The organism is Deinococcus soli (ex Cha et al. 2016) (assembly GCF_001007995.1).
In the GTDB taxonomy this organism is placed as follows: Bacteria; Deinococcota; Deinococci; order Deinococcales; family Deinococcaceae; genus Deinococcus; species Deinococcus soli.
Genome location: NZ_CP011389.1, coordinates 1,340,377 through 1,395,309 on the forward strand (window position 1 = coordinate 1,340,377; position 54,933 = coordinate 1,395,309).

At 70.6% G+C, this 54,933-nt stretch carries 56 protein-coding genes, 2 tRNA genes and 1 riboswitch (2 of these 59 cut by a window edge); of the genes, 36 read left to right on the top strand and 22 right to left on the bottom strand.

The window, feature by feature from the left end; translation table 11 throughout:
- The 3 genes from SY84_RS06635 to SY84_RS06645 all read right to left on the bottom strand — a co-directional run.
- Nucleotides 1-690: the 5' portion of a TerC family protein gene (locus SY84_RS06635; protein ID WP_157882916.1), read on the bottom strand. It extends 309 nt beyond the left edge of the window; 690 of the gene's 999 nt are visible here — the first part of the coding sequence; the start codon lies at nucleotides 688-690; its stop codon lies beyond the left edge, outside the window.
- A gap of 355 nt (nucleotides 691-1,045) precedes the next feature.
- Nucleotides 1,046-1,714, bottom strand: a complete 669-nt coding sequence (locus SY84_RS06640; RefSeq protein WP_046843357.1) for a response regulator transcription factor — start codon at nucleotides 1,712-1,714, stop codon at nucleotides 1,046-1,048.
- A gap of 168 nt (nucleotides 1,715-1,882) precedes the next feature.
- Complete coding sequence (locus tag SY84_RS06645; RefSeq protein ID WP_046843358.1) at nucleotides 1,883-2,185, bottom strand: hypothetical protein; 303 nt, start codon at nucleotides 2,183-2,185, stop codon at nucleotides 1,883-1,885.
- 87 nt (nucleotides 2,186-2,272) lie between these two features.
- Between SY84_RS06645 and SY84_RS06650 the strand changes: the two genes are divergently transcribed.
- The 4 genes from SY84_RS06650 to SY84_RS06665 all read left to right on the top strand — a co-directional run bounded on the left by SY84_RS06650 (nucleotide 2,273) and on the right by SY84_RS06665 (nucleotide 5,493).
- Entirely contained in the window at nucleotides 2,273-3,214 is a 942-nt protein-coding gene (locus SY84_RS06650) for an alpha/beta fold hydrolase (protein ID WP_046843359.1), read from the top strand.
- Between the two features lie 130 nt (nucleotides 3,215-3,344).
- Entirely contained in the window at nucleotides 3,345-4,382 is a 1,038-nt protein-coding gene (locus SY84_RS06655; RefSeq protein ID WP_046843360.1) for a sugar phosphate nucleotidyltransferase, read from the top strand.
- Nucleotides 4,383-4,486: 104 nt separating this feature from the next.
- Nucleotides 4,487-4,672 carry a hypothetical protein gene (locus tag SY84_RS06660; RefSeq protein WP_046843361.1) on the top strand — a complete coding sequence of 62 codons (186 nt, stop codon included), beginning with the start codon at nucleotides 4,487-4,489 and terminating at the stop codon, nucleotides 4,670-4,672.
- A 92-nt stretch (nucleotides 4,673-4,764) separates the two neighbouring features.
- Nucleotides 4,765-5,493: a YebC/PmpR family DNA-binding transcriptional regulator gene (locus SY84_RS06665; RefSeq protein ID WP_046845005.1), complete on the top strand. Its 729-nt coding sequence runs from the start codon at nucleotides 4,765-4,767 to the stop codon at nucleotides 5,491-5,493.
- A 67-nt stretch (nucleotides 5,494-5,560) separates the two neighbouring features.
- Here the strand turns inward: SY84_RS06665 and SY84_RS06670 are convergent, their stop codons facing one another.
- Complete coding sequence (locus tag SY84_RS06670) at nucleotides 5,561-7,069, bottom strand: amidohydrolase (RefSeq protein WP_046843362.1); 1,509 nt, start codon at nucleotides 7,067-7,069, stop codon at nucleotides 5,561-5,563.
- Nucleotides 7,070-7,157: 88 nt separating this feature from the next.
- On the opposite strand from SY84_RS06670, the gene SY84_RS06675 reads away from it, so the two are divergent.
- A complete protein-coding gene (locus SY84_RS06675; RefSeq protein ID WP_046843363.1) occupies nucleotides 7,158-8,192 on the top strand; it encodes a response regulator in 1,035 nt (344 codons plus the stop codon).
- A 321-nt stretch (nucleotides 8,193-8,513) separates the two neighbouring features.
- On the opposite strand, the gene SY84_RS16780 is transcribed toward SY84_RS06675, so the two are convergent.
- A protein-coding gene (locus SY84_RS16780) for an IS630 family transposase (protein ID WP_211117122.1) occupies nucleotides 8,514-9,522 on the bottom strand; the annotation gives its coding sequence in 2 pieces (ribosomal slippage) (nucleotides 8,514-9,053 and nucleotides 9,055-9,522; 1,008 coding nt in all).
- On the opposite strand from SY84_RS16780, the gene SY84_RS16465 reads away from it, so the two are divergent.
- The 3 genes from SY84_RS16465 (at nucleotide 9,500) to alaS (ending at nucleotide 13,895) form a co-directional block, all read left to right on the top strand.
- Nucleotides 9,500-10,531 carry a CHAP domain-containing protein gene (locus SY84_RS16465; RefSeq protein WP_157882917.1) on the top strand — a complete coding sequence of 344 codons (1,032 nt, stop codon included), beginning with the start codon at nucleotides 9,500-9,502 and terminating at the stop codon, nucleotides 10,529-10,531. The genes SY84_RS16780 and SY84_RS16465 overlap by 23 nt on opposite strands.
- Before the next feature lie 272 nt (nucleotides 10,532-10,803).
- Nucleotides 10,804-11,046 (top strand): hypothetical protein, encoded by a 243-nt coding sequence (locus SY84_RS16470; protein ID WP_157882918.1) that lies wholly within the window; start codon nucleotides 10,804-10,806, stop codon nucleotides 11,044-11,046.
- A gap of 173 nt (nucleotides 11,047-11,219) precedes the next feature.
- Nucleotides 11,220-13,895, top strand: coding sequence for an alanine--tRNA ligase (gene alaS / locus SY84_RS06685; protein WP_081424529.1), 2,676 nt, complete (start codon nucleotides 11,220-11,222; stop codon nucleotides 13,893-13,895).
- 196 nt (nucleotides 13,896-14,091) lie between these two features.
- On the opposite strand, the gene SY84_RS15845 is transcribed toward alaS, so the two are convergent.
- From SY84_RS15845 to SY84_RS06710, 5 genes are all read right to left on the bottom strand, one after another.
- The gene (locus tag SY84_RS15845) at nucleotides 14,092-19,041 is read right to left on the bottom strand and encodes a DUF5724 domain-containing protein (protein ID WP_052751069.1); all 4,950 of its coding nucleotides are present in this window, start codon (nucleotides 19,039-19,041) and stop codon (nucleotides 14,092-14,094) included.
- A 2-nt stretch (nucleotides 19,042-19,043) separates the two neighbouring features.
- Nucleotides 19,044-19,448 carry a hypothetical protein gene (locus SY84_RS06695; protein WP_245621422.1) on the bottom strand — a complete coding sequence of 135 codons (405 nt, stop codon included), beginning with the start codon at nucleotides 19,446-19,448 and terminating at the stop codon, nucleotides 19,044-19,046.
- 224 nt (nucleotides 19,449-19,672) lie between these two features.
- Nucleotides 19,673-20,188, bottom strand: a complete 516-nt coding sequence (locus SY84_RS06700) for a hypothetical protein (protein ID WP_046843364.1) — start codon at nucleotides 20,186-20,188, stop codon at nucleotides 19,673-19,675.
- 71 nt (nucleotides 20,189-20,259) lie between these two features.
- Complete coding sequence (locus SY84_RS06705) at nucleotides 20,260-20,628, bottom strand: MmcQ/YjbR family DNA-binding protein (RefSeq protein ID WP_046843365.1); 369 nt, start codon at nucleotides 20,626-20,628, stop codon at nucleotides 20,260-20,262.
- Between the two features lie 141 nt (nucleotides 20,629-20,769).
- A complete protein-coding gene (locus SY84_RS06710) occupies nucleotides 20,770-21,024 on the bottom strand; it encodes a hypothetical protein (protein ID WP_046843366.1) in 255 nt (84 codons plus the stop codon).
- A gap of 71 nt (nucleotides 21,025-21,095) precedes the next feature.
- On the opposite strand from SY84_RS06710, the gene SY84_RS06715 reads away from it, so the two are divergent.
- Entirely contained in the window at nucleotides 21,096-22,049 is a 954-nt protein-coding gene (locus tag SY84_RS06715) for a metallophosphoesterase family protein (RefSeq protein ID WP_046843367.1), read from the top strand.
- Nucleotides 22,050-22,100: 51 nt separating this feature from the next.
- On the opposite strand, the gene SY84_RS06720 is transcribed toward SY84_RS06715, so the two are convergent.
- A complete protein-coding gene (locus SY84_RS06720) occupies nucleotides 22,101-22,670 on the bottom strand; it encodes a DinB family protein (protein ID WP_046843368.1) in 570 nt (189 codons plus the stop codon).
- Nucleotides 22,667-23,671 (bottom strand): tRNA dihydrouridine synthase, encoded by a 1,005-nt coding sequence (locus tag SY84_RS06725; protein ID WP_046843369.1) that lies wholly within the window; start codon nucleotides 23,669-23,671, stop codon nucleotides 22,667-22,669. The genes SY84_RS06720 and SY84_RS06725 overlap by 4 nt, the downstream gene beginning before the upstream one ends.
- Nucleotides 23,672-23,841: 170 nt before the next feature.
- Between SY84_RS06725 and SY84_RS06730 the strand changes: the two genes are divergently transcribed.
- The 8 genes from SY84_RS06730 to sugE all read left to right on the top strand — a co-directional run bounded on the left by SY84_RS06730 (nucleotide 23,842) and on the right by sugE (nucleotide 29,978).
- Complete coding sequence (locus SY84_RS06730; RefSeq protein ID WP_046843370.1) at nucleotides 23,842-24,345, top strand: GNAT family N-acetyltransferase; 504 nt, start codon at nucleotides 23,842-23,844, stop codon at nucleotides 24,343-24,345.
- A 99-nt stretch (nucleotides 24,346-24,444) separates the two neighbouring features.
- Nucleotides 24,445-24,519, top strand: a tRNA-Asn gene (locus tag SY84_RS06735).
- Between the two features lie 400 nt (nucleotides 24,520-24,919).
- Nucleotides 24,920-26,056, top strand: coding sequence for an ABC transporter substrate-binding protein (locus tag SY84_RS06740; protein WP_046843371.1), 1,137 nt, complete (start codon nucleotides 24,920-24,922; stop codon nucleotides 26,054-26,056).
- A 96-nt stretch (nucleotides 26,057-26,152) separates the two neighbouring features.
- The gene (locus SY84_RS06745; protein WP_046843372.1) at nucleotides 26,153-27,019 is read left to right on the top strand and encodes a branched-chain amino acid ABC transporter permease; all 867 of its coding nucleotides are present in this window, start codon (nucleotides 26,153-26,155) and stop codon (nucleotides 27,017-27,019) included.
- On the top strand, nucleotides 27,016-27,993 hold the full coding sequence (locus SY84_RS06750; RefSeq protein WP_046843373.1) for a branched-chain amino acid ABC transporter permease: 978 nt from the start codon (nucleotides 27,016-27,018) through the stop codon (nucleotides 27,991-27,993). Before SY84_RS06745 ends, SY84_RS06750 begins: the two co-directional genes overlap by 4 nt.
- On the top strand, nucleotides 27,986-28,783 hold the full coding sequence (locus SY84_RS06755) for an ABC transporter ATP-binding protein (protein WP_046843374.1): 798 nt from the start codon (nucleotides 27,986-27,988) through the stop codon (nucleotides 28,781-28,783). The genes SY84_RS06750 and SY84_RS06755 overlap by 8 nt, the downstream gene beginning before the upstream one ends.
- Nucleotides 28,776-29,483, top strand: coding sequence for an ABC transporter ATP-binding protein (locus SY84_RS06760; protein ID WP_046843375.1), 708 nt, complete (start codon nucleotides 28,776-28,778; stop codon nucleotides 29,481-29,483). The genes SY84_RS06755 and SY84_RS06760 overlap by 8 nt, the downstream gene beginning before the upstream one ends.
- An 88-nt stretch (nucleotides 29,484-29,571) precedes the next feature.
- A riboswitch (guanidine-III (ykkC-III) riboswitch) is annotated at nucleotides 29,572-29,640 on the top strand.
- A 17-nt stretch (nucleotides 29,641-29,657) separates the two neighbouring features.
- A complete protein-coding gene (gene sugE, locus SY84_RS06765; protein ID WP_046843376.1) occupies nucleotides 29,658-29,978 on the top strand; it encodes a quaternary ammonium compound efflux SMR transporter SugE in 321 nt (106 codons plus the stop codon).
- A gap of 59 nt (nucleotides 29,979-30,037) precedes the next feature.
- On the opposite strand, the gene SY84_RS06770 is transcribed toward sugE, so the two are convergent.
- Nucleotides 30,038-31,123, bottom strand: coding sequence for a quinone-dependent dihydroorotate dehydrogenase (locus SY84_RS06770; protein ID WP_046843377.1), 1,086 nt, complete (start codon nucleotides 31,121-31,123; stop codon nucleotides 30,038-30,040).
- A 76-nt stretch (nucleotides 31,124-31,199) separates the two neighbouring features.
- Complete coding sequence (locus tag SY84_RS06775; protein WP_046843378.1) at nucleotides 31,200-31,658, bottom strand: RrF2 family transcriptional regulator; 459 nt, start codon at nucleotides 31,656-31,658, stop codon at nucleotides 31,200-31,202.
- A 110-nt stretch (nucleotides 31,659-31,768) separates the two neighbouring features.
- On the opposite strand from SY84_RS06775, the gene SY84_RS06780 reads away from it, so the two are divergent.
- The 3 genes from SY84_RS06780 to SY84_RS06790 are packed head-to-tail and all read left to right on the top strand — an operon-like array spanning nucleotide 31,769 to nucleotide 33,001.
- Nucleotides 31,769-32,248, top strand: coding sequence for a GNAT family N-acetyltransferase (locus SY84_RS06780; RefSeq protein ID WP_046843379.1), 480 nt, complete (start codon nucleotides 31,769-31,771; stop codon nucleotides 32,246-32,248).
- A 49-nt stretch (nucleotides 32,249-32,297) separates the two neighbouring features.
- The gene (locus SY84_RS06785) at nucleotides 32,298-32,597 is read left to right on the top strand and encodes a hypothetical protein (protein WP_046843380.1); all 300 of its coding nucleotides are present in this window, start codon (nucleotides 32,298-32,300) and stop codon (nucleotides 32,595-32,597) included.
- A gap of 23 nt (nucleotides 32,598-32,620) precedes the next feature.
- Entirely contained in the window at nucleotides 32,621-33,001 is a 381-nt protein-coding gene (locus SY84_RS06790) for a hypothetical protein (protein ID WP_046843381.1), read from the top strand.
- A 42-nt stretch (nucleotides 33,002-33,043) separates the two neighbouring features.
- Here the strand turns inward: SY84_RS06790 and SY84_RS06795 are convergent, their stop codons facing one another.
- The gene (locus tag SY84_RS06795) at nucleotides 33,044-33,709 is read right to left on the bottom strand and encodes a nucleotidyltransferase family protein (protein ID WP_052751070.1); all 666 of its coding nucleotides are present in this window, start codon (nucleotides 33,707-33,709) and stop codon (nucleotides 33,044-33,046) included.
- Nucleotides 33,710-33,822: 113 nt separating this feature from the next.
- Between SY84_RS06795 and SY84_RS06800 the strand changes: the two genes are divergently transcribed.
- Nucleotides 33,823-34,287 (top strand): SRPBCC family protein, encoded by a 465-nt coding sequence (locus SY84_RS06800; protein ID WP_046845009.1) that lies wholly within the window; start codon nucleotides 33,823-33,825, stop codon nucleotides 34,285-34,287.
- Nucleotides 34,288-34,349: 62 nt separating this feature from the next.
- On the opposite strand, the gene SY84_RS06805 is transcribed toward SY84_RS06800, so the two are convergent.
- Together SY84_RS06805 and SY84_RS06810 are read right to left on the bottom strand one after the other, a co-directional pair.
- Nucleotides 34,350-34,943 carry a hypothetical protein gene (locus SY84_RS06805; protein WP_046843383.1) on the bottom strand — a complete coding sequence of 198 codons (594 nt, stop codon included), beginning with the start codon at nucleotides 34,941-34,943 and terminating at the stop codon, nucleotides 34,350-34,352.
- A 198-nt stretch (nucleotides 34,944-35,141) separates the two neighbouring features.
- Nucleotides 35,142-35,441 (bottom strand): hypothetical protein, encoded by a 300-nt coding sequence (locus SY84_RS06810; protein ID WP_046843384.1) that lies wholly within the window; start codon nucleotides 35,439-35,441, stop codon nucleotides 35,142-35,144.
- A 150-nt stretch (nucleotides 35,442-35,591) separates the two neighbouring features.
- Between SY84_RS06810 and SY84_RS06815 the strand changes: the two genes are divergently transcribed.
- From SY84_RS06815 to SY84_RS06825, 3 genes are all read left to right on the top strand, one after another.
- A complete protein-coding gene (locus SY84_RS06815) occupies nucleotides 35,592-36,464 on the top strand; it encodes an AAA family ATPase (protein ID WP_046843385.1) in 873 nt (290 codons plus the stop codon).
- A complete protein-coding gene (locus SY84_RS06820; protein ID WP_245621423.1) occupies nucleotides 36,457-37,764 on the top strand; it encodes a vWA domain-containing protein in 1,308 nt (435 codons plus the stop codon). The genes SY84_RS06815 and SY84_RS06820 overlap by 8 nt, the downstream gene beginning before the upstream one ends.
- Nucleotides 37,765-37,912: 148 nt before the next feature.
- Complete coding sequence (locus SY84_RS06825; RefSeq protein WP_046843386.1) at nucleotides 37,913-39,178, top strand: hypothetical protein; 1,266 nt, start codon at nucleotides 37,913-37,915, stop codon at nucleotides 39,176-39,178.
- A gap of 70 nt (nucleotides 39,179-39,248) precedes the next feature.
- On the opposite strand, the gene SY84_RS06830 is transcribed toward SY84_RS06825, so the two are convergent.
- Complete coding sequence (locus SY84_RS06830) at nucleotides 39,249-40,121, bottom strand: ABC transporter permease (RefSeq protein WP_046843387.1); 873 nt, start codon at nucleotides 40,119-40,121, stop codon at nucleotides 39,249-39,251.
- Nucleotides 40,114-41,076, bottom strand: coding sequence for an ABC transporter ATP-binding protein (locus tag SY84_RS06835; RefSeq protein WP_046843388.1), 963 nt, complete (start codon nucleotides 41,074-41,076; stop codon nucleotides 40,114-40,116). Before SY84_RS06835 ends, SY84_RS06830 begins: the two co-directional genes overlap by 8 nt.
- A 135-nt stretch (nucleotides 41,077-41,211) precedes the next feature.
- Between SY84_RS06835 and SY84_RS06840 the strand changes: the two genes are divergently transcribed.
- The 3 genes from SY84_RS06840 (at nucleotide 41,212) to tatA (ending at nucleotide 45,406) form a co-directional block, all read left to right on the top strand.
- A complete protein-coding gene (locus SY84_RS06840) occupies nucleotides 41,212-42,924 on the top strand; it encodes a sensor domain-containing diguanylate cyclase (RefSeq protein WP_046843389.1) in 1,713 nt (570 codons plus the stop codon).
- A 61-nt stretch (nucleotides 42,925-42,985) separates the two neighbouring features.
- Nucleotides 42,986-44,926, top strand: a complete 1,941-nt coding sequence (locus tag SY84_RS06845) for a serine/threonine-protein kinase (RefSeq protein ID WP_046843390.1) — start codon at nucleotides 42,986-42,988, stop codon at nucleotides 44,924-44,926.
- Nucleotides 44,927-45,049: 123 nt separating this feature from the next.
- Nucleotides 45,050-45,406, top strand: coding sequence for a twin-arginine translocase TatA/TatE family subunit (tatA, locus tag SY84_RS17015; RefSeq protein WP_046843391.1), 357 nt, complete (start codon nucleotides 45,050-45,052; stop codon nucleotides 45,404-45,406).
- A gap of 150 nt (nucleotides 45,407-45,556) precedes the next feature.
- Here the strand turns inward: tatA and SY84_RS06855 are convergent, their stop codons facing one another.
- Nucleotides 45,557-45,835 carry a hypothetical protein gene (locus SY84_RS06855; protein WP_046843392.1) on the bottom strand — a complete coding sequence of 93 codons (279 nt, stop codon included), beginning with the start codon at nucleotides 45,833-45,835 and terminating at the stop codon, nucleotides 45,557-45,559.
- 285 nt (nucleotides 45,836-46,120) lie between these two features.
- On the opposite strand from SY84_RS06855, the gene SY84_RS06860 reads away from it, so the two are divergent.
- The 6 genes from SY84_RS06860 (at nucleotide 46,121) to SY84_RS06885 (ending at nucleotide 50,874) form a co-directional block, all read left to right on the top strand.
- A complete protein-coding gene (locus tag SY84_RS06860) occupies nucleotides 46,121-47,629 on the top strand; it encodes a YifB family Mg chelatase-like AAA ATPase (protein WP_046843393.1) in 1,509 nt (502 codons plus the stop codon).
- 8 nt (nucleotides 47,630-47,637) lie between these two features.
- On the top strand, nucleotides 47,638-48,813 hold the full coding sequence (locus SY84_RS06865; protein WP_409013740.1) for a bifunctional folylpolyglutamate synthase/dihydrofolate synthase: 1,176 nt from the start codon (nucleotides 47,638-47,640) through the stop codon (nucleotides 48,811-48,813).
- Between the two features lie 37 nt (nucleotides 48,814-48,850).
- Nucleotides 48,851-48,926, top strand: a tRNA-Lys gene (locus tag SY84_RS06870).
- 77 nt (nucleotides 48,927-49,003) lie between these two features.
- Nucleotides 49,004-49,225, top strand: a complete 222-nt coding sequence (locus tag SY84_RS06875) for a hypothetical protein (protein ID WP_046843395.1) — start codon at nucleotides 49,004-49,006, stop codon at nucleotides 49,223-49,225.
- 30 nt (nucleotides 49,226-49,255) lie between these two features.
- A complete protein-coding gene (gene rlmB, locus SY84_RS06880; RefSeq protein ID WP_046843396.1) occupies nucleotides 49,256-49,966 on the top strand; it encodes a 23S rRNA (guanosine(2251)-2'-O)-methyltransferase RlmB in 711 nt (236 codons plus the stop codon).
- Nucleotides 49,963-50,874, top strand: coding sequence for an aldose 1-epimerase (locus SY84_RS06885; RefSeq protein ID WP_046843397.1), 912 nt, complete (start codon nucleotides 49,963-49,965; stop codon nucleotides 50,872-50,874). Before rlmB ends, SY84_RS06885 begins: the two co-directional genes overlap by 4 nt.
- 9 nt (nucleotides 50,875-50,883) lie before the next feature.
- On the opposite strand, the gene SY84_RS06890 is transcribed toward SY84_RS06885, so the two are convergent.
- Nucleotides 50,884-51,099 carry a hypothetical protein gene (locus SY84_RS06890; RefSeq protein ID WP_046843398.1) on the bottom strand — a complete coding sequence of 72 codons (216 nt, stop codon included), beginning with the start codon at nucleotides 51,097-51,099 and terminating at the stop codon, nucleotides 50,884-50,886.
- 59 nt (nucleotides 51,100-51,158) lie between these two features.
- Nucleotides 51,159-52,241, bottom strand: coding sequence for a S1C family serine protease (locus tag SY84_RS06895; RefSeq protein ID WP_046843399.1), 1,083 nt, complete (start codon nucleotides 52,239-52,241; stop codon nucleotides 51,159-51,161).
- 82 nt (nucleotides 52,242-52,323) lie between these two features.
- Between SY84_RS06895 and SY84_RS06900 the strand changes: the two genes are divergently transcribed.
- The 3 genes from SY84_RS06900 to glyA all read left to right on the top strand — a co-directional run.
- Nucleotides 52,324-52,806, top strand: coding sequence for an EVE domain-containing protein (locus SY84_RS06900; RefSeq protein ID WP_046843400.1), 483 nt, complete (start codon nucleotides 52,324-52,326; stop codon nucleotides 52,804-52,806).
- Nucleotides 52,807-53,250: 444 nt separating this feature from the next.
- On the top strand, nucleotides 53,251-53,871 hold the full coding sequence (locus tag SY84_RS06905; protein ID WP_046843401.1) for a 1-acyl-sn-glycerol-3-phosphate acyltransferase: 621 nt from the start codon (nucleotides 53,251-53,253) through the stop codon (nucleotides 53,869-53,871).
- Nucleotides 53,872-53,961: 90 nt separating this feature from the next.
- Nucleotides 53,962-54,933: the 5' portion of a serine hydroxymethyltransferase gene (gene glyA / locus SY84_RS06910; protein ID WP_046843402.1), read on the top strand. The gene runs 255 nt beyond the window's last position; 972 of the gene's 1,227 nt are visible here — the first part of the coding sequence; the start codon lies at nucleotides 53,962-53,964; its stop codon lies off the right edge, out of view.

Consider the following 54,933-nt stretch of genomic DNA (forward strand, 5'->3'; position numbering starts at 1 on the left):
GAACACCAGGTCCGCGAACTCGACCATCAGCAGGGCCAGCAGCAGCGGCGTGGCGTGCACCCGGACGCGGCCCTGCACGTCGGGCTGGCGGGTCAGGAACTTCTGCCCATCCAGGCGGGGGCTGATCGGCATGACGCGCCGCAGGGCCCGCACGACCGGGTGCCGCTCCAGGTCGGGCGCCTGGTCGTGGCCGCCCTTCGTGAACAGCAGTTTCACGCCGGTCAGGAGCAGGAACGCGCCGAAGATCCACATGATCCAGTCGAACTGCGTGACGAGCGCCGCGCCCAGGCCGATCATGATGCCGCGCAGGACGATGACGCCCAGGATGCCCCAGAACAGCACGCGGTGCTGGAGGTGGCGGGGGATGGCCAGCGCAGCGAAGATGATGCTGATCACGAACACGTTGTCGAGCGCCAGGGCCTTCTCGACGGCGAAGCCGGTCAGGTACGCCATGCCGCTCTCGGCGCCCAGGGTGGACCAGATCCACGCACCGAACATCAGGGCCAGGACGATGTAGAAGGCACTCAGTTTCAGGCTGCTGGCCACGCTGATCGTCTGTTCCTCGCCCTGCGCGGCGGCGCGGCGGGCGCGGCGGCGCGTGAGGACGCCCAGATCGAAGGCCAGCAGCGCGGCCACGACAGTCAGGAAGAGCAGCCACATCCAGGCGGGCGTGCCGAGCCAGGGGGTCATCAGGATCTCCACGGGGAACCTCCGGGGGCCACCCGTGCGGCGCGGCTCCATGCATGAAGACCGGCAGCGCACACGTGGTGGCGACTGCCGGGTCTGGCCTTTTGCTGCTCCTGACCGGGTTCCCTTTGGGTTCCGGACTGACGATCAGGTGCTCCCTGTGCGGGCGGCGTACTCCCCCGGTATGACCGACAGGATGCCGCACCATGCCAGCCCGACGGTGAGGGTCGTGTGAAAACGGATTCATGGGCGGGCCGCCCCCACTGACAGCCCGGAAGCTGCGCCCCCCACGTTGCAGCGTGTCACACAGCAGTTCAGAGCCGCCGTGAACCTCGACGACTCTGACGGTGTGGTGAGGTCAGGGGGTCTTCAGGGCGTACCCGATGCCGCGCACGGTGCGGATGATGCCGTACCCGTCGAGGTCGCGCAGCTTGGCGCGCATGTTCGCCATGTGCACGTCCACGACGTTGCTGTTGCTGGGCAGCTCGCCGTTCCAGACCTCGCGTTCGATCTCCTGGCGGGAGTACACGCGGCCCGGCTGGCGGGCCAGGAAGGTCAGCAGGTCGAATTCCTTCGGGGACAGCCGGACCTCGTGCCCGTTGTAGTGGCACAGGCGCTTCTGCGGGTGGATCTCCAGCGGCCCGATGCTGATGACCTCGCCGTGCTGCTGGTGGCGCAGCTGCACCTTCACGCGCGCCACGAGCTCCTCCGGATGGAAGGGCTTGGTCATGTAGTCATCCGCGCCCGCCTCCAGCAGGTTCACCTTGCGGTCCACGGCGTCCATGGCGGTCAGGATGATGATCGGCACGCTGCTGGTCTTGCGCAGGCGGCGGGCGATCTCCGCGCCGTCGAAGTCCGGCAGGCCCAGGTCCAGGATGACCAGATCCGGGGTGTGCTCGCGGGCGGCGGTCAGGCCGGTCACGCCGTCGGGGGCGGCCAGTACGCGGTACCCGGCCTGTTCCAGTTCGTACTGCACCACGCGGGTGATGTCCGGGTTGTCCTCGATCAGCAGAATGCGTTGCTCCATGTGACTGTCTCGTCTCCTCAGCCCCGGCTGTCGGGGCGCTCGGGGCTCCCGGGGCGGGGGCCTTGCGCGGCGCGGGGGCCAAAGTGCGCCTCTGTACTTGCGGCCCATCGTAGGGTGCGCGGTGTCCAGTTGGGCAAAGGCCGCTGTTTATGGTTCATTAACAGCCCGTCAGCTCCCGGGAATCCGCACGGTGTCCACCTGAACGCCGTACCGCAGAAGCAAGGTCTTCAGGCGCTGCGTGGCCCCGACCGCCAGCTCCCGGTCGGCGGGGTGGAAGACCAGCGTCAGGCGGGCGCTGCGCCCGGGCTGCGGAGGCTGCGCCTGCACCTGCAATGGGCGCGCGAACGCCGGGTCGGTCCGCAGGTCGCGCAGGATCTGCGAGAAGGTGGGGTCGTCCACGCCCTCCAGGGTGAAGGCGATGCCCTGCACGCCGGGATCGCCCGGCGGCGAGGAGGAATCGGGTGGGGTCATGCGCGCAGGGTCGTGCATCCCGCACGTGGCGCGCAACCGTGCCCTGCATCCGCCGCGCTGGCGCGCCCGGCCCCTAGAATGGCGCGCATGACGGGCCTGAACGCAGACGATCACGACTTCACGGACTTCGGGGACGGGGACGTTCACTTCGAGCACCTGAACGGCGCGGACCTGCACTTCGAGGTGCAGGGCGACCCGACCACCGAGCCGCCGGTCGTGTTCCTGCACGGCGGCCCCGGCTACAACAGCTACTCCTTCCAGGCGCTGTTCGGCGAGCGCATCGAGCGCCCAGTCGTGTACCTCGACCAGCGCGGCTCCGGGCGCAGCGGCCCGCTGGAGGACACCGAGCAGGGCGCCGACACCCTGGACCTCGACACCCTGGTGGGCGACGTGGAGGCCCTGCGGGACTTCCTGGGGGCCGAGCAGATCATCCCGCTGGGGCACGGCTTCGGCGCGCTCGTCGCGCTGGAGTACGCCCGCCGCTGGCCGACCCGCACGGCGCGCGTGATCGCCGTGAACCCCTGGGTGCACTTCCCCGACCTGGCCCGCACCCTGCTGGAAGAAGCCAGCGCGCGGCGCGGCGTGCCCTTCACCGACCCCGCCGACGACCTGCGCGCCGCCACGCCCGACGGGGAACACCCGCCCGTGGGCGGCGCGCGCATCGAGGCGGCGTTCGCGCTGCTGAACGCCCGTGACCTGCTGAACGCCCTGCAGTTCCGGGATCAGGCCAGCCGCATGCGCCTGGAATTCGCGGACGCCGAGGGGCAACTGATCGGCGGCGGCGAGGTGCAGGAGGCGCTCGTGAACCAGGGCCTGTGGGAATTCGAGTACCCGCAGTTCCTGACCGAACTGCGCCGCCCGGTGTTCGTGATCACCGGCGCGCACGACCGCACCAGCTACCCCGAACAGGTGCAGTGGGTCGCGGACCTCGCCGACGCGGACGTGACGGTCCTGGACGCCGGGCACTACCCCTGGCTGGACGACGAGGACGCCTTCGCCGAGGCGCTGGACGACGCCCTGACCCGCTGATGCCTGGCGTGCACCGCCCCTCACCGGGGCGCCCCGGCACCTGCGGTCACGCGGCGCCGCCCCGGACCCCTATACTCCCCCCACACCCCATGACCGCCGCCCCCGCCCTGCCCCGACGCCGGAGTCACCTGTGAAAGGGTTGATCCTGGCCGCCGGCCGCGGCAGTCGCCTGCTGCCGATCAGCGCCACGCGCCCCAAACACGCCGTGCCGGTCGCGGGCGTGCCGATCATCGCGCGGGCCGTGCAGGCGCTGCGTGACGCCGGGGTGCAAGACATCGGGATCGTGACCAGCCCGTCCAGCGAGCAGGACCTGCGCGACGCCACGCAGCACAGCGGGCACCTGACGTTCATCCGGCAGTACGACCCGCTCGGGACCGGGCACGCCGTCCTGACCGCCCGGCACTTCCTGGAGGGCAGCCCGACGCTGCTGTACCTGGGGGACAACCTCTTCGAGGACAGCCTGACGCCCATGCTGGGCGCCCTGCGCTACGGTGACGCCGCGATCGGCGTGAAGGAAGTCCCGAACCCGCAGGCGTACGGCGTGGCGGTCGTGAAGACCGGGCGCCTGCTGCGGCTCGTGGAGAAACCCCGCACGCCCGAGAGCAACCTCGCCGCGTGCGGCGTGTTCAGCTTCAAACCTGCCCTGATCGACATCCTGGAGGACCTGCCGCACAGCACCCGCGGCGAGATCGAGTTCCCGCAGGCCCTCACGGCGCTCCTCGCGCGCGGCGGGCAGGTGCGCGCCGTGGAATTCAGGGGCTTCTGGAGCGACGCGGGCGCCCCCGACGACCTGCTGAGCGCCAACACCCACTACCTCGCGCAGCTGCGGCCCCGCGTGGACGGCCGGGTGGAACGCAGCACCGTCAGCGGCCCGGTCGTGATCGAGGCGGGCGCGCTGATCGAGGACAGCGTCATCCAGGGGCCCGTGTGGATCGGCCCGCACGCCGTGGTGCGCGGCGCGACCCTCGGCCCGTTCGTGAGTGTCGGCGCGCACGCCCGCGTGGACAGCGCCCAGGTGACCGGCACGCTGATCGACGAGTTCGCGCGCGTCCTGCACCCCACCCGGCCCATCCACCGCAGCCTGATCGGCCGGCACGCGCTCGTCACGGCGCCCAGCGACACCGGGCTGCAGATGGTGATCGGGGACCGCAGCGTCATGCGCATGTGACCCGGCCGCAGCGTCATGCACACGTGACCCGGCCCCACCGTCCCGGCTGACCCTTGAGCGTCCCCACACCCGCGCCCCTCCGGGACGGGCGTACGCTACGGGGCATGACTCAACCTGACGGGACGGCCCCCACGCCCCCAGCGTCCGCACCGGCGGGCGAGGTGCTGATCAGCGGCCTGGACACCGGCCCGCACGCCGGGGACCGGGAGAACCTCTCCCCCACCGACAGCCACGCCCGGTTCCTGCCCAGAGACCACCCGGCCCAGGAACCCACCGACGAGGACGGCTGAAGGCGGCCCCGCGCACCCCTGCGCTAGAATGCTCCCTGCACGCGCCCCCGACCTACCGAGTGGGCGCAGTTTCACGCAAGGAGACGTTGAACATGGCCGGTCACAGCAAGTGGTCTCAGATCAAGCGCAAGAAGGGTGCCAACGACAGTAAACGCAGCGCGATGTACAGCAAACACATCCGCGCCATTCAGGCCGCCGTCCGTTCCGGCGGCACCGGCGACCCCGCCGGGAACCTCAGCCTGAAAAACGCCATCGCCGCCGCGAAGGCCGCCACCGTGCCCGTCGACAACATCGACAACGCCATCAAACGCGCCGTCGGCGCGGGCGAGGGCGCGGCCGACTACAAGGAACAGACCTACGAAGGCTACGGCCCCGGCGGCACCGCCATCTTCATCGAGACGCTGACCGACAACGTCAACCGCACCGTGGCCGACATCCGCGCCGTGTTCAACAAACGCGGCGGCAGCCTCGGCACCAGCGGCAGCGTGGCGTGGCAGTTCGAGAAGAAAGGCGTCCTGCTGCTGACCGACACCAGCGAGCAGGCGCAGGAAACCGCCATCGAATACGGCGCCGAGGACATCCAGGAATCCGACGAGGGCCTGGAGATCAGCACCGGCCCAGCCGACCTGTACGCCGTGCAGGACGCCCTGACCGCCGCCGGTTTCGCCATCGAGAGCGCCCAGATCACCATGATCCCCAGCAACACCGTCGCCGTGAACAGCGACGACGCGAAGAAACTCATGACCCTGATCGACGCCCTCGAGGACCTCGACGACGTCCAGAACGTCTACAGCAACGCCGACCTCCCCGACGAGGAATAAAGGTCGATCGTTGAAAGTTGATGGTTGATGGAGGACACACCCTCTATCAACCATCAACTTTCGACCATCAACCCTCCAGCACCAGGGCCTGGGCGTTGCCGCCGAGGCGGTCCCAGAGGGTGAAGGCGGCGCGGGCGCCGGGGCGGATGATGCCCTCGTCATCCCAGCCGGCGGCCAGGGCGGGGCCGCGCGTGTGGGCCCACAGGACGTCGTGTTCGGTCAGGGCCTGTTCGGGGGCGAGGCGCGCTCCGCTGTCGTCCACGCGGGTGATCGCCGCGGCGAAGTTCGCGCGGTACTCGGGCGGGGCGACCGGGGCGTCACTGCCGAACGCGAGGATCGCCCCGGCGTCCCGCAGGGACCGGAAGGCGTAACTGAGGCTCTCCAGGTGCGGCATGAGGTCGCGGATCATGGGGCCGTCCGCCTGGAGGTGGATGGGCTGCACGCTGGCGGTCAGGCCCCGGAAGCGCGGGAGGTCCTCGGCGCGCAGGTGCTGGGCGTGCTCGACGCGCAGGCGGATGCCACGCGCCTCGGCGTGGGGGCGCAGTCGGTCGTAGGCGTTCAGGACCTCGGTGTTCGCGCGGTCCCCGATGGCGTGCGTGACCGGTGTCAGGCCCAGCTCGATCGCCTCACGGCCCAGCTCCGCGATGAGTTCAGGCGGGTCCAGCGGCATCCCGGTGCCGGAGCCGTCCGCGAAACCGGGGGCGTGCAGCCACGCGGTGCGGCTGCCGAGCGCGCCGTCCGCGAAGAACTTCACCCCGCCCCACTGGAACAGGCCACCGGGCGCGCGGGCCAGTCCCAGCACGCGGGCGTGCCCCAGCCGGTCGTGCGGCAGGCACGCCCATACCCGCAGCGGCAACTCGCTCTGCTGCGCCAGCGTCTGGAGCGCCCGGGGTGCCTCGGGCGACTCGAAGGCCATGGTGTGCGCACTCACGTACCCGCGCGCCGCCAGATCCGCCGCGCCCGCACGCGCCGCCGCGAGGTACTCCGCGCCGGTCGGTTCCGGAATCACACGCGCCACGAGATCCGACGCGTGCTCCAGCAGGCAGCCCAGGGGCCGCACGATCCGCCCCCCCTCCGGGTCCGGCGTGCCCTCGTGAATCCCGGCCAGTCGCAGAGCGGCGCTGTTCGCCCAGCTCAGGTGCAGGTCCCGCGAGTACAGCAGGACCGGGTGGTGCGGACTCACCTCGTCCAGCAGCGCCGCTGTCGGGTACCCACTCAGGCCCAGTTCTGAGAGCAGGAACCCACCCCCACGAATCCACGTACCACGCGGCGTGTTCATCACCTGCTGCGCCACGCGCGCCTGCACCTCCGCCACACTCCGCGCGCCGTGCAGGCCCACCTGCGACAGCGAGAAGCCGTACGTCACGAGGTGAATGTGCGCCTCCGCCAGCCCCGGCGTGAGCAGCAGATCCCGGTGATCCAGCACCTGCGCGCCCGGCGCCAGTGCCGCCACGTCCTCCCGCGCGCCCACCGCCAGCACGCGCCCGCCCCCCACCAGCACCGCGCCCACCTCGGGCCGCGCGTCATCCAGCGTGAATACGCGCGCCAGCACCACCGTCAGATCCTGAGTTCTCATGCCCGCCCAGCCTACGCCACCCAACCCGGACGGGGGACACGCACCGAAACCACCCCCGGGGCGCGCACGCGCCTGTTAGACTCAGCGCATGCCCCGCATCCTCGTGGTGGATGACGACGCCGCCATCCTCAAGCTTGTCAGCGTGATCCTGTCCCGCGCCGGGCACGAGGTGCGCACCAGCACCCACCCCGTCGAAGCCCTCGACCTCCTGAAAGTCTTCACGCCCGACCTCGTCATCAGCGACGTCGTCATGCCCTACATGACCGGCCTGGAATTCCTGGAGAAGATCCGCGCCAACGAGCAGCTCGCCAGCCTCCCATTCATGCTGCTCTCCAGCCACGCCGAACGCGGCGACGTGCGGCGCGGCATGAACCTCGGCGCGGACGACTACCTGCCCAAACCCTTCACGCCCCAGGACCTCACCGGCGCCATCGACGCCCGCCTGCGCCGCGCCGGCCTGAACCAGCAGAACGAAAACCAGATGCAGGCCAAAGGCCTCGGCACCGCCCAGGTCATCTGGAAAGGCAGCACCGTCACCTGGGTCAGCCGCAAGGCCCTTGAACTGTTCTTCTACCTCCTGGAACACAAGGAAGTCACCAGCTGGGAGGCCGCCGAGGCCCTCTGGCCCGAAAAGGACGAAGCGCGCGCCAGCAGCCTCTTCCACACCACCCTCCACCGCCTGCGCCGATCCTTGAGCAACGAGTCCGTCGTCAGCACCAACCGCCGCTACGCCCTGGCCAGCGACCTGAACCCCGAATACGACGTGCAACGCTTCGAACTGCTCGCCGCGCAGGCCGAACAGGGCAGCCTCGGCCTCGAAGAACTCCGCGAACTCGTCGCGCAGTACGGCAACTACCTCCCCGGCACCGACAGCCCCTGGGCCGACGACGTCCGCGCCCGCCTCGAACAGAAACAACTCACGCTGCTCGGCATCGCCGCCCGCGCCGCCACCGCCGCCGGACGCGACCGCGACGCCGCCCAGTTCCACCAACGCGCCCTGGCCATCGACCCCATGAGCGAACACGACTGGCAGGGCCTCGCCAAAGCCCTCGACACCATCGGCGACCCCCGCGCCCGCCTCGCCGCCCAGCGCGAAGCCTGGTGGGCTGTCGACCTCGACTGACACGCACACACCAGCAGGCCCGGCACACCCGTGACCGGGCCTTCCACATGTGCGGCACCACCCCACCCGACCACCCGGTACGCTAACTGAACCGGAGGTCACATGTTCGACACCAGAGAGCCCCTCACCGGCAAACCACCCCAACCCAGAACCCCCACCCCCGCCACGCCCCGCCCACTCAAAGCAGGCACCCAGACCTGGCAACGCACCTTCCGCGGCGCCGCCAACGGCGTCACCTTCCAACTCCGCATCATCCGAAAACCCAACGGTCACCTCAGCGCCCGCTACCAGGCCACCCCCGGCCAAAGCAGCGGCTGGCACCTATTGATAACGGCATAAGTTTGAGTCCATCAAATGCTGAGGCAGGTCGATGTACCGAACCCGTTGCCAAGCCGTCGTCAGCTTCGCTTTCAGCATGCCCACTGAGCGGGCACAGAAGTTCCCCAGCACATTCCGCTTCACGTACGCCCACACCAGCTCGATCGGATTCAATTCCGGAGCGTACGGCGGCAAAAACACCAGCGACAGGCGTTCGTGGCGCTCCACGAACGCCTGGGTTGCCTTCGCTCGGTGAATGCCCGCGTTGTCCAGCACCACCACGATCTTCCCCTGCACATGGCGCAACAGATGCTGGAAGAACCGGGTGACGTCCCCACTCCGGATCGCCCCAGGCTTCGTGTGCTGGAAGAATCGACCGTCCGAAGTGATCGCCCCGATCGTCGAGAGTTTTTCCCAGTTGGCCGGGAGTATGACCAGGGGCGTCACGCCCCTGGTCGACCACGTTCGTCTTCGCACGCCTTTCAGCGAGAAGCCAACCTCATCCAGGTACACCAGGGTGGCGCCCTGCGCGACCTTTTTTTCCCAACTCCGGAGCCACCTGTTCTTTCCAGGACGCGATCCGGAGTTCATTGCGTTCTGCTGCCCGTCCATCCGGCATCTGGGGCGTAAACCCCAGCTGCCGAAGCATTCTCCGGACGTGATCGGGGTGGTACCACACGTCGAAGTGCCGCCCGATCAGGTCTGCGACTCGTCTGGTGCTCCAGGTCGGGTCAGGGAAGCCATGGTGCAGCGCACCCTCCCGCAGGAGGGTGCGGACCTGTTCAAGCTGGGCGGCGGTGAGTCGCGAGGGGCGTCCTGTCGTCACCGTTGCCTGGAGACTGCCGGTGCGCTTCAGACGTTTCTTCCAGTTACTGACGGTGTGTACGGACACGCCGAAGTGATCGGCAATCGCCTGCTGTGAATGCTGGCCCCCTTGAAGCCAGGGGGTCGCCGCCAGTCGACGTTCCTCCAGCTGCGCCCGGGAGTATTTGGATGGATGCCATTCGGCCACACCTCCAGCATACCAGCTCGTATTTACATCGTTATCAATAGGCGGTAATGCAAACAAAGCCTACAACCCAGTCTGGAAAACCAAGGCAGCTAATCCAAAGGGCTACGAGAACAACGGCGGCCTGGATTCAAACGGCGATTTTGCCATAACTCCCACAGAAGCTGCAGACGCAGTTCGACTTCACTGGAGAGAGGTTTATGGAAACAATATAGATGAACGGAGTAGACATCTTGAACGACAGTGGTACATCGCTCGCAATCCTGACACAAACAGAGATGAAAGAAAATGGAAGTCAGTATACCACTCTGGAATTTTTTCAGATAAGTTGAATAGCACGTTCAACAATCAGCAGACAAGTCAACAGAATCAGACATCAAATACATCCGGAGGTCACCAAAATCAGATTCAAAACTCCCAGCAGTCCGGTACAATTAGCGAGGTGAGCCCCCAAATAAAAAGAACCATGCGCGCCAATAAGGATTGGGGAGCAGAAATTGGCTCTATCGACGGAGTCAAGGCATACCACAATGACGGACTGAAATCACCAGAGGAGAGCGTATCTGGTGACCGGAACTATTCAAGGGATGGCAGTAAGTATGAGTACGGCCTTAAATGGCAATGCGTAGAATTTGTCAGACGCTATTACTACGACAAACTGGGTGTTGAATTTGCTCCAAGATCAGGCAATGCAGAGGATTATTTTGACAAAAACACTCCAGACGGCAACACTAACTCCCGAAGAAAATTAACTCAGTTTAAGATAGGATCTACAGAAAAACCTAAATATCAGGATCTGATTATATTCGGTCCCAACCCATTTTCTTCAGTGGGGCATGTAGCAATTGTATCAAGCTCTTCGGACGACAATTTCACTATAGCTCAACAGAATGTAGGTGTAAAATTTACTGATACGATAGGCTTGGAAAATAAATCAGTAGCTGGCAAGAAAATTTACAAGATATCTCAATCACACAGATCTCTGAACGTCATGGGATGGCTAAGGAAATGAAGCGCATAATTCTGTCAGCTTTTTTTATGATTTCTTGCTCAGGCTCAGGCTCCTCAACAGACAAATCCATAACCACAAGCATATTTTGCGCAAGCTACAAATGTACGGCCACAGGCAATGAGGATGGAATACAAAGGTACAAAATTAACAATCAAAGTATTACGAAAAACACACAGTTGTTCATCAATAATAATAAAAAATATCCCAACAGGTACAGCATCTTTCTGGGCGAAGGGAGTCTGCTGTACGGGCCAAGTCCGAACGATTGCAAAATGATCGACCTGTTCTATAAGTTTTATGGCCTAAAAGATCTTGACATCAAAAATGATCTTTTCGCAGCAAGCGCCCTTGTCGATGATAAAGCAGTAGATTATGCAATAATTAAAGAATTCAAATCCTCCGGAATTCAAATGGTGGCATACATTCGAAGCTCACCAGACCCAAGCATGAAGCCAAAAAAAGGCCGTCTAGAGTTCGGCATTATGCCAAAAACGCAATATCCACCATCAAAATAAATTTTAAGGTCATACTGCCAATCATTCACATACTGAGCGCCTGAAATCCTCTTGCTTGCGCCTGGCCGTCCTGCCTGGGCGCGTTTTGCTGTCTGGGTAGGCTGGTTGGCGTGGGCTGGTGCCGTCTGTGTGGCGGGGTGTGCGGTCTGGGTGGGCGCGCTAGACTTTGCGTTATGACGGTTTCGCTGACGACGGCGCAGATTCGGGAGAAGTACCTGCAGTTCTTCGAGGGGAAGGGGCACCTGCGGTTGCCGAGTTACAGCACGGTCGCGCCGGATCCGACGACGCTGTTCACGGTGGCGGGCATGCAGCCGTTCAAGGATCAGTTCATGGGCGCCCCGGCGGTGTTCGATGGCGTGGCGAACAGGCGCGTGACGACGGCGCAGAAGTGCGTGCGCTTGGGTGACATCGAGAACGTGGGGCGCACGCGGCGGCACCTGTCGCTGTTCGAGATGATGGGCAACTTCAGCTTCGGGGATTACTTCAAGCGGGACGCGATTCACTGGGCGTGGGAGTTCCTGACCGGGGCCGAGTGGATGGGCATGGACGCCAGCAAGATGTACGTGACCATCTACAAGGATGACGAGGAGGCGTTCACGTACTGGACGCAGGAGATCGGCCTGGATGCCAGCCACATCCACCGCTTCGATGCGGATGAGAACTTCTGGCCCGCGAACGCGCCGCTGGAGGGGCCGAACGGGCCGTGCGGGCCGTGCAGCGAGATCTACTACGACCGGGGCCCGAAGTACGGGGAGGACACCTGGGGGGATTACTTCCAGACGCGGGAGAGTGCGCGGTTCCTGGAGGTGTGGAACCTCGTGTTCCCGCAATTCGACCGGCAGGAGCCGCTGGCGGACGGGACGCCGGTGCTGCGGGATCTGCCGTTCAAGAACATCGATACGGGCATGGGCCTGGAGCGCGTGGCGAGCGTGGTGCAGGACGTGCCGGACTTCTACAGCAACGACGTGTTCGCGCCGATCGTGGCGCGGGTCGCCGAGTTGAGCGGGAAGCCCTACGAGGGTGAGGTGAGCGTGTCGCACCGCGTGGTCGCGGAGCACCTGCGGTCGGTGAGCATGATCCTGGCGGACGGCACGCCGTTCAGCAACACGGGGCGTGGGTACACGCTGCGCAAGATCATGCGCCGCGCGATCCGGCACGGATACCTGCTGGGCTTCCGCGAGCCGACGCTGTTCCAGCTCGTGCCGCTGGTGGTCGAGGGGATGAGCAGTGCATACCCCGAGCTGCGCGACAACCAGGCGAAGGTGGAGGCGTCCGTGAAGGCCGAGGAGGAACGCTTCCTGAAGACGCTGGAGGGCGGCATCCAGCGTCTGGGCGGGCTGCTGTCGGGCATGGAGCGCGGCGCGGTGCTGTCCGGGCAGGACGCGTTCGTGCTGTACGACACGTACGGCTTCCCGGTGGACCTGACGCTGGAGATCGCCGAGGAGTACGGCATCACGGTGGACGAGGCCGGGTACGCCGAGAGCCTGGAGAACGCGCAGGAGATCGCGCGGGCCGGGAGTAAGTACGGCAAGAGTGAACTGTTCGGCGGGAACCAGGAGGCGCTGGAGGGCCTCGCCCGCACGGAGTTCGTGGGGTACGACGAGCTGAGCGTGCAGGCGGACGTGGTGGCGCTGATGGGCGCGGGCGAGCGCCTGAGTCACCTGACGGCCGGGTCGGAGGCGACGGTGGTGCTGTCCCGCACGCCGTTCTACGCCGAGGGTGGCGGTGAGGTGGGTGACACGGGCCGCCTGGAGTGGGACGGCGGCGCCGGGATCGTGCGAGATACCCGCAAGACGCCGCAGGGTGTGTTCCTGCATGACGTGCTGGTCGAGGAGGGCGAGCTGCGCGAGGGTGTCAGCGTGCGCGGCGTGGTGTCCGGCGAGCGCCGCGCCACGGAGCGGCACCACACGGCGACGCACCTGCTGCACGCGGCGCTGCGGGCGGTGCTGGGTGAGGGCGTGGCGCAGAAGGGGTCGCTGGTCGCCCCGGATCGCCTGCGGTTCGACTTCTCGCACGGCTCGGCCCTGACGGCGCCGGAGATCGCGGCGGTGGAACTGCTCGTGAGCCGCTGGGTGAGTGCGAACTTCCCCGTGACGTGGCAGGAGATGCCCATCGCGGACGCGAAGGCGGCGGGCGCGACCGCGCTGTTCGGCGAGAAGTACGGCGAGACCGTCCGAGTCGTGCGCGTGGGTGGCAGCGTGGAGTACGCCGGGCAGCCCGTGAGCAGCATGGAACTGTGCGGCGGGGCGCACGTGCGCCGCACCGGGGACATCGGCGCGTTCGTGATCCTCGGGGATGAGAACGTGGCCGCCGGGGTGCGCCGCGTCGAGGCGCTCGCCGGGGACGCCGCGACCGCGTGGGTCCGTGAGCGCCTGAACGCCGCCGCGAAGGTTGCCAGCCTCCTGAATACGAGCGTGGACGGCCTGGAAGCGCGCGTGAGCGGCCTCCAGTCGCAGCTGAAAGCGGCCGAGAAGGATGTCGCGGCGGTCAAGCGTCAGCTGGCCGAGGCGCAGATGGGCGGTGGCAACGGCGGGGCCGCGCAGACGCGCGAGCTGGGTGGCTTCCGGGTCGCCGCGCTGAAGCTCGCGGGCCTGGAAGGCAACGAGTTGCGCGGCGCGGCTGACAAGCTCCTCGACCAGAGCGGCGCGGACATGGTCATCGTCGCGGGCGAGAAGGGCCTCGTCGTGAAGGCCACCAAGGACGCCGTGACCCGCGGCGCGCACGCCGGGCAGCTGATCGGCAAACTGGCTGCGGCGGGTGGCGGCAAGGGCGGCGGCCGCCCCGACATGGCGCAGGCGGGCGTGACCGACACCGACGCCGCACTGGGCGCGCTCGACACTGCGTTCTGAACTGGCGGCAGAATTCAGAGGTATCGAGCAAGCCCTTCGATACCTCTGAATCGAGCAGAGCGAGTACCTGAACAGGACAGCGGTTGGAAGTGGAATGGAGGGGCGTGCCCTTGGCCCCTCCATGGAACTGGAAACCGCTGTGAACAGCACAACAGCAGAGGCGGGAGCGTGATGCTCCCGCCTCTGCCCTGTCGGGTTACCTGAGTTGTTCGAGGATGGTGGGGTCCTGGATCTGGCGGTCCTGGGCGAGCAGGAGGGCCTTGCTGATGACCTCGGCGGTGCGGGGATCGGGGTCGGCGAAGGGCAGGAAGATGCGCCCCTGCTGCTGGTTGTGCACGGGGATGATGCACAGGTACCCGCCGGGCTGGCGGTGGACGGTGCCGCTGCCGAGGTGCAGGGTGTAGCGGGCGTGGTGGCCCTCAATCAGGGCGTGGTCACTCTGGACACGGACGTTGGTGAGTTTCAGGAGGCGCAGGGTTTCGCGCAGCAGGGCCCCGCGCATCTCGGTGGTGCTCTTGGTGGCTTCGGGATCGACGCCGCCGACGTGGGCGACGGAGACGATCAGGTCGAGGTCGCGCAGCGTCTCGCTCAGAAGGCGGGGGGGCACCTCGCTCAGGAGCATGGGTTCGGTGGCGTCGCGGCGGATGAAGTACGCGGCATTGACCGGGGTCCCCTCGACCTCGTTCGGGGTGCCATAGCCGACGCTGGTGTCCAGCCAGACGTTGATGCCCTCGGCGTGCCAGGTCTTGCGGACGCCCTCCTCGGGGACGGTGATCCAGCCGCGCGTTTTCAGGAGGGCGGCGGCCTTGCCGGGCTGGACGTGCTGGTCGGCGTAGCGGGTGACGCGCCGCGCGCCCTGTTCGGCGGTGGTGAGGGGGTAGTACTCGCGGAACACCTGCTTGAAGGGCTGCGTGATCTGGCGGTCCATGACCTGCGCCTGGAAGGCGGGCCAGTGGCCGCTGGCGTACAGGTCGTGCGGGTGCGCGAGGCGCAGGGCGTGGTCGCCGATGGGCTGCGGTCCGCTGGGCGTGTCGAGGGTGTCGCCGGTCCACCAGCCGAGGTGCGTTTCGTTCAGCACCCACACGAGACTGCGCAGCATGGGCGCGATGACGGGGTGCGCGGCGAGGTCCGTGAGTTCCTGCGGCTGGATGTGGTCGCCGCGGATCATGGTCTCCTCCAGCGCGGCGCGCATGCGCCTGCGGGTGGCGCCCAGTTCCTTCGCGGCGGCCTGGAGGGCCTGCACGTCCGGGCGTTTCTTCAGGGCGGGCGGCAGGGCCTTAAGGGGCTTGTCGCCGCGCGTCACGGTCAGGCTGGCCTCACCGTCCGGGCTGAGGTGAATGCCGACGCGGAGGTCGCCGTCGGTGACGGCCGCCGTCCAGTCGGGGGCGGTGCGGGCCTCCATGGCCCACATCAGGCGCTGCGGGTCGGCGTACCCGGCGCTGCGGGCAAGGTTGAGCAGGCCGATGTCCGCGGCGCGGCGTTCACTGGCCTGCCGCTGCGCGCCGAACTGCCGCGCGTCCCGGCGGAAGTCGCTGATGAGGCGGTAGCGGCCCTCCAGTTCCCGCGCGGCCTTCCCTTTCGCTCGGGCCAGGGGTAGCAGGCCCAGGGCGCGCACGGCGTCCTGGTTGCGTTTCGCCGTGATGCGGGCGGTCAGGTCGTCTTCTTTCAGTTCGCCCAGGATGGCGCGGGCGTACGTCTCGGCGCGTTTGTGCCCGCCGCTGCTGCTGGCGTACTTGGCGGCGTCCAGCAGCGCGCTGAACCGCGCCCCGCCGAGTGCCTTGAAGGTCTGGCGGAACCAGGCGACGTCCACGGCGCCCTCGGTCAGGTCGGCGGGGCTCAGGGGCGTGCGCTCGCCGATCTCGGCCTCCCAGGCGTCACGGACCTCCTGCGGGACGCTCCAGTTGCTGTCGCGGGTGTGGGCGTGCAGCCAGTACACGCCGTCCTTCAGGCCGCGCCAGCCCAGCGCGCCCGCGACCAGCGGCGCCCACTGCGGCGCGAACATGGCGAGGTCCAGCAGGCGGGTGTCCGGCAGGTTCAGCGCGGCGGCCTGCGCGCGGAAGGACTCGGGCGTATCCCCTGCCTGTGGGAATGCCACGCGGATCAGGTGGCTGAAGGTCACGTCGCGGCTCTCGTTGCGGCCCTGGTAGCCGCGCTTGAGGGGATTCTTCCCCATGCCCGCCAGCAGCCGCAGGGTCAGGTCTGCGCCGTGGATGCTGCTCAGGGCCAGGGCGGGCGCGGTGGCGGGGGTTTCCAGGTCACCGCGGGCCAGTTCGACCTCCAGCACCCGGTCCCGGACGCGATTCACGGCCGCCTCCCAGTCGGGGTGGGTGGGCCACTCGGGTTTCAGGGTGCGGCGGGTGTAGGTGCCCAGGTCGTCGAAATCGTGCCCGTAGTAGTGGCGGCCGCGTTCCGGGCGCGGGCCGATCAGCGTGTCCAGCAGGTCGTCGGTGGTCGCCCAGCCCTGCGCGTAGGCATGCAGCAGCAGCGCGGTGTTCACGCGCTGGCGGGGCAGGTTCGGGTACCCCGCGCCGCGGTGCAGGTGCAGCGCCCAGAAGCGCCGCTGCTGGTCCGGCGTCCAGGTGCGCCAGTCACCGCGCGGCATGATCGGGTTCAGCAGGTCGCGGGGGTCCTCCTGCCACCAGGAGCGCAGCGGGTCGGTCTGCATGCGCGCGTCCCCTGGTAGGTAGACCAGCGCGGTCTCCCAGGCGTCCAGGGCGAGGTCGGTGTCCAGGGGCGTGGCGTGCGCGGCGTGCAGGGCGTCCACGATCACGCGCGCCAGGTCCGGGTGTTCCAGGCGCAGCGTGACCAGCGGCCCCAGCGTGCGGTGCAGGGTGCGGCGCAGCAGGTCCTGCCGCTCCTCGGCGGCGGTGCGGGCGGCCTGATGCTCGGCGAGGTCGTCCTCGTCGGCGTCGGCCAGCAGGTCGTCCAGCCCTTCCTGGTCGAGGCCCAGCAGGTCCAGCACGGCCGTGTCGAGTGCGGCTGCTTCGAGTGCGACAGTGTCGGGCGTGGCGGCCTGCGCGCCGTTGCCGTCCAGTTCGTCCTGAAGTTCGGCGTCGGTGGTCCCGGTGCGGTTCACGAAGTGGCTCAGCGCCCAGTGCAGCCGGGTCAGGTCACCGTCCTGCGCGTCCGGGCGGTCCTGCCACCAGCCGGTCCAGACGTCCCACAGCGGCATGGGCTGTCCGTCCTTGCCCGGGCGGAGTTGCCAGGGGCGCACGTTGCCCAGCAGCTGGGTCTCCTGACCGTCCCAGCCGGGGCCGGTCAGCGGGGTCTCGCGGTGGGTGACGAGCAGGGCGTCCAGGTCGCGCAGGAGGGCCGCGCCGCGCGTGACGTCTGCGGGGTAGTCGCGCTCGCGGGGCTGCGGGGCCTGGGGCCGGGTGAGGCGTGCAGGGTCGAACAGGCCCAGGCCGTCGGCCAGGGTCAGCTGCGTGTCCGGTTCGGTCAGGCGGGCCAGCAGGGTGGCCTCGGTGACGTTCTTCGCGCTGAAGTCGGCGGGCGGCGCGGCGCCGGTCTCGATCAGGAGTTGCAGGCCCGCCTGCCGCTGATCGGTGTTGGGGCCGCTCAGCAGGGCGGGGGCGCTGCGCTGCGCCTGCGCGGGGTCGCTGGCGAGCAGGCGGATCAGGCCGCGGCGCAGGTCGGCACTCTTGCGCCTGAGCAGGCCGTGCACCACGTCGACCTCGGCGGGGTCGGGCGTGAAGTGCGCCATGACGGCCACGGCCTCCTGCGACACGTTGCTGTTGCGGTCCTGCAGCAGCGTCAGGAGCAGCGCGCGGGTGGACGCGTCCAGCGGGTGCGCCGCCGCGTGGTCCTTCAGGCTGCGCAGCAGGGCGGTCTTGCCGTACGCGCTCAGTCCACTCAGGTGCGGGGTCAGGGCCGTGAAGGGCCGCTCGCCGCGCAGGGCGGGCAGGGCGTCGAGGGCCTCCACGCGGGCGGGGACGTGTCCCAGCCAGGGGAACAGCAGCGGGTCGTGCCAGGCGCTGTCCGGGAGGCGCAGGGCGTACGCCTCGAACTCCTCGAAGGTGTGCGGGAACGAGCCGATGCCCCAGCGGTTCACGGCGCTCCCTGCCAGCGCGGCGAGGCGCAGGTCGGCGTCGGTCAGCAGGGCGCGGCGGTCGTCGTCGGTCAGCAGCTCGGCAGCGGTCAGGAACTGCGCGGCGGCCATGCGGCGGGCCGGATCGGTGTCGGTCAGGACCGTGCGGGCAAGGTCGGCGGCCTGCACGGCGTCGCGCATGCCCAGCGTGAACAGCGCGAGGTAGGCGTCCACCCCCTCGCCACCCTGCACGGCCTCCCGCGCGGCCTGCGGGTCGTCCAGGAAGGTCAGCGCGCGGGTGAGGTGCGCCCGGACGACCTTCAGGTCGGTCACGTCGTAGTTCAGGCCGAACCACACGCACGCGGCGCGCAGGGTGGCGGCGAAGCGCAGCAGGTCCTCCTGAAGGATCAGGCGCAGCGTGCGGGTGAAGGCGTCCGCGCTGGCCTCGTCCACGGTCTCGAGGATCACCTGCCGCAGGCCCTCCTGGCGCTGCGCGGCGAGCAGCAGGCCCTCGGCGAGCGTCCAGGCGTCCTCGCGGGTGCTGCTCAGCAGGGCCAGGGGCACGTGGCGGCCCATCCGGGCGACCGGGTGCTGCGTGCCCGCCGTGTCGCGCAGGATCTGGAAGATCGCCTCGTCGCCGTCGCTGATCGCCTGACCCAGCAGCAGGCCCAGGCCCTGGGCCTCCCAGGGGTTCAGCAGGCCCGCGTGCACCGCGAACCACTCGGCGTTCTGGGGGTAGTCGCGGGTGGTGTGCCACGCCTGCCACAGCCAGTGCGCGGCGTGCGCGGCGGACAGCCGGTGGCCGGGGGCGCGGAAGGCACGGCGGGCGTAGCCCTGCGGGTACGGGTGGCGGGTCAGGATGGCGTGCAGCGTGCGGGCGGCCAGCGCCGGGAAGTGCGGGAAGAACGCGGCGGCCAGGGCGTCCCGGTCCTCGGGCGTGCTGGCGTGCAGGGCGTCCACCAGTTCGTCCTGAAGCCGCTGGCGTTCCTGCTGGTCGCGAACGCCCTTCACGTGCGCCCTGATCAGGGTGGCCCACGGGGCGGGCAGGGCCGCCACGCGCGCGTCGAAGCCGGGTGTCCAGGGCTGCTGGAAGGTCCGCAGGTGGTCCTGAATGTCCATGATCAGCCTCCTGCCAGGGCGGTCAGGCGCAGCAGCAGCAGGGTGCTGTCGGGGCGCAGGGTGACGGGGGCCGTCAGATCGGTCAGCTGCTCGTCGTCGAGGAACACGTAGTACAGCCCGTCGCGGAAGGCCGTCAGGGCGGTGCGGGTGGCCTCGTCCGGGGTGACGGTCGCGGCGCGGTCCTGCGGGCCCACGGCCACGCGGCCGGTCAGGGCGGCGTCCTCCAGTTCGCGTTCAGTCAGGACGCGCAGGACGCCCACGCCCGCCTGCCGTTCGTGGTACGCGGCGAGTTCGTGTTCGACCAGTGCGGTCAGCAGACTTTCCAGGGTGTGGGTGTCGCCGGTCAGGGGAATGGGGCGGCGTTCGAAGGGCGTGCGGCGGCCCAGGAGTTTCGTTTCGACGATCATGCGGGGGTGACCTCCCGTGGAGTGAGGGCGGGTGGGAATGGTGCTTTGTTCACGTTCGACTCTACCCCGCCCGGGCCATTATGTAAAGGGCGTAATTAGCTGGCAGGTTTTCACCTTACGTGGGCACACCGACGAGCTGCCCGGCCCACCTCGCACCCCGGTATGCCGACCGACGTGGGCGTGAATATCCAGCGGGGCCAACGATACGGTCCGGAGCACCTCAGTCAGCCCGGGCGGCTCAGGCGGATCAGGGCCAGCTGCCCGGCCGCGAACCACGCGCACAGCAGGGTCAGCAGGGCCGCGCCGCCCACGGTCAGCAGGGTCAGGCGCGTGGACAGGACGCGCAGTTGCGCCCGCCACGCCTGCACCTGCGCGCGGGCGTCGGCCAGGGCGGGCCACGCGCTGCGGTCTTCCAGCGCGCCGCGCCAGTCGCGGGCGGCGTCGGCGCTGCGGGTCAGGGCGCCGTCCGGGAACAGGGTGGTCAGCAGCGGCACGCGCCCGGCCGCCTCGCTGAGCGCCTCCAGGGTGCGGGCGGCCTCCAGCGCCTCGGGGCGGGCCAGCACATCCAGGGGGGCGAGGCTCGCCTGCACGTCCGCCAGCTGCCCGTCCAGCCGCGTCAGGGTCGCCTGCGCGTCCCGCAGCGTCGCCCGCGCCGGGGCGAGGGTCACCCAGACGCCCAGCCACGCCCCCAGCGTGAGCAGGGCCGCCAGCCACAGTCCCGTCAGACCCAGCCCTCTCATGTACAGTCGCCGCGCGGTACGGTCCCGCCGTCTCCCGTACCGCGCAGGGGTGTCCTGGTGCTCCGGCCCCCTCACAGGCCCAAGTCTTCGCGCTGCGCGCGGGTCAGGCCACCCACGACGAGCGCGTGACTGCCCACGATCAGCTCACGGATCAGCTCCGGCGATACGCGGCCGTCCAGCGTCACGGTCACCCAGTGGCGTTTGTTCAGGTGGTACCCGGGCGTGATCGCGTGGTGCGCGGCACGCAGCTCGTCGCCCCGTTCGGGCCGCACCTTCATGGAGACGGTCACGGGGTCGGCCTGCACGTCGGTCAGGGCGTACATCTTCCCGGCGGCGTCGGGGCCGACCTTGAACACCAGGGTCGTCGCGCCGAACGGGAACGTCTCGCGCGAGTGCGGCAGCGCGGCGCACAGGGCGCGCAGGTCGGCGATGGACTGCATGGGCCCAGCGTACGCCTCAAATGGACTCCGGTTGAACGGTTTTGGCACACCACTCAACCCGAGCGGATGCGATTCAGAGCCGAACGGATTCCGGGCGTGGAGTTGGCGACCCGGTGGTCACCGAAACAGACGGCATCCGTATCAGCTCTCGCTGGGGTCGTCCAGGCCCTCGGCGCTGGCCAGGGCCTCGTTCGCCTCGGCGCGGCTGGCGTCCCCGCCGCCGATCAGGGTGGCGACCTCCTGCGCGTTCAGGCCGTCCGTGCTCGGGGCGGGAACCGGCGGGGCGTCCGGGAGGGCGTCCGGCATGGGGCCCTGCCCGGCGTGGGCGTCCGGCGTGGTGGGCGGCGTGTGGGGGGCCAGGGTGGGGTTCACGGGCAGCGTGTCATCGGGGGTCATGCCTCAGCGTGGCGCGGCGATGCGTGGGGCGGCTGATGATTCGCTCAAGGTGCCGTGATGAACTGTGGCCCATGCGCCGACTCGTGCTCCTGCTGCCGCTGCTGCTCTCGGCGGCCCCCCTGTCACCGTCTGCCCAGCCGGTGCGCCTGGCGATCCTGGGGGACTTCAACGGGCCGTACGGCAGCACGACCTACCCCGCCCCGCTGGCCCGCAGCGTGACGCGGATCGTGAACGAGTGGCAGCCCGACGCGGTGCTCTCCCCCGGCGACCTGATCGGCGCTCAGCAGGCCAGCCTGGGGGACGCGCAGGTGCGGGCCATGTGGGCGGCCTTCGACCGGGAGGTGCGCGAGCCCCTGACCCGCGCGGGCATTCCGTTCGCGTTCACGCTGGGTAACCACGACGCCAGCCCCCGCAGTCCCCGTGACCGGCGCGAGGCCGCCACGTACTGGGCCGCGCACGTGCCCCCGCTGGCGTTCGTGGACCGCGCGGCGTTCCCGTTCCGGTTCAGTTTCACGCTGGGCAGCGGCGCGGTGTTCGTCGCGTCGCTGGACGCGAGCGGGCCGGACGTCTCCGCCGGGCAGCGGGCGTGGCTCGCCGCGCAGCTGGCCTCCCCGGCCGCGCGGGCGGCGGGCGCGCGGCTGGTCCTGGGGCACCTGCCCCTCGCCGGGGTGAGCGCCGGGAAGAACCGCCCTGGCGAGGTGCTGCGGGACGCTCCGGCGCTGCGGCAGATCATGGAGGCCGGGCGCGTGCTGGCCTACGTGCACGGGCACCACGCGGCGTTCTACCCGGCGCGGCTGGGCCGCCTGAACGTCCTGTCGGCCGGGGGCATCGGCGGCCGGGACTACGTGGGGCATCCGGGTACGGCGCGCAGCACTGTGACGCTGCTGACCGTGTGGCCCTCGCAGGGCCGCGCGACCTTCGAGACGGTGGATGCCGCGACCGGCCAGCCGGTGGACCCGGCGAGCCTCCCGGCGCGGCTGGACGGCCTGAACGGCCCGCTCGTGCGCGTGAGCGACTTCCGGTAGGACGACCGGAGGCCGCGCACCCGCAGGTGACGGCCTCCGGACGGGTGCACCCTACAGCTCGTCGGTGTCGTCCAGGTCCTCGTCCAGGTCGGGCGCGCCGGCCTGCGCGGAGGTGCTCTGGGGCCGCACGAAGCGCATGTAGTCCAGCCAGGGGGGCGTGTGGCCCAGCTGGCGGATCATCAGCGCGATCTGCGCGGTGTGGCGCACCTCGTGGGTCATGACGTTCCACATGAGCTGATCCAGGGTGACGGTGTCGCTGGCCGGGTCGTCCTGCACGAGCTTCACGCTGCGGTTCAGGTCCGGTTCGCTGTCCAGGAAGGCGCAGGTGCGCCGCGTGACCTCACGGCTGTAGTCGAGGATCCACCCGAGGTCGTACTGCTGCGCCTGGGGCCGCACCCAGTCGTGCGGGTACAGGCCCTGCACGCCGTCCCCGAGAACGATGCCGTGCACCCAGTGATCCTCGACGTCCGTGACGTGCAGCAGCAGGTCCTTGATCGAGTGGAAGCGGTCGGCGTCCTCGATCAGGTTGCGGTCCAGATCAGCCTGCGGCAGGGCGCGCAGGTAGTTCCAGAGCTGCTCTCGCGCGGCGGTCAGGTAGGCGTAGTACTCGCGGACGTTCATGAATGACTCACAGCATACTCTGCCGGGCGGGCCGGGGTGACGTCGGACGCCGCTGCACCCAGCAGGGGGGCCAGCACCTGACGCACGTCCTGCGCCGTGAGCACCTGCGTCAGGGGACCACGCAGCTCCGGGAAGTCCGGCAGGTACTGCGGCAGCACCTTGCGCAGCGGGCGCAGCGTCAGGCGCCCGGTGTCATCGTCGTAGAACTGCTCCTGCAGTTCGGCGTGGCGCAGCGCGGTGCGGGCGCGTTCCTGCACGCCGGGCCAGGCGTCCTCTCCGCTGGCGAGCGCGCGGAAGATCCAGGGGTTCCCGACCGCGCCGCGCCCGATCATCACGGCGGCCACGCCCATGCGCTGGCGCTCGAGGGCCGCAGCGGGCGTGGTGATGTCCCCGCTGCCCACCACCGGCACCTTCACGGCAGACGCCACGCGTGCGATCGCGTCCCAGTCGGCCTCACCGGTGTACCGCTGGGCGCTGGTGCGGCCGTGCACGGTGATCAGCGCGGCCCCGGCGGCCTCCAGGCCCTGCGCGACCTCCACGCTGCGGTCGTGGTCCCAGCCCAGGCGGATCTTCGCACTGACGTCCAGCGTGGTCGCCGAGCGCATGGCCCGCACGAGGTCGTACGCCGTCTCGGGCGTCTGGAGCAGGCACGCGCCGCCCTTCCCGCGGATCTTCGGGACGGGGCAGCCCATGTTCAGGTCGATTGCGGCCGGAGCGAACCACGCCTCTACGCGGGCGACTGCACCGGCCAGCACCTCTGGCTCGGCGCCGAACAGCTGCACCACGCGGCCCTGCTCGCCGGGGTAGGGGCGGCCCAGGTTCAGTTTCTCGGTGTCGCCGCCGCCCATCAGGCCGCGCGCGCTGATCATCTCACTGACGGTCCACAGCGCGCCCTGCTCGGCCGCCAGCTGACGCATGGGCGCGTCGCTGTAGCCCGCCATCGGGGCGAGGACCGCGCCGGGACGCTGCAGGCGGGACTGGTAGAAGCCGGGGCCGTTCATCCCGGCAGGGTAGCGCACCCCCCCTCCCAGCGGGTGAAGTGGGCCTGAAGCCCACCCGGCGGCGGGATTCATGGTGGGCAGGCGGGGCAGCGGGTATGCTCAGGGTCAGTCCGGCAACCTGCGCCTGCATCCTTCTTGCCCACCTTCGCCGGACGGGGGAGGCCCCTACTTTGAACGCCACGCCGCTGGCGCTGCACCACGCGCCGCTGCTTCATCAACTCTACGCCGCCGCACCCGGGTACTTCGCGCTGCTGGGCACCCGCGTTCCCCACATCAAGGACGTCGAACGCGACGTGGAAATTGCGCTGCTCGACCCGCGCCGCAGCCTCGAACTCCTGTACGACGAGCGTGGCGAGCTGTTCGGCAGCCTCGACTGCAAGCACGACTACCCCGAACCCGGCGACCTGACCATCAACCTGCTGCTGATCCGCGAGGACCGCCAGTCCCAGGGTCTGGGTGAACAGGCCGTGCGTCACCTCGAGGCCCGCGTGCCGCCCGGCACCACCCGCATCCTGGCGAGCGTGCTGGGCGAGAACCCGCGCGGCGCGCGTTTCTGGGAGCGGCTGGGCTACACCTTCACCATGGACGCCCGGCCGGTCATGAGCTGGTACGCCCATCCGCTCACGCCGCCGCGCACCCCACCTGCGCCCGGCGTGCAGGTTGCCAGCGACTGACCCGCGCCTCCCGCCGCCCTCTGTCCCGCCGGGACTTGCGCGGCATGGGGGGCCGTGCTACTATCCCTCTCGCGCCGGAAACGGCCGCAGGCTCAGTATTCGGCAGTAGCTCAGTGGCAGAGCATCCGACTGTTAATCGGACGGTCGTTGGTTCGACCCCAACCTGCCGAGCCAGATCAAGACCCCCTCTCCGGAGGGGGTTTCTTCTTGTTCCCGGCGTGCGCCAGGGGATGGGCGTGCCTGGCGCCCCGCAAGGCCCTCTGCGCTGGTGGGAGGGCCCGCGGCGTCCCGCGTGAGCCCACCTTCCGCCCGTGCCGCTCTGCGACCGTCCCGTCACGCCAGCGGCGGCGTAGGGTGGACGGACCGCTGTGGGTGTTCCCCGAACTGGTGTCCGTATGCCAGGTGAATGCGGCATCTGACCTGCCACCTGTTGGGGGCGCTGGAAGCTGTATGTGCCAAAGCCGATTGACACCCCCCGGGGGGCATGCCAGCATGAACGGCACGCACAACTTGAACTGTGTTCAGCGAGGCCACCGGCACCGGGCCTGGGCGCGCTGAATTAGCGGGAGGTCGTATGAAGAAACGGTTCCTCTTCCCCACCCTGCTGGCCCTGGCGGGCAGCTCCGCGCTGGCCGACAAGGTCGTGAACATCGGGTACTCCGGTCCCCTGTCGGGCGGCGCGGCCTTCTACGGCAAGGACGTGCAGAGCGGCATCGACATGGCCATCGCCGAACTGAACCGCTCGGGCGTGACCGTCAAGGGCGAGAAGGTCACGTTCAAACTGGTCGCGCTGGACGACCGCTACCTGCCAAACGAGACCGCCACGAACGTCAAACGCCTGACCAGTCAGGGCATCGACATCGTCTTCGTGCCGCACGCCGGGGGCATCCTGACCGTCCAGCCCCTGACGAACCGCGACCCGGAATTCCTGCTGGTGGCGTACTCCAGCGAACCGAAGATCCTGGACAGCCGCAACCCACTGACGTTCATGCTTCCGCCCCGCTACGACAACTACCTGCAGCCCTTCACCGCCACGCAGATGAAGGCCTTCGGGAAACGCCTGGGCCTGATCGGGACGACCAGCGCGTACGGCAAGCAGTGGACGGACGCGATCAGCGACGAGTGGAAGAAACAGGGCGGCACGGTCCTGTCGAACAACGGCGTGGATTACAACACCACCGTGGACTACTCCAGCGCCGTCACGAAGGCCCTGGCGGAGAAACCGGACGTGCTGTTCATCGGCGGGCCCAGCCAGCCCACCGCGCTGGTCGTGAAGGCCGCGCGCGAGCAGGGCTTCAAGGGCGGGTTCATCGTGATGGACCAGGCGAAATTCGAGCAGATGGACCAGGTCATCCCGCGCAGCTACCTGGACGGCAGCGTGGGCGTGCTGCCCACCAAGGAATTCGCGGGCACGCAACTGTTCGTGACGCTGTACCAGCGCATGTACAAGAAGATCCCCACCAGCGAGGCGGCGCTGAACTACATGGGCATGAACATCATCGCCAAGGCCATGGAGCTCGCCGGGACGACCGACGACCCGGTCGCGATCCGCGCGCAGCTGAACGCCGCCTCGAAGGCGCTGCCGCAGAGCAAGACGGTGTACAAGCTGTTCGGCGTGACCGATAAGGGGCACGTGGACGCGGAATTCGTCGTGGCCAGCGTCAAGGGCGGGCAGTACACCCGCCTGCGCCTGATCAAGACCTTCAAGTAAGCGGCGGGCGGTACTTCAAGAACTGATCACTGTGCGCGCCGGGCGAACGTGTGCCCGGCGCGCCGTTTCACACAACCAACCGGGGAGGAACGGGTTTTGTCGACGGTGCTGCAACAACTGTTCAACGCGCTGGCGCTGGGGGGCGTGTACGCCCTGGTGGCGCTGGGGCTGACGCTGGTGTACGGCGTGATGCGCGTCCCGAACTTCGCGCACGGCGGGCTGTACATGCTGGGCGCGTACCTGACGTACGCGGCGCTGACAAGTCTGAAGGTGGGGTTCCTGCCCGCGCTGCTGCTGTCGGCGGTGGGCGTGGCGCTGCTGGCCGCACTCATGGAGCGCGTGATCTTCCACCCGCTGCGCAACGCCCCGCACGTGCACCCGATGATCGCGGCGATCGGGGTGCTGTTCTTCCTGGAGGCGCTGATCTCGCACCCGAAGGTATTCGGGCCGGATTTCAAACAGATCGCCGAGCCGCTGCCCGGCATCGTGAACCTGGGCGGCGTGACGCTGACGTGGCAGCGGCTGCTGATCGTCGCGGCGAGCGTACTGGTGATGCTGGGCCTGAACTACTTCCTGAAACGCACCCTGACCGGCGCGACCATCGAGGCGATGAGCCAGAACCGTGAGGGCGCGCGGCTGGTGGGCATCAACACCAACCGGGTCGGGATGCTGACCTTCGCGATCAGCGGGGCGCTCGCGGCGGTCGCGGCGAGCCTGATCGCGCCGATCAACGCGGTGACGCCCAGCATGGGTGAGGTCATGAACCTGAAGGTGTTCGCGATCATCATCCTGGGCGGCATGGGCAGCGTACCGGGCGCGATCGTGGGCGCGTTCCTGCTGGCGTTCACGGAGGTCTTCGGGGGCTTCTACATCAGCCTGGACTTCGCGGACGTGATCGGCTTCGCGATGCTGGTGGTCGTGCTTGCGCTGCGCCCGCAGGGGCTGTTCAGGAAGGGCACGTGAGCCGCCTGATCTGGCCCGCGCTGTTCGTGCTGGCCGCCGTGGTGCCGTTCCTGCAACCCAGCGGGTACCTGCTGGACGTCGGCGTGAACATCATGCTGTGGGCGGTGCTCGCGTACGGCCTGAACGTCATGCTGGGGTACACGGGCCTGCTGCCGCTGGCGCACGCCGGGTTCTTCGGGATCGGGGCGTACACGACCGGCATCCTGACCCTGAAGGCCGGGTGGAGCTTCTGGCTGGCGTGGCCCGCCGGGACCCTGCTGGCGGCGCTGGCGGGGCTGCTGCTGGGGCTGGTGGCGTTCCGCACGCGCGGGGACGCCTTCTCGATCTTCACGCTGGGTGTCGGCGTGATCATCACGCTGGTGATCAACAAGTGGGACGACCTGACTGGCGGGAACGACGGCCTGAACGGCGTCCCTGCCCCTGCCGGGCTGGAGGAGGCGTCGCGCGCCATCGGCCTGAAACTGTCCGGGGGCTTCTACCTGCTGGCGCTGCTGACGCTGGCGCTGACGGTCCTGATCGTGGCGCGTGCCCGCGCGAGCAGCTTCGGGCTGTCCCTGCTCGCCATCCGCGGCGGGGAGGATCTGGCGCGCAGCGCGGGCGTGAACGTGTACACCCACAAGCTGCGCGCCATGATGCTCTCCACGGCGCTGGCCGGACTGGCGGGCGGCCTGTACGCCACGTACGTGGGCTTCCTGGGCTCGGCGGTGACCGGGCCCACCACGACCTTCACAGTGCTGCTGTACCTGCTCGTCGGGGGCCTGGGGACGCTGGCGGGGCCGCTGCTGGGCACCGCGCTGATCTACAGCCTCACCCAGACGCTCAAGGGCCTGCAGGACTACCAGTACATCGTGTTCGGGCCGCTGCTGGTGCTGCTCGTGATGTACGCCCCGCACGGCCTGGCGGGCCTGTGGGCGCGGCTGCGCGCCGCCCGACCCGCCCGCACGGCGAAGACCAAGGAGGTCAGCGGTGCTTGACGTCGAGAACCTGGGCATCCGTTTCGGCGGGCTGCACGCCGTGAGGGACGTGACCGCCAGCATTCCGGCCGGGCAGATCACCGCGATCATCGGGCCGAACGGGGCGGGCAAGAGCACGTTCTTCAACCTGATCAGCGGCTTCTACCGCCCCACCACGGGCGCTGTCCGCTTCCAGGGTGAGGACCTGACCCGCCGCCCTACCCACGAGGTCGTCGCGCGCGGCGTGGCCCGCACGTTCCAGACGACCACCATCTACCGCGAACTGAGCGTGCTGGAGAACGCCATGATCGGCCACCGCGTCCGCACGCGCGCCGGACTGCTCGACGCGCTGCTGCGCACCCCCCGCGAACGCCAGGACGCGCAGGGCAGCCGTGACGGCGCGCTGCGCGCCCTGGAACGCGTGGGGCTGGTCCGGCAGGCGCACCTGCCCGCCGGGGCCCTGACGCAGGAGGGCCAGAAACGCGTGGGGATCGCCATGGCGCTCGCCAGCGAACCGAAACTGCTGCTGCTGGACGAACCGGCAGCCGGGATGAACCCCGAGGAGACCGTGAACCTCATGGCCCTGATCCGCGAACTGGTCGCGGGCGGCCTGACCGTTGCGCTGGTCGAGCACAAGATGAGCCTCGTGATGGGACTCGCCGATCACATCCTGGTGCTTCACCACGGGCAGCTGATCGCGCAGGGCACCCCGGCGCAGGTCAGCCGCGACCCGGCCGTGATCGAGGCGTACCTGGGGTCGCACGCGCACGGCGGGCAGATGGGCCAGGGTGGGGAGGCCGCGCATGCTTGAGATCCGAGACCTGACCGTCCGCTACGGCCCCTTCACGGCGCTGCACGCCCTGAACCTCAGCGTGCAGCGCGGCGAGATCGTCGTACTGCTCGGCGCGAACGGCGCGGGCAAGAGCACCCTCTTCCGCACCCTGAGCGGCCTGCACCGCCCCTCGGGCGGCAGCGCCACCTGGAACGGCACGAGCCTCACCACCGGCCGCCCGGAACTCAACGTCGCCAGCGGCGTCGCGCAGTGCCCCGAGGGACGCCTGCTGTTCCCTGAACTGAGCGTCGAGAAGAACCTGCGCCTCGGCGCGTTCGTGCACCGCCGCGACCCCGCCGGAACCGCCCGCGAACTGGAACGCGCGTACGACCTCTTCCCCGCCCTGATCGAGAAACGCCACGCGCCCGCCGGGAGCCTGTCGGGCGGGCAGCAGCAGATGGTCGCCATCGCCCGCGCGCTCATGGCCCGCCCGCAACTGCTGCTGCTGGACGAACCCAGCCTGGGTCTGGCGCCGCTGGTCGTCGAGCAGGTGTTCAGCGCCGTGCAGCGCGTCAACGAGACCGGCGTGACCGTCCTGCTGGCCGAGCAGAACGCCTTCGCGGCGCTGAGCATCGCCCACCGCGGCTACGTGCTCGAAGGCGGGCGCCTGACCCTGGAGGGCACGCAGCACGCCCTGATGACCGACGACCGCGTCCGCAGCGCCTACCTGGGCGTGTAGACAGGTGCACAGACGTGGAGGCCGGGTGATCGCCCGGCCTCCATTCTCTGCTCAGCGGGTGCTTACACCGCCCCGCTACACTGGGTGTCAGTCGCCCCTCAGGGGACGCACTCCGGACGAGAGCACCGCCGTACCCGGTCACGACAAGACGGCGAGACACTGGAGGTGTCCCGTATGGCATGGACTCTGCTCATCATCGCCGGACTGCTCGAAATCGGCTGGGCCATTGGCCTGAAGTACACGGAAGGCTTCACCCGCCCCGTCCCCACCGCCCTGACCCTGCTGAGCATGATCGCCAGCATGGGCCTGCTGGGCCTCGCCGCCAAGACCCTTCCGATCGGCACCGCGTACGGCGTGTGGGTCGGCATCGGCGCGGTCGGCGCGGCCATCCTGGGCATCGTGCTGTTCCACGAGAGCGTCACGCCCGCCCGCGTGGCGTTCATGATCCTGATGATCGTGTCCATCATCGGCCTGAAAGCCACCAGCGGCCACTGACCCCCACCATGTGCAGGGGGCGGAGGAGTGAATCCTCCGCCCCCTTGCCGGTCAGGCGGTCAGCCCGCGGTGCCGACGGCCTCACGGACGTGCGTGAAGCCGTCGCGGGCGAGCAGGCGCGCCAGGCCGGTGTTCAGGTCACGGACGAGGCCGGGTCCCTCGAAGATCAGGGCGGAGTACACCTCGGTCAGCGTGGCCCCGGCGCGGATGCGGTCGTAGGCGTCCTGCGCGCTGAAGATGCCGCCCACACCGACGATGGGGACGCGCCCACCGGTCTGCCGGTACGCGGCGCGCACGAGTTCAGTGGCGCGGCGCGTGAGGGGCCGTCCGCTCAGGCCGCCCGTTTCGCGCTGGTTGGGGTGGGTCAGGCCGTCGCGGGAGAGGGTGGTGTTGCTGATGATCAGGCCCGCCGCGCCCGCGGTGACGGCGGCGTCCACGCTGGCCTCGAAGTCTGCGGGGTGCAGGTCCGGGGCGAGTTTCACGAGGACCGGGGGAGCCTTCAGGGTCCGCACGCGCTGCGCCTCGACTTCCTGCAGGACCTCGCGCACCAGGGCGCCCAGGTCGTCCGCGCCCTGCAACGCGCGCAGGCCGGGCGTGTTGGGGCTGCTGACGTTCACGACGAACCCGTCCGCGACGTCCTGCAGCGCGGCGACGCAGCGGCGGTAGTCCTGCGCGGCGTCCTCGTTCGCGGTGACCTTGTTCTTCCCGATGTTCACCCAGACCGGCGCGGGCCGCGCGCCCAGCGCGCCCAGGCGGGCGTGCAGGTCGGTCATCCCGGCGTTGTTGAAGCCCATGCGGTTGATCAGCGCGCCGTCCTGGGGCAGGCGGAACAGCCGGGGGCGGTCGTTGCCGGGCTGCGGCAGGGGCGTGACGGTCCCGACCTCCAGGAAACCGAAGCCCAGCGCCGTGAATGCCGGGACGGCCACGCCGTTCTTGTCCAGGCCCGCCGCGAGCCCTACCGGGGACGTGAAGGGCTGTCCCCAGAGCGTCTGCTCCAGCATGGGGGATGCGGGCGCCGTGACGCGCCGCGCCAGGGCGGGCCAGGCGGGCACGCGGGACGCGGCGTCCATCAGGCCGATCGTGAGGTGGTGGGCGTCCTCCGCGTCCAGGCGGAACAGCAGCGGCTTGATCAGCGAACGGTACACGGCCTTCAGGATAGAGGATGGGCAAAAGTTGATGGTTGACGGACGCGCGGTTCCATCAACCATCAACTGTTCACCGTCAGCCCAGGTGCGGGTAGCTGGGGTCGATCTGCACGAGGCGGGCGTGCTGCTGGCGATTGCTGTCCTCGATCAGGTCCGCGAGGGTGGTGCCGCCCAGCACGTCGCGCAGCGCAGCGTCCACGCGGTACCAGAGACTCTGGGTGCCGCACACGTTCTGACTGTCGCAGATGTGGTCGTCCTCGACGCAGGAGACGGGCGCGATGCTGCCCTCCATGGCGGTCACCACGTCGTACGCGCTGATGTCCCGCGCGGCCCGCGCGAGCCGGTAGCCGCCGTGCGCGCCGCGGATGCTCTTGATGAACCCGGCGCGGCGCAGGTTGCTGGCGATCTGCTCCAGGTAGTGCTGGCTGATGCCCTGGCGTTCGGCGACGTCCTTGAGGGGCACGGCGTTGCCGTCACCACGCGCGATCTCGATCAGGGCGCGCAGGCCGTACTGTGCTTTCGTCGACACCCACATAAACCGCATTCTACCCCGCAATTCCGGGTGCAGTGTAAGGAATTCAGGAGTTACTGAGAAGGATTCCCAGGAACTGGAAGCGGACGACCCCGGGCGTGGCAGACTCGGGCATGCCGGTCACCCTTCAATCCGTCCAGCCGGATCACGCCGCTGCCCTGCGCGCCCTGACGCTCCCCGCCGCGCAGGCCGACTTCACCACCCACCCGGCCGAGCTGCTGGACAGCGTGCCGGGCGACCCGCAGCGGCAGCTGATCACGGTGCTGCGTGGGGGCGCGGTCGCAGGTGCCTTCGTCTTGGCGGTCGGGGCGTACCGCGACCGGTACCTGACGGCCCCCGACCCGGACGCGGTGGCCCTCTCGTCCCTGAGCGTGGACGCGGCGCAGCAGGGGCGCGGCGTGGGTACGGCCGCCATGCGGGCCCTGCCGGGACTCGTGCGGGCGCTGTACCCGCTGGCGCGGCGGGTGATTCTGGTCGTGAACCAGCGCAATCCCGGTGCGCGGCGCGTGTACGAGAAGGCGGGCTTTCAGGTGACCGCCACCCGCGAGGGCCGCATCGGGCCGCAGTGGGTGATGACGCTGCCGCTGGACTGACAGCGGCCTGCAACGCGCCCTCAACGCCCTCGCGTCTACGCTGCCGGGCATGACGACCTCCTCTGTCCGCCGCGCGCCGCTGACCGTGGCACTGCTCGCCCCGCTGACTGCCGCGCCCGCACACGCCGACTGTTTCCTGATCGTCTGTGGTCAGGAGGCTGAGGGGACGCTCACCACGAACGGGCAGGTGGACGGGATGTACCGCGAGGTGTTCGGGCGCCCGTCGACCATTCGGGAGCGAAGCGACTGGGCGAAGCCGGGGTTCCGGGATGACGGGCTGAGTGGCGCGCAGCAGGCGCAGTTGCGGGCGGCGCTGCTGGGCCTGCTGCACGGCAGCTGGCGGAGGTGATCACGCATGTTACGCAGACGTCCATGGAGGTGCGCCTGTGTCCGAACAATCCCTTCTTCAAGCTGCTGACGAAACTCAGCCAGCAGCCGGAGAGCACGTACGCCAGTCTGGTGGCGTTCACGCGGACGTACCTGCAGGACGCGCATGTGGGCGGGGTGCGCTCGGCGCTGATCGAGCGGGCGTACCTGGACAGCCTGGGCCGGGCGCCGTCGGGTGGGGACACGGCGTACTGGCAGGCGCTGATCGTGAAGAGCGGCGTGAATTACGCGGACATCCTGCGGGCCGCCGGGGAGCGGGTGCTGTCGGCGGGGAACGAGGCGGTGTTCGCGGCGATGATCCGCCGGGCGTTCAGGCTCAGTGGGTGGCCCCAGCCGGGCTGGAGCAGATCGCGCAGATGCGCGTGAAGAGCGGGACGACGCGGCGGTCGTTCGCGGGCTGGAAGGCGTTCATTCAGACGTTCTGAGCGTCTGCGCGGCGAGCAGTGCCTCGGCCTGCGCCAGGGCGTCCGGCGTGTCCACGTCGAGCAGGAGCTGCGTGGGGAAGGTCAGGGTGACGGCCTGCGCGGCGTGCGCGCGGATCAGGTCTCTTGGGCCGTGGTCGGCGTCCGGGGTGCCCTGCACGGCGCGCAGCAGGTCCGCGCGGAACAGGTGCGGGGGCGCCCGGACCGGTTCCGCGCCGGGGTCGGCGTAGCGGGCGAGGACGACGGGCGCGCCGCTCTCGCGGAACGCGGTAACCAGCGCGGCGTGCTGCGCGCCGCCCAGCAGCGGCATGTCCGCCAGGGCGAAGTTCACGGCGGCCAGCCCACCGTCCAGTTCGCCTGGCAGCGCGGCGACGGCGGCGCGGAAGGAACTGCCCAGGCCGCGCGTGGGGTCGGGGTTCACCACGAACGCGAACGGCAGGCCCGCCAGGGCCGCGCGGATGCCGTCCCCGACCTCGCCGGGCGGGATGACGCAGAGCAGCGCGTCGTGCCCGCCGTTCGCGAGGGCCTGCGCGGCGTGCCGGACCAGCGGCCGCCCCGCCAGCAGCGCGAGCTGTTTGGGACGGCCCATGCGGGCGCTGCGTCCGGCGGCGAGGAGCACGCCCGCGACGGGCGCCTGGGGTGGGGTGGGCATGGTCTGCATGCTAGGCCAATCTTTCTGCAACCGGGCCCGGCTTACACTGGGCAGCGTCATTCCATCAGTTCAGGGGTCGCCGCGTGGGCGGCGCTCTGTCAGGAGGTCAGGTCATGAAACTCAGTTACTCAGGTCAGGAGAAGGTGCAGGCGCCGCCCGCCGCCGTGTGGGCGTTCGTGCAGGACCCCGAGCGGGTGGCGCGCTGCCTGCCGGACGTGCAGGAGGTCGTCGTGCATGACCAGACGCACATGGACGCCACCGTGCAGGTGGGTGTGGGCATGGTGCGCGGGAAGTTCAAGTTCAAGATCGAGGTGCTGCCCGACGCGGCCGCGAACCGCGTGAACGTGAAGGTGCAGGGCGGCGGGCTGGGCAGCGTCGTGGACCTGACGGCGGGCGCGGACGTCGTGGACAACGGGGACGGCACGACTACCCTGGACTGGACGGGGGACGCGACCATGCGCGGCCCGGTCGCAACGGTGGGTGGGCGGCTGCTGGACGCGCAGGCGCAGAAGCTGATCTCGAAGACCTTTGAGAACATGAGCGCGAACGTGGGCGCGTCCGCCGGGACGCTGGCGTAGGGCGCATGAGCAGCGACCGGCGCCACGCGGGGCACGTCGCCCCGGGGACGCCGGTCGTGCCGTCAGCGGTCGGCCGGGCCCGGCAGCGCCTGCGGGGGGCGGGGGGGCGCGGCGCTCACCACGCCGTGCGGCGAGACGGCCAACACCCCGGCCTCCGCGAGGGTCCAGATGGCCCGGTGGACGCTCATCTCGCTCTCGGCGTCCCCGCCGGGCGCCAGGCGATCGAGCAGCTGTGTGTACCGCAGTTCGCCGGGCACGCCACCGGCCCAGGGGGTGACGTCCAGCACGGCGCGCAGCACCTGCCGCTGCGGGGGCGTCTGCGCGTGGGCCAACAGGATGCGCCGGGCGTCCTCCTGGCGGGTGCGGGCCTCGCGGGCCGCGCGGCGCTGCTCGAGCAGCGCGAGGATCTCCGGGTCCTGCTCGCCGCGGCGTTCGGTGATCAGGCGTTCCAGGCGTTCGTCGGCGCGCTGCGAGGCGCGGTCGCGCAGGTCGCGGGCGCGGGCGCGCAGTCCAGCGCGGGCCTCGTGGACGGGTTCGCTCAGGGCCTGCACGGTGCGGCGGGCGACCTGCGCGGCGTCGCGGGCGGGGTCGGCGTCCGGGTCGGTCAGGGCGCGGCCCAGGCGGATCAGGGTGGTCAGGGTTCGGCGCTCGCTCATGGGGACTCCGGTGCCCCGGCAGGGGCGGGTGAGGTCAGCTTAGCGGGCCGGGCGGCGCGGACGCGTCCGCCGAAAGGTGCGGTGAAGTCCGGCCCGGACGCACGGCAGGCAGGGACGCCTGAACCCCAGTACGGGGCGGCGTCCCTGCCGGTTGCGCTGGCTGTCCTGACTGTTGACCCGGTTTCAGGCGGCCCGGGGTCAGGCGGCTTGGGGCAGCTCGCTGTCGCCCAGGGCAACGGGGCGCGCGGCGGGCGTGGGCCACAGCGCGCCCAGCGCGAGGCTGATCAGGCTGGCGGCGGCCACGGCCAGCCACAGCAGGCCCGTGTCGGTCGGGTCGAGCAGGACGGTCAGGACGATCAGCGCGGTGGCGATGGCGCTGTGCGCGGTCACAGCGGGCAGCAGGGACTGTCCGGCGCGGTGCGCCTGCGCGAAGCGGTGCCCGAAGTGCAGGCCGGAGGTCAGGGCAATCAGGGTGCACAGCAGCAGGGGCAGCGTCATGCCGTTCAGGGTAGGCGCACGCCTCTCACCGGAGCGTCACGTGGCGGGCGCGGCCCGGACATTAAGATGAGCGGAGGCGGGCTGTTTTTCCGCCCCAGGAGCGCAGATCATGACTTGTAAGAACGGCTGTCAGAGTTCCGGGTGGGTCTCATGATCCCGGCGGTGAAGGACCTCCAGGCGGCGTTCCAGGCGCGCGGGTACGTGACGGGCGACGCGCTGGCGACGGCGCTGCGGCTGGTGGTGGGGCTGGGCAAGCCGCTGCTGCTGGAGGGTCCGGCGGGCGTCGGAAAGACCGAGGCGGCCAAGACCCTGGCGGACGTGCTGGGCACCCGCCTGATCCGGCTGCAGTGCTACGAGGGCCTGGACGCGCAGTCGGCGCTGTACGAGTGGAACTACGCGCGGCAGCTGCTGCACCTGCGCGCGGCCGAGCTGCGTGGCGAGGCCGCCAGCGACGACCTGTACGGCGAGACTTTCCTGATGCCCCGGCCGCTGCTCCAGGCGATCCGCGAGCCGAGATCGGCCGTGCTGCTCATCGATGAGATCGACCGGGCGGACGACGCCTTCGAGGCCTTCCTGCTGGAACTGCTCGCCGAGTGGCAGATCACCGTGCCGGAACTGGGGACCCTGGCGGCGGTCAGTCGTCCACACGTGATCCTCACGAGCAACCGTTCGCGGGAACTGAGTGACGCGCTGCGCCGCCGCTGCCTGTACCACTGGACGGAGTACCCCAGCCGCGCGCAGGAACTGCAGATCGTGCTGTCGCGCCTGCCGGGCATCAACGAGACGCTGGCGCGGCAGGTGACGGACGCCGTGCACGCGCTGCGGGCGCTGCCGCTGGGCAAGACGCCGGGCGTCGCCGAGACGCTCGACTGGGCGGCGGCGCTGGTCAGCCTGCACGCCGATCACCTGGACGCCGAGTCCCTGCATGCGACGCTGGGCGCGGTGCTGAAGCTGCGTGAGGATCAATTGCTGGCCGCGCCGACGTTACAGGGGGTGGCGGCGCAGGCGCAGGCGCGTGGCTGAAACAGGCAGGGTCGCGGGAACGCCCGCCGCGCTGGCCGCGCAGGTGACGACCTTCGCGGGGCGGCTGCGGCGCCGGCACGGGTTCCTGATCGGTCCCGGCGAGGTCCGGGACGCGCTGCGCGCCCTGGAACTCGTGGACCTGCTGTCGCGGCGCGAACTGCGCGGCGCGCTGCGGGCGGTGCTGACCGCCGGGCCCGAGCAGGGCCGCCTGTTCGACCTGGAATTCAACGCGTTCTTCCGCGCCGGGGGGCAGCCGCAGCCCGAACTGCCGCCCCTGCTGCCCGAGACGCCCGCCCCGGCTGAACCCGACCCGGACGGGGACCCGCCGGACAAGCCGGACCGGGAGCAGGGCGACCCGGATACCCGGCCGGAGCAGGCGCCGAGCCCGCAGGCGGGGAGCGATCCGGGCGGCGACCTCCCGGATGGCGAGGCCCTGCAGGACGGGCAGGACAGCGAGGAGGGCGCCGAGCAGGACGCCCCGGTCATGCAGGCGCGGGTCAGTCCGAACGCCGCGACGGGCGAGGCGCTGCGCGTGGACGCCGGCGACCTGGGGGGCCTGCTGCGCGCCGCGACGGGTCTGATCCGCGCGCTGGAACTGGGCCGCGCCCGGCGCCTGCGGCCGCTGCCGCGCGGCTCGAAGCTGGACGCCCGGCGCACCCTGCACGCCGCCGCGCGCACCGCCGGGGACGCCGTGCTCCTGCGCTGGCTGGGCCGCCCCCGGCGCGCGCCGCGCTTCCTGCTCGTGCTGGACGGCAGCCGCTCAATGGGCCGGGACGGGGCGCTGCTGCTGCGGTTCGCGCAGGCGCTGCACCTGCGCTCGCGGCGGGTGGAGGTCTACGCGTTCAGTACCGGCCTGACCCGCCTGACACCGCTGATCCGGGGCGCGGCGCCGGGACAGCCGCTGGCCCTGCCGGACCTGGGGGACGCCTGGGGCGGCGGGACCCGCATCGGGGAGAACCTGCTGCGCCTGGCACGTGACGAGCGGGGCCGAGTGAACCGCGACACGGTCGTCCTGATCCTGAGTGACGGGCTGGACACCGGTGACCCGGCGCTGGTGGGCCGCGCGCTGCGGGACCTGCGGCGCCGCTCGGCGGGCGTGGTGTGGCTCTCCCCGCTGGCCGCCACGCCCGGGTACCGCCCGGTGCAGCGCGCGATCGCGGCGGCGCTGCCGCACCTGGACGCGCTGCTCCCGGCGGGCGGCCCGGAGGACCTGCACGCGCTGGGGCGTCGCCTGCGTGCGGCGCGGCTCACGCGCGGCGCGGCCGTGGCGAGCCCCGACCCGGGCGGGGTGCGTTCATGAACGGCGCGCTCCCGGTTTCCGGCGCCTCCCCCGCTCAGGGGCAGTCAGGTCGGAACAGGCGTCCAGGCGCGGCCCGGCGTCCCTGAGCACGCCTTCACCGGGCGGGGCGGTAAGGGCCGGGTGAGGCCCGGCGCGCTGCAATGCCCACATGCGTTCCCTCACCGCGCTCCTGACCACGCCGCTCCTCACGGCGGCGCTGCTGGCCTCCTGCGGGGCCGGACCCGCCACGCCCGCCGCGGGCGCCCCGACCACCACGCCAACCACCGCCCCCGCCAGCCTGACCGTCCGCCTGGAGACCCTGGCGGTCACGGGGGCGCTGAACGTGCCGGGCACGCTGCGCGTGAGCGGGCGCGGCCCGGCGGACCTGACTGTCACCGCCCGTGACGCGCAGGGTGCGCCGGTCAGCGTCACCCTGAGTGCCAGCGGCACCGACACGCTGATCGGCGTGACGGGCACGGGCGCGGCGCGCGGGCCGGTCACGCTGAGCGTGCAGGCGGGCGCGGCGCGCGCCAGCGTGACCCTGCCGCTGCTGCGCGCCGGTGCGGCGCCCATCATGGGCGGCACGTACCAGGCGGGCGGCGCGGTGCCCTGGCAGGGCGGGGTGCTGCTGCGCGCCGTGGCGAACGCGGGCGCCGACGCCCGGCACGCCCTGATGGGCAGCGCCGGGGCCGAGGTCACCGCCCTGCCCTTCCCCGTGACCGGACTGGACACCCTCACCGGGCACGCCGTCGCCCCCGACGGCAGCGTGTGGGTGGCGGTGCGCGGCGCGACCGCCGCGGGCAGCGAACTGATCCGCCGCGCGCCGGACGGCACCCTGACCCGCGTCCCGGCCGGTACCACCGAGACCCTCAGCAGCCTGGGGGTCACGCCGGACGGGCGGGTGTGGGCCGTCGTGTACGGGCAGGCGCGGCTGCTGAGTGCCGCGCCGGACGGCACGCGCGGCGAACTGCCGCTGGGCAGCGTCCCGGACGCCCTGACGGTCGGCGCGGACGGCGCGCTGCTCCTCACGCGGCGCGGGGACAGCCCGGCGGTGCTGCGCGTGGACCCGGCCAGCGGCGCGGTCCGCACGTACCCGGTCGGGACGCCCGGCGTGAGCGTCCCCGCCGCGCCCACGCCCGCCCCGGACGGCACGCTGCTGTTCACGGAGACCCGCGCGGGCGGCGCGTGGCGGCTCGATCCGCGCAGCGGCACCCAGGTGGCCCTGCCCCTCCCGGCGGGCGTGCGGGCGGGCGCGCTGGCCGCCGCGCCGGACGGCAGCGTGTGGGTCAGCGATCCGTCGGCCGGGACGCTGCTGCGCGTCGCGGACGGCGTGGCGGCGCAGGTGACCCTGGGCGGCGCGGCCCGCGCGCTGACCGTCACCCCGGACGGCCGGGTGTGGTTCGAACTGGGCGGTCAGCTGATCACCCTGAACTGAAGCTGGAAGAGGCGGCAACAGCGTGAGGCCGCCCCAGGTCAGGTCCGGGGGCGGCCTCGGCTGCGACTGGTTACAGGTCGCGGCGGCTGAAGCGCCACATGGCGCCCGCCAATCCGAGACCCGCCAGGATGGCGGCCCAGAGCACCAGCAGCGGGTCGACCGGCACGGAGCTGGTGAAGGGGTTGGCGCCGCGGCTCACCTCGCCGACCTGCCGCATGATCTCCGGCTGGAGGTGGTAACTGGCGCCCAGCCACAGGGCGTTGGTGGGCATGACGGCGTTCGCGACGCGGCCCAGGGTGGTCAGGGTGGGCGTGTCGGCCAGGGTGCCGATGGCGCTGAGGATCCCGCCGGTGAAGCCCACACCGTACAGCACGAACACGCCGATGCCGTTGGCGAGCGTGGTGAACAGCGTGCTGCCCAGCACCGTCAGTGAGGTGAGGACCGTGACGGCCAGCAGCAGCAGGGCCACGGCAGGCAGCGCCTCGGGCGGGGTGTAGTCGGTGATCAGGCGCACGCCGCCGAGCAGTCCGGCGGCGAGCAGCGCGACGTACGCGACGTTCACGGCCGTGAAGCCCAGCCAGCGGCCCGCGACCAGCTGCGCGCGGCTGACCGGGCGGGCGATGACGCTCTGCATGACACCGTTCTCGATGTCGCCGCTGACCGCGCCGACGGTGGACAGCACGCCCATCAGGGATCCCAGGAAGTACACGAGGTACATGCCGAACAGCGCGCTGAACATGACGGGCAGGTTCGCGGCGCCCGTGGGGCTGCGCCCGTCGAGTCCGGCGTCGATGGCGCGCTGGTCGAGCGTGAGTTCCAGGCGGTACACGCCGAACAGGAAGAAGCCCAGGAACAGCGCGGAGAGGACCAGCAGGACGCTCACGAGCCGTTTGCGGGTCGCCTCGCGCAGGGAGAGTTCCGCGATCAGCAGGACGTTACGCACGGCGGACCTCCGCGCCGCTGCGGGCGGCTTCCGGGGTGTCCTCGATCAGGTCGAGGAACATGGTTTCCAGGTCGGGGCGGCGGGGTGTCAGGGCGTACAGCCGCGCCCCGGCGGCGTGCACGGCGTCCGCCACGGCGGGGATCTGGTCGTCGCGGGTGAGCCACAGTTCCACGTCGGCGCGGCCCGGGGTGTTCGTGTCGCTGCGGCGCACCTCGCCCAGGCGCGCGAGGGTGTCGAGCAGCCCGCCCGCCAGGGTGTTCACGCGCAGGTCCACGGGGAGCACGCCGCCCATCAGTTCGCGCATGCTGCCCTGCGTCAGGACCCGCCCCCGCTTCACGAACGCCACGCGGTCGCACACCTGTTCCACCTCGCTGAGCAGGTGGGAGTTCAGGAACACGGCCGTGCCCTGTGCGCGCAGCCGCTCGATGATCTCGCGCACCTCGATCCGCCCGATGGGGTCCAGGGCGCTGGTGGGTTCATCCAGGAACACGAGCTCCGGGCGGGCCAGGATTGCCCCGGCCAGCCCGGCGCGCTGCAGCATGCCCTTGCTGTACCCGCCGAGCGTCTCGTGGCCGCGCCCGCCCAGACCGACCTCGTCCAGCACCGCGGGGATGCGGGTGCGGCGTTCGGCGGCGCTCAGGCCCGCCAGTCTCCCGTGGAACTCCAGGAATTCCTGGCCGGTCATCCAGGTCTGGAAGCGGAACTGTTCGGGCAGGAAGCCCAGCCGGGCGCGCACGGCGGGGTCCTGAGGGTGCCCGCCGAGCACGCGCACCTCGCCGCCGCTGGGGTGCACGAGGCCCAGCAGCATCTTCACGGTGGTGCTCTTGCCCGCGCCGTTGGGCCCCAGGAACCCGAAGACCTCGCCGCGCGGGACGCTCAGGGTCAGGCCGTCCACGACCGCCCGGCCCCGGTACGTCTTGCGCAGGTCGCGCGTGTCGATCGCCGCTTCACTCATGCGCCCAGCATAGGGGGGCACCTGCACGTCAGGCGTCCTCCTTTCGTTTGCCAACCCCACCCCCCCAGTTCCCCCAATACGTGTTGAGGGATATCCCCGCTTTCCCCACCCGCTTTCAGGGAGAATGCACCACAGATGCCTGCCTGCCCCACGAGGGACCACCTGGACGTGCTGCTGCCCGCCGACACGCCCGCCGACCTGACCGCGCGCCTGCGGGCCGCGCCGGACGGCGAGGCGCGCGCGCTGGCGCTCGTGGCCGTGGCGCGCCACACCCGCGAGACCACCCTGAGTGGCGCGCAGGCACTGGGCGAGGCGGCCCTGAGCGAGGCGCTGCGCGCCGCGTCCCCGCGCGCCGCCGTGGAGGCCCTGCTGGGCCTGAGTTTCGTGTCGGCCAGCCTGGGGCAGCAGGAGCGGGCGCTGGACACCGTGGCGCGCGCGCAGGCGATGCTGGAGGAACACGGCCTGAGCGACCTGCTGTCCGGCGTGCTGAACACCCGCGCCCTGACCCGCCTGACCGGCGGGGACGTGACCGGCGCCCGCCAGGACCTGCAGGACGCGCTGGACCTCGCGCGGCACGCCCGGCACGCCGGGGATCACGGCAACGCGCTGGTGAACCTCGCGTGGCTGGCGTGCAGCAGCGGCGACCCGAAGGACGCCCTGCACCACCTGAACCTGCTGGAGGAACTGATCCACAGCCTGCCGGACGATCAGCTGGCCGAGGAGTTCATGATGTTCCTGCACGAGGGCCGCGCGCACGCGTACGCGCTGCTGGCCCGGCAGGCGCAGGAACTGGGCCGGGACGACGCGCAGCGGCAGGCGGTGCAGCAGGGCCTGATGGTGCTGCGCGCCGCCCGGGCCGCGCTGCAGGCGACGCCCAGCCTGACCAGCGAGCTGCTGTGCGCCGCGCACGAGTCCACGCTGCTGCGCCTGCACGGGGACCTGAGCGGCGCCGAACGGCTCGCGCGGCGCGCGGCGCAGCTGAACGCGGTCCTGAAGCAGCAGCTGTACATCGAGCCGCAGCTGTGCCTCGCGGAGCTGCTGCAGTCGCGCGGGGAGTTTGACGCGGCGCTCGCGCAGTACGCGGCGGCGCTGGACATCGCGCGGCGCCAGCACCGGCACCTGGACATCCAGCGGCTCCTGAATGCCATCGGGACGCTGCACGAGCGGCAGGGTCGCCTGCGCGAGGCACTGGAGGTGACCCGCGAGGCGCTGCACGCCGCGAACACCGCCATGGACCGCGTGAACGGCGCCGCCGCCCGCCACCTGCAACTGGACCGGGAACTGCGGCAGGCCCGCGCGGACGCGAGTTCCTGGCAGGACCGGCTGCGGCAGGCCGAGGTGCAGGCCCGTCAGGACCCGCTGACCGGGCTGCTCAACCGCCGCGGGCTGGAAGAGGGCCTGCAGGCGCTGCAGTTCCCCGGGAACGCCGGTCCGGGCCCGGCGGACTGGGCGCTGCTGGCAGTGGTGTTCGTGGACGTGGATCACTTCAAGCACGTGAACGACCGGCACTCGCACGCGGTGGGCGATCAGGTGCTGCGCGAGGTGGGGGCCCTGCTGGCGTCGCAGGTGCGTGCCGGGGACCTACTGGGCCGCTACGGCGGCGAGGAGTTCGTGCTGGTCACCCCGGTCCGCACGCGCGGGCGGGCGCACGGTCTGGCCGAGGCGTGCCGCCGCGCGGTGGAGGGCCACGACTGGTCGGCGCTGCTGCCGGACATGCGCCTGACCGCCAGCGTGGGGTACGCGGTGACCAGCCCTGACCGGCTGCCGCAGGCGCTGCGGGTCGCGGACGATCACCTGTACCGCGCGAAGAACGCCGGGCGCAACCGCGTCTCGCCCGCGGCCCCCTGACCCCCAGCCTGGGTGAACGCCGGGACCGCGCGGGCGGCGGGGGCGCTACACTCCCGGGTGGATGCCGCTGGAACCGGGAACGCAACTCGCCGCGCGTTACGACCTGCTGGCCCTGCTGGGTGAGGGCGGCAGCGCCCGCGTGTTCCGCGCCCGCGATCAGCTGCTGGGCCGCGAGGTCGCCGTGAAGGTGCAGCACGCCCACGTGCCCGACAGTGACCGTGAACGCTTCCTGCGCGAGGTCCGCACCCTGGCGCGCCTGACGCACCCGGGCGTGATTCCGGTGCTGGACCTGGGCACCGACCCGGACGCCGGGCGCCCCTTTTTCACCATGCCGCTCATGACCGGCGGCCCGGTGACGGCGCTGGGCCCGCTGGAGGACGCTCCGCTGCCCCTGGCGAGGTTCCTGACGGCGGCGGCCGCCGCGTCGCGGGCACTGCACTTCATTCACGCTCGCGGCATCACGCACCGCGACCTGACCCCCGGCAACGTCCTGCTGGACGACGCGTGGATGCCCCGCATCATGGATTTCGGGCTGGTGGCGCTGACCGAGCAGACCCGCCACCTCACCCGCAGCGGCGTGACCCTGGGCACCCCGGCCTACATGGCGCCCGAGCAGGCGCGCGGCGTGGGCGTCGGCCCCCTGAGTGACCTGTACGCGCTGGGCGCCGTGCTGTACCGCGTGGCGTGCGGCAGCCCGCCGTTCGTGGGCGACAGCGACCAGAGCGTCCTGTACCAGCACGTCTACGAGGCGGCACCCGACCCACGTGACCTGAACCCCGCGGTGCCGGACGCCGTGGCGCGCGTGCTGCTCAGCCTGCTGGCCAAGGCGCCCGAGGACCGCCCCCCCAGCGGCGAGGCGCTGGCGCACCTGTGGGCCCTGGCGCGGCGCGACGTGTGGACCTCGCACGCCCGCGGGCAGTACCGGGGCGGCCGCACCCGCAGCGGCGAGCACCCCGACGGCCCGGCGCAGGTGGACACCCTGCGCGAGGCCTGGAGCGTGCCGCTGCCCGGCGAGGTCACCTGGCCCGCCGCCGTCATGGGTGACGGCGATCTGGTCGCGGTGGGCACACGCGGCGGGCAGCTGGTCCTCACGCACGCCTCGGGCCGACCGTTCGCCACGTACGCCGCGCGGGACGAGGTCACGGCGCCCGCCACCTTCCACGGCGGGCACGTGCTGTTCGGCGCGTGGGACGGCACGCTGCGCCGCGTGGACCTCATGAGCGGCGCGCAGGTGTGGCAGCACAAGGCCCGCGCGGAACTCACGGGCGCCCCCACCCTCTGGCACGACCAGGTGCTCGCCAGCAGCCGCGACGGCCACCTGTACGCCCTGGACGCCCGGACCGGCGACCTGAAATGGGCGTACCGCACCGGCGGCCCCGTCGCCGCCAGCCCGCTGGTGTGGGCGGGCGCGGCCCTCGTCAGTGACGAGAACGGCTGGCTGCACGCCCTGGACGCCCGCAGCGGCCACGGCCTGTGGAAGGTCGAGGTGGGCACCATGCACGGCACGCCCGCCCTGATCCCCACCGCGCCGGGCGCCGCCACGCTCGTCGTCGCGACCTGGGAAGGCGAGGTGCACGCCCTGACCCTGCGCGCCCACACCGGCCGGGTCAGTGTGGACCCCGACCCGATCCTCTGGACGTACGACCTGGAAGACGAGGTCTGGGCCTCCCCCGCGCTGACCCTGTCCGGCGCGCCGGGCGGCACCGCCATCCTGGCCGGATGGGGCGGCGAGGTCCGCGCGCTGGGCCTGAAAGACGGCGAGGACCTCTGGACGCACCGCATGCAGGGGCGCGTCACCGCCAGTCCCGTCATCAGCGCCGGACTGGTCTTCCTCGCCTCAGAGGACGGGGAACTGTGCGCGCTGGACGTCCGCAGCGGCGCCGTCCGCTGGACGCACCGCGAGAGCACCGGCGTGCAGGCCACCCCGCTGGCCGCCGACGGCACCCTGTACGTCGCGTTCATGAACGGCACGCTGCGCGCCTACCGCGCCCGCACCACCTGACCACCCCCTGACCCCCAGCGCCCTGATGCGCGGCAGGCATGACATTTGCTTTAACCGGCGCGCCTACACTGGACTCAGTTGAACGCGGCCACCCCCGGGCGGCCCCGAGGAGGAACGAACCCCATGCCCAACATCGGACCCGCTGAACTGCTGGTGATTCTGCTCGTCGCACTGGTCGTCTTCGGCCCGCGCAAACTCCCCGAACTCGGCAAGAGCCTCGGCGCGGGCCTGCGCGAATTCCGCAGGAGCACCCAGAGCCTGAAAGACGACTTCGAGGGCAGCGTGCGCGACACGCCCCCCGGCCCCGCCCCCGTGCAGACCATCCACGCCCCTGCCCAGGCCGTCGCCGCCGCGCCCCAACCCGCACCGGCCGCTGCCGTCACCGCTCAGCCCGCCCCGCAACCCGTCACGGCCGAAGCGGTCGCCGCGCAACCCGTCACCGCTGAAGCTGTCGCCGTTCCCGCCAAAGAACAGGCCTAATCGATCACCGACGCCCCCCGGACCGGCCTGCGGTCACGATCCCCGGCTGGGTCTACCAGATCAGCTACAAACGTCCACAGGTATGGTGTGGATAACGAGAAATCCCCCCCACCCCAGCACAGGCCACGGTGGGGGGGATTCTTGGAAGCGTCACACGCTACCTGTGAGACCCTTCGCAAGACCGATGGCAATGCCGATGGCCGCGAAAATGAACACCCCAATCCGCTGCATACCTCCCAGCCAACGTGAAGCGATGGTTGGCACTAACCCCGCCCCAATGATCGTGAGAGCAATGCCGATCAGATAACCGGTGGGGGTGAAGGGACCGTCTTCAATCATCCCAACAATGGCCCCACTTGCCAACAGTCCCCCCTGTATGGCCAGGAAGTAAACAAGGAACACGAGGAGACGGGGGCGATTCACGTTCATGCGTCTTTCATAGCATCAATCCTCGTTTCGCACCTGGGGACATTTCCAGCCCTGGGGTCCCCTTCACCACAGACCTTCGTGAACTTCGGTGGCCTTCAGGGAGGCAGAGCGTCGTACAAGGCTCGCCAGCAACGGTCCCCACCCCAGTGCAACCCAGGGTAGTGACGTCTCGCTTACCTGTCTCTCCCCCATTCACCACCCCCATTTCTGCGCTGATGTGCGGTCCGCTGGGGGTTGCGGGCTTGTTAGCCTGCGGGTCACATGTGGCGTTCTGGGGGTCGGTGAGTGCTGGCGCGGGTGCGGAGCGCGGCGCTGTTCGGGGTGGATGCGGTGCCGGTGGAGGTCGAGGTGGACGTCTCGCCGGGCCTGCCGGCGTTCACGGTGGTGGGCCTGCCGGATCAGTCGGTGAGTGAGGCGCGGGAGCGGGTGCGGGCGGCGGTACGGAACGCGGGGTTGCCGTTCCCGGCGGCGCGGATCACGGTGAATCTGGCTCCAGCGGATCTGCGCAAGGAGGGGCCGTTGTACGACCTGCCGATTGCGCTGGGGGTGCTGGCGGCGCAGGAGGTGGTGCCGCTGGGGGCGCTGGCGGAGACGCTGGTGGCGGGCGAACTGGCGCTGGACGGGTCGTTGCGGCCGGTGGCGGGCGCGGTGAATCTGGCGCTCCTGGCGGGGTCGCTGGGGGCGGAGGTGCTGCTGCCGGAGGGGAACGCGTCGGAGGCGGCGATGATCGAGGACGCGCGGGTGTTCGGGGCGGGGTCGCTGCTGGACGCGGTGCGGCACCTGACGGGGCAGGCGCCGCTGGGGGTGACGCCGCCGCCCGTGCCGGACGCGCCGGACGGGGAGGCGCTGCTGGATCTGGCGGACCTGAAGGGGCAGTCGGGGGCGCGGCGGGCGCTGGAGGTCGCGCTGGCGGGGGGGCATAACCTGCTGCTGGTGGGCTCGCCGGGCAGCGGGAAGACGATGCTGGCACGCCGCGCGCCGGGGCTGCTGCCACCGCTGACGCGCGCGGAGGCGCTGGAGGTGACGCGCATTCACTCGGCGGCGGGCCTGCTGACGGCGCGGGGTCGTCTGAGCGTGCAGCCGCCGTACCGCGCGCCGCATCACACGGTGTCGGACGCGGGCCTGATCGGGGGTGGGGGTGTGCCCCGGCCGGGCGAGGTGAGTCTGGCGCACCGGGGGCTGCTGTTCCTCGATGAATTCCCGGAGTTCAGCCGCAAGGCGCTGGAAACATTGCGGCAGCCGCTGGAGGACGGACACGTGACGATCAGTCGCGCGCGGGCCAGCGTGCAGTACCCGGCACGCTTCCAGCTCGTTGCGGCGATGAACCCCTGCCCATGCGGGCATCACGGGGACCCGGAGAAGGCCTGTACGTGCACGCCCGCCGAGCGGACGCGCTACGCGGCGCGACTGAGCGGCCCGCTGCTGGACCGCATCGATCTGCTCGTGCGGGTGCCCCGCCTGACGGTGGATGAGCTGACCCGCGCGCCGGAACCCGAGGGGTCGGGGCCGGTGCGGGCGCGCATCCTGGCCGCGCGGGCGCGGATGCTGGCGCGGCAGGGCGCGCGGAACGCGGACCTGAGCGGGCAGGCGCTGCGGCGGGCTGCGCCGCTGGGGGCCGGGCCGGAGAGTTTTGCGCGGGCGGCGGCGCGGCAGCTGGGCCTGACCGGGCGGGGCTTTGACCGGGTGCTGCGCGTGGCGCGGACCGTGGCGGACCTGGCGGGCAGTGACGACATCCGCGAGGCGCATCTGGCCGAGGCGGTCACCTACCGCCCGCGTGACCTGGGAAGCGGCTGAGCTTTACCCTGACCGGCGTGAGTGTTCCGTCTGTCCCGGATTACGAGTGGTTGTTCGCGCGCACCCGTGCGGGGCGTGAGCGGGGGCCGGGTGCGGCGCGGGCGTTGCTGGACGCGCTGGGCCGCCCGGACACGCAGTTCCGGAGTGTGCGGGTGGTGGGCACGAACGGGAAGGGCAGCACCTGCGCGATGCTGGATGTGGGGCTGCGCGCGGCGGGGGTGCGCTCGGGGCGGTTCACGAGTCCGCACCTGACGCACTTTGAGGAGCGGGTGCGGGTGGACGGCGACCCGATCCCGCCCGCGGAGACGGCGGCGTTCATCGCGTGGGCGCGGGCGCACGGGGGGGACGCGGCGTTCTTCGATCTGACGCTGGCGCTGGCGGCGCGGGTGTTCGCGGAGCGGGGGGTGGAGGTCGCGGTGATGGAGGCCGGGGTGGGCGGCGCGACGGACGCGACGCAGGCGCTGGAGAACGTGGCGGCGGTGGCGTTGACGAACGTGGCGCTCGATCACGTGGGCGTGCTGGGGAGTACGGTGGCGCAGATCGCGCGGGACAAGGCGGGCGCAGCGCGGCCCGGCGTGCCGCTGCTGACCACGGCCGCAGGGGAGGCGCTGGACGTGATCGCGGAGGTGGCCGCGGGGGTGGGGGCGCCGCTGCTGACGCCGGACACGCACCCGGCGCTGTTCGCGCTGCCGCACCCGCCGCGGCTGGAGGGGCCGCATCAGGTGCGCAACGCGGCGCTGGCCGCCGCGACGCTGCGCACGCTGGGGTATGGGACGGGCGTGGAGGGCGCGCTGGACGCCACGCATCCGGGCCGCCTGGAACGGTTCACCGTGGACGGACACACGGTGCTGGTGGACGGCGCGCACAACCCGCACGCCGCGCAGGCACTGGCGCTGGCGGTGCCGCGCGCGGACGTGCTGCTGTTCGGAAACCTCGCGCGGAAGGATACGGGCGCGACCCTCGCGCCGCTGCTGGGCGTCGCGTCGCGGCTGGTGTTCACCGCGCCCGGCGACCTCGCCACGCCCCCGCAGGACCTCGCCGCGCTGCACGGTGGGGACGCCGTTCCCGACCCAGCGCGGGCCCTGGTGCACGCGCTGGCCCTCACGCCGCCCGGCGGCACGCTGCTGGTCGCCGGGAGCCTGTATCTGGCCGGGCAGACCCGCGCGCTGCTGGGGGGCGCTTGACAGGGTCCGGGTCCGCCCGTATACTTCTCCTCGCTCTGGATCGTTAGCTCAATTGGCAGAGCAGCTGACTCTTAATCAGCGGGTTGTAGGTTCGATTCCTACACGATCCACCACACCGAGAAGCCCCCGCCCCGCGCGGGGGTTTTTCCTGTTCTGGAACGCCGGGCGGCGCAGCGGCGTACCACAGGGTATGGGACTGTTCAGCCAGGACGAACCAGCACCGCAGGCCTTCGAGATCGCCGGGAGGCGCCTGACCTGCGATCACTGCCAGCAGGACACGTTCTTCGAGGGCGAGGCGCAACTGAACACGCAGGGCATGACGCTGCTGGGGCTGGACTGGGCGAACCGCAGCGCGACGTACTTCCGGTGCGCGACCTGCGGGAAACTCCACTGGTTCCTGCTCGGGGAGTAATCCCTGCTCGGGGCGCGTACACTGGCCTCTATGTTGCTGTACGGGCGGAATCCGGTGCTGGAAGCGTTGCAGGACGGACGGGTGTCCGAGGTGCTGGTCGCGCGTGGGGTGGAAGAGGCGTTCGTGGCGCAGCTCAAGGCCACGGGGGTGCGGATGAAGTTCGCGCCGCGCATCGAGCTCGATCAGCTGGCGGGCACGACGCAGCATCAGGGCGTGCTGGCCGAGGTGGAGGACCTGGAGTGGGCGTCGGTGGACGACATCCTGGATCTCGCGGAGAAGCGCGGCGAGGACCTGCTGATCGTGCTGCTGGACGGCATCACGGACCCGCGGAACTTCGGGGCGATCATCCGCAGCGCGGAGGTGCTGGGCGCGCACGGCGTGGTCGTCGAGGAGCGCCGCAGCGCGCCGCTGTCGCCGGTCGTGGCGAAGACGGCGGCGGGCGCGACGAGTTACCTGCCGGTCGCGCAGACGAAGAACCTGCCGCGCCTGATGGACGCCCTGAAGAAGGACGGGGTGTGGGTGTACGGCGCGGCGGGCGAGGCGGCGCAGGACGTCCGGAAGGTGGATTTCAGCGGGAAGGTGGCGCTGGTGATTGGCGCGGAGGGCGAGGGCATGCGCCGTCTGGTGCGTGAGAAGTGCGACGCGCTGGTCAGCATTCCGGTGCGGGGGCGGGTGCAGAGCCTGAACGCGTCGGTCGCGGCGGGCATCCTGCTGTTCGAGGCGTCCCGGGGCCGCGCGTGACCCACCCGGGCCGGGTGGAGGTCCTGCGCGGTGAGCAGTTGACGCTGGAGGTCCTGCCGGAGGTGGGGGCCAGCGTGCTGAACCTGCGCGCCGCGTCGGGCCGCCCGGTGCTCCGCCCGGTCGAACTGGGGAGCGTGGAGACGAGCAGTCAGTGCGCGAGCTTCACGCTGATCCCCTTCAGCAACCGTGTGCGTGACGCGAAATTCGTCTTCGGGGGCCGTGAGATCGTGCTGCGCCCGAACACGAAGGATGGACTGGCGCAGCACGGTGACGTGCGCAACCGCCCCTGGCACGCCGAGCGGGTGGACGACACGCACCTGCGCTGCACCTTCGACTCGCGGGACTTCGCGGACGTGAACTGGCCGTGGGCGTTCACGGCAGGGATCGAGTACCGCCTGCACGGCCCGCACCTCGACATGACGCTGACCCTCACGAACGAGGATGCCAGCGACATGCCCGCCGGGATGGGTCTGCACCCGTACTTCGCGCGCGTGCAGCCGGACCTGCCGGGCGTGGACCCGACCCTGGCGGTGGGCGCGGAGCTGATCTACGACACGGACGAGCGCGTCCTGACGGTCGGCGCGGCCCGTGAACTGCGCCCCGACGAGGACTACCGCGACCCCACCGGGGTGGGCGCGCGGGAGATCAACACGACGTATACGGCGTGGGACGGCGTCGCCCACCTCGACTGGGGTGCGCGGGCGCTGACGCTCACGGCGGACAACGTGTACTCGCATCTGGTGGTGTTCACCGCGCCGGACGGCAGCCTCGCGCTGGAACCCGTGTCGCACGCGACGGATGCGTTCAACCTCGCGGCGCAGGGCGTGCCGGGCGTGGACCTGCGCGTGTTGTCGCCGGGGCAGACGCTCGCGGGGACCGTGCGCCTGACCCTTGACGGGAACTGGTAAGCCCCTCCCCTACCCGGTGGCGAGCAGCGCCCCGCGTCCGTCGCGCAGTTCGAACTCGTGGCGGTCGCGGGCCTGCATCCAACGCAGGGCCTCCAGCAGATCGTCGGTTTCCTTCAGAACCTCGGGGGCGTCCGGGTCGCCGGTCCACACCACGCGGTAGGCGCGCGGCGCTGTGGGCGGCGTCCAGCGTTCCCCCTCGTCCTCTTTCACGAATGCTCTCGACATCCCTCCAGTCTGGCGGGGGCGGCTGATGCGCGGGTGGGAGGAGGGTGGTCGCCGCTTTACTATGGCAGGTCGGGGACGCTGGCTTTCGGCACGAGCGTGATGCGCGCCTGCCGTTCCCGATCATCCCGTAGGTAGGTCAGGGTGACGGTGTCGCCCACCTTCGCGCGGCGGATCGCGGTGATGACCTCGTTCGCGTCGCGGGTGCGCTGGCCGTTCACGCGCAGGATCACGTCGCCCAGCGCAGTCAGCTGGTCCTGCTCGTCGAAGGTGCTGCCGCGCAACCCGGCCTGCTCGGCGGGGCTGCGGCGGGCGACCTCAAGGATGATCGCGCCGGGCGGGTCGGTCTGCCCGCTGTGGACCGAGTCGAAGATCAGGCCCACGACCGGCACGTCGTTCGTGATCCCGGCGCGCAGGGCGCTGATCAGATCGTTGCCCTCCACGACCGGTACGGCGTAGCTGCGCCGCGTCTGCCCGCTGCCGTCCAGGCTGATGTAACTGACCACCCCGATCGCCTGCCCGTTCCCGTCGATGATCGGGCCGCCACTGTCGCCGGGGGCCAGGGGCGCCGTCATCTCCAGCGTGCCCTGCGGGAAATCCGCGCGGCCCGCCTCGGCGTTCAGGCGCAGCAGCCTGCCACGGCGGGGTTGCAGGAAGTCCCCGCCACTGTTCCCGATGGCCAGCACCGTCTCGCCCGGGCGGGGCGCGCGGGTCGTGAGGTTCAGGAACGGGAAGTTCGTGCCGCGCCCGTTGACCTGCAAGAGGGCCACGTCCGCGGAGGCGTCGAAGGCCACCACCCGCGCGCCATAGCTGCGGCCCGAGAGGGTACTCACCTGGAACAGCTGCCCACCGCTGACGACGTGGTACGCGGTCAGGAGCTGCCCGCCCGCGCTGATGAAGAAGCCGGTGCCGATCCCGCCGGTATTGCGCTCGGTGTTCACGCTCTCCACGCGGACGGTGGCGGGGCGGGACTTGTCAAACAGCGCGCGGGCGTCCTCCGGCAGGGTGACGGGGGGCGTGGGCGCCTGCGTGTCCACGCGGGGCGCCACGTTCACGCGCGGCAGGAACGGCACGTCCGCCTCTGGCAGCAGGTACGCGGCCAGCGCGAGGATCAGCAGGACAGGAAGCCAGGGCGAGGCGCGCACGCCGTCAGTCTAGGGCGCCCTGCACGCGAGGACGGTGGCAGAGGGAACCGAACAGGCCGGGTGATGCCCTAGGCTGGGCGTCATGCGTTTCTGGCTGTTGAAATCGGAGCCCGATGTGTTCGGCTTCGCGGATCTGGTGCGGGCGGGGCGGGAGCCGTGGAATGGCGTGCGGAATTATCAGGCGCGGAATTTCCTGCGGGAGATGCGCGAGGGGGATCTGTGCCTGTTCTACCACTCGAATGCGAAGCCGGCGGGGGTGGCGGGCGTGGCGCGGGTGTGCCGCGCGGCGTATGCGGATGACCTGCAGTTCGACGCCCAGAGTCAGTATTTCGATCCGAAGTCCATGGTGGACGCGCCGCGCTGGAGCATGGTGGACGTGGAGCCGCTGATCGCGTTTCCGCAGGTGGTGTCCCTGGAGACCTTGCGTGAGATGCCGGAGTGGGACGGGTCGGCCCTGACGCGCAGGGGCTCGCGCCTGAGCGTGCTGCCGGTGGAGGCCGGGGCGTTCTGGGCGACGCTGGACGCGGCGGGTCTGGGCCTGGATGAGGTGGGGGGGCTGGGCTGACAGGGCGTGGGGTAGGGGCGTGCAGGTTGGCGGGGGGCGTTTTGACCGGCTTTCCGGGGGTGGAGACGGTGGTCAGGTTCAGGACAGCCACCTGTCTTTATCTGATCTTGAGATGTTTTTCATGGTCGGAATGAGGGCTGTGACCTTAACGTCAGATAAAGAAAAGGAGAATCTACCGATGGAACTACTTCTGGCTGGTCTGGTCATCGTGGTGTCCCTGATCCTTGCCGCGTGGCAGGAACGCCCCGGCGCGCGGCGCCGCAGCCGCCGCTGAACGGCGCGCCCCCACCCAGCGGCTGCTGCCGGAAACGCCCGCCGGACCGTCTGGTCCGGAATCCGTCTGGCCGATGTACCTTCTGGACAGGGCTTCTTCTTCACCCGGTTTTTCTGAACTGCGTTCAAACTGGCGGGCGATGACGTGACGCCCCGCTACGCTGCACGGTGATGTCTGCTCTCTGGCCCGGTCGCCGTCCCACCCTGTTCTCCCGTCTGGCGCTGACCGCCATGCGCCTAGTGGGCTGGCGGCCCGTGCTGGCCCCGCCGCCCGGACCGAAGTTCGTGGGGGCCGTCGCCCCGCACACGCACAACGCGGATTTCTGGCCGGGCCTGTTCTTCATGTGGTCCACCCGCTCCCCCGTGCGGTTCGTGGCGAAACACCAGCTGTTCACGTTCCCGCTGGGCCTGTTCATGCGCGCGGTGGGGGGCCTGCCGGTGGACCGCCGCCGCGCCGGGGGGAACTTCGTGGACGGCGTGGTCACCCTGATCGACCGTGAACCGGAGATCATGCTGGTCGTCGCGCCCGAAGGCACCCGCAGCCGCGGGGAGTACTGGCGGACCGGGTTCTACTACATGGCGCTGGAAGCCAACGTCCCGATCGGGGTGACCGTCCTGGACTGGGGCCGCAAACAGGTGGGCGTGATCGGGTACGTGACCCCCACCGGGGATATCGAGGCGGACTTCGCCCTGATCCGCGAGATGCTCCGGGACGTGCGCGGCCACACGCCCGCGAACGAGACCCCGGCGGTGCCGCGCCCCGCGTCGGCGGGCGGCCCCAGTAAGAGCTGAGCACCGACGCCGGGACGTCACCTGCCCCGTCGTCTGACCTGCAAAGACACGCCCCCTGTCCGCGGGGTGGGGGGGTGTTACCGTGAGGTCATGACCAGCACCGCCGAACCCACCACCGCCCGTGACACGGCCCTGTTTGACCTGATCGCCCAGGAGGCCGAGCGGCAGCGCCTCGGCCTGGAACTGATTGCTTCCGAGAACTTCACGTCGGCGGCGGTGCGCGAGGCGCAGGGCAGCATCGTGACGAACAAGTATGCGGAGGGCTACCCCGGCAAACGCTGGTACGGTGGGTGCGAGGTCGTGGACCGCATCGAGCAGCTGGCCATCGACCGCGTCCGGGAACTGTTCGGCGCGGCGTGGGCGAACGTGCAGCCGCACAGCGGGTCAAGTGCGAACCTCGCGGTGTACAACGCACTGATCGAGCCGGGGTCCGTGGTGCTGGGCATGGACCTGAGCCACGGCGGGCACCTGACGCACGGGAACCCTGTGAACTTCTCCGGGCTGCGCTACCAGATCGTCAGTTACAAGGTGAACCCCGACACCGAACTCATCGACATGGACGAGGTCCGCCGTCTGGCGCACGAGCATCAGCCGAAGATGATCATCGCGGGGGCCAGCGCGTACAGCCGCACGATCGACTTCGCGGCCTTCCGCGAGATCGCCGATGAGGTGGGCGCGATCCTGTTCGCGGACATCGCGCACATCGCGGGCCTGATCGCGGCGGGCGTGCACCCCAACGCGCTGCCGCACGCGCACGTGGTGGCCAGCACCACCCACAAGACCCTGCGCGGGCCGCGCGGCGGGATCATCCTCAGCAACGACCCGGAACTGGGCGCGAAGATCGACCGTGCCGTGTTCCCCGGGTACCAGGGGGGGCCGCTGGAGCACGTGATCGCCGCGAAGGCCGTTGCGTTCGGGGAGTGCCTGACCGACGAGTTCAAGGCGTACGCCGCGCAGATCATCCGCAACGCGCAGGCGCTCGCGCAGGCCTTTGAAGACAAGGGCTACCGCGTGGTGTCCGGTGGGACCGACAACCACCTGTTCGTGCTGGACCTGCGTCCG

Bases quoted from the DNA above. Each gene is read 5' to 3' on its own strand.
- alaS (WP_081424529.1), top strand. From the start codon at position 11,220: ATGACGGTTTCGCTGACGACGGCGCAGATTCGGGAGAAGTACCTGCAG.
- SY84_RS06780 (WP_046843379.1), top strand. From the start codon at position 31,769: ATGCCGGTCACCCTTCAATCCGTCCAGCCGGATCACGCCGCTGCCCTG.
- SY84_RS06845 (WP_046843390.1), top strand. From the start codon at position 42,986: ATGCCGCTGGAACCGGGAACGCAACTCGCCGCGCGTTACGACCTGCTG.
- SY84_RS06855 (WP_046843392.1), bottom strand. From the start codon at position 45,835: ATGAACGTGAATCGCCCCCGTCTCCTCGTGTTCCTTGTTTACTTCCTG.
- SY84_RS06810 (WP_046843384.1), bottom strand. From the start codon at position 35,441: ATGACGCTGCCCCTGCTGCTGTGCACCCTGATTGCCCTGACCTCCGGC.
- SY84_RS06805 (WP_046843383.1), bottom strand. From the start codon at position 34,943: ATGAGCGAGCGCCGAACCCTGACCACCCTGATCCGCCTGGGCCGCGCC.
- SY84_RS06710 (WP_046843366.1), bottom strand. From the start codon at position 21,024: ATGACCCCCGATGACACGCTGCCCGTGAACCCCACCCTGGCCCCCCAC.
- SY84_RS06785 (WP_046843380.1), top strand. From the start codon at position 32,298: ATGACGACCTCCTCTGTCCGCCGCGCGCCGCTGACCGTGGCACTGCTC.
- SY84_RS06740 (WP_046843371.1), top strand. From the start codon at position 24,920: ATGAAGAAACGGTTCCTCTTCCCCACCCTGCTGGCCCTGGCGGGCAGC.
- SY84_RS06815 (WP_046843385.1), top strand. From the start codon at position 35,592: ATGATCCCGGCGGTGAAGGACCTCCAGGCGGCGTTCCAGGCGCGCGGG.
- sugE (WP_046843376.1), top strand. From the start codon at position 29,658: ATGGCATGGACTCTGCTCATCATCGCCGGACTGCTCGAAATCGGCTGG.
- SY84_RS06775 (WP_046843378.1), bottom strand. From the start codon at position 31,658: ATGTGGGTGTCGACGAAAGCACAGTACGGCCTGCGCGCCCTGATCGAG.
- SY84_RS06715 (WP_046843367.1), top strand. From the start codon at position 21,096: ATGCGCCGACTCGTGCTCCTGCTGCCGCTGCTGCTCTCGGCGGCCCCC.
- SY84_RS06905 (WP_046843401.1), top strand. From the start codon at position 53,251: ATGTCTGCTCTCTGGCCCGGTCGCCGTCCCACCCTGTTCTCCCGTCTG.
- SY84_RS06875 (WP_046843395.1), top strand. From the start codon at position 49,004: ATGGGACTGTTCAGCCAGGACGAACCAGCACCGCAGGCCTTCGAGATC.
- SY84_RS06760 (WP_046843375.1), top strand. From the start codon at position 28,776: ATGCTTGAGATCCGAGACCTGACCGTCCGCTACGGCCCCTTCACGGCG.
- SY84_RS06660 (WP_046843361.1), top strand. From the start codon at position 4,487: ATGACTCAACCTGACGGGACGGCCCCCACGCCCCCAGCGTCCGCACCG.
- SY84_RS06840 (WP_046843389.1), top strand. From the start codon at position 41,212: ATGCCTGCCTGCCCCACGAGGGACCACCTGGACGTGCTGCTGCCCGCC.
- SY84_RS06795 (WP_052751070.1), bottom strand. From the start codon at position 33,709: ATGCCCACCCCACCCCAGGCGCCCGTCGCGGGCGTGCTCCTCGCCGCC.
- SY84_RS06900 (WP_046843400.1), top strand. From the start codon at position 52,324: ATGCGTTTCTGGCTGTTGAAATCGGAGCCCGATGTGTTCGGCTTCGCG.
- SY84_RS06890 (WP_046843398.1), bottom strand. From the start codon at position 51,099: ATGTCGAGAGCATTCGTGAAAGAGGACGAGGGGGAACGCTGGACGCCG.
- SY84_RS06705 (WP_046843365.1), bottom strand. From the start codon at position 20,628: ATGCAGTCCATCGCCGACCTGCGCGCCCTGTGCGCCGCGCTGCCGCAC.
- SY84_RS06700 (WP_046843364.1), bottom strand. From the start codon at position 20,188: ATGAGAGGGCTGGGTCTGACGGGACTGTGGCTGGCGGCCCTGCTCACG.
- SY84_RS06675 (WP_046843363.1), top strand. From the start codon at position 7,158: ATGCCCCGCATCCTCGTGGTGGATGACGACGCCGCCATCCTCAAGCTT.
- SY84_RS06720 (WP_046843368.1), bottom strand. From the start codon at position 22,670: ATGAACGTCCGCGAGTACTACGCCTACCTGACCGCCGCGCGAGAGCAG.
- SY84_RS06800 (WP_046845009.1), top strand. From the start codon at position 33,823: ATGAAACTCAGTTACTCAGGTCAGGAGAAGGTGCAGGCGCCGCCCGCC.
- SY84_RS06725 (WP_046843369.1), bottom strand. From the start codon at position 23,671: ATGAACGGCCCCGGCTTCTACCAGTCCCGCCTGCAGCGTCCCGGCGCG.
- SY84_RS06645 (WP_046843358.1), bottom strand. From the start codon at position 2,185: ATGACCCCACCCGATTCCTCCTCGCCGCCGGGCGATCCCGGCGTGCAG.
- tatA (WP_046843391.1), top strand. From the start codon at position 45,050: ATGCCCAACATCGGACCCGCTGAACTGCTGGTGATTCTGCTCGTCGCA.
- SY84_RS06695 (WP_245621422.1), bottom strand. From the start codon at position 19,448: ATGATCGTCGAAACGAAACTCCTGGGCCGCCGCACGCCCTTCGAACGC.
- SY84_RS06825 (WP_046843386.1), top strand. From the start codon at position 37,913: ATGCGTTCCCTCACCGCGCTCCTGACCACGCCGCTCCTCACGGCGGCG.
- SY84_RS06640 (WP_046843357.1), bottom strand. From the start codon at position 1,714: ATGGAGCAACGCATTCTGCTGATCGAGGACAACCCGGACATCACCCGC.
- SY84_RS06665 (WP_046845005.1), top strand. From the start codon at position 4,765: ATGGCCGGTCACAGCAAGTGGTCTCAGATCAAGCGCAAGAAGGGTGCC.
- SY84_RS15845 (WP_052751069.1), bottom strand. From the start codon at position 19,041: ATGGACATTCAGGACCACCTGCGGACCTTCCAGCAGCCCTGGACACCC.
- SY84_RS06790 (WP_046843381.1), top strand. From the start codon at position 32,621: ATGGAGGTGCGCCTGTGTCCGAACAATCCCTTCTTCAAGCTGCTGACG.
- SY84_RS16470 (WP_157882918.1), top strand. From the start codon at position 10,804: ATGATCGACCTGTTCTATAAGTTTTATGGCCTAAAAGATCTTGACATC.
- SY84_RS06650 (WP_046843359.1), top strand. From the start codon at position 2,273: ATGACGGGCCTGAACGCAGACGATCACGACTTCACGGACTTCGGGGAC.
- SY84_RS06670 (WP_046843362.1), bottom strand. From the start codon at position 7,069: ATGAGAACTCAGGATCTGACGGTGGTGCTGGCGCGCGTATTCACGCTG.
- SY84_RS06835 (WP_046843388.1), bottom strand. From the start codon at position 41,076: ATGAGTGAAGCGGCGATCGACACGCGCGACCTGCGCAAGACGTACCGG.
- rlmB (WP_046843396.1), top strand. From the start codon at position 49,256: ATGTTGCTGTACGGGCGGAATCCGGTGCTGGAAGCGTTGCAGGACGGA.